The organism is Dyella acidisoli, from assembly GCF_030160295.1.
GTDB classification, from domain to species: Bacteria; Pseudomonadota; Gammaproteobacteria; order Xanthomonadales; family Rhodanobacteraceae; genus Dyella_B; species Dyella_B acidisoli.
Genome location: NZ_BSOB01000010.1, coordinates 143,562 through 196,932 on the forward strand (window position 1 = coordinate 143,562; position 53,371 = coordinate 196,932).

Here is a 53,371-nt window from a genome sequence, read left to right on the forward strand (position 1 = left end):
CCTTGATGCGTCACGCGCAGCTGATCAGCCAGCAACGTGTAGCGCTCATTGATGAGCTGGTCGTCAATATTTACGCGCAGGTTGTCCAGCCACAGTTCGACGGATAGACGGCCAAACGAAATATTCTGCCGTTCGGTGCCGCCGGCCTTGCCGATGCCGTTCATGTGCCAGCGGCCGTCTGTATCGCGCGTGATTTCCAGCTCTAGGTCGCTGGCCTGCAGATTCAACAGATGCCGCGAAGGCAGCAGCCAGCCACCAAAATCCAGCTTCAGGTCTGCTTCCGGCACATGCAACGGAGTACTGCCCGCCTCACCCGGGCCGAACGTGACGTTGCGCATGATGAAGCGCGGGCCGGACGGCTCCCAGCGCCCTTCCAACGAAGCGAAGCTCACCGGACGCTGCAACTTGGCGCTGAGTTCCTGCGCCACCCATTGCGGATGCTTCGCCAGCAGGGGAAGCAACACCTGCGCCAGTGCCGCGGTAAGGGCGAACGCGATCAGCGCCACGCCTACCGCCCAGCCGAGCGCACGTGTTACGCGGTGCGTCCATGTTTTCCACCACACGCTCACTGGGCGACCGACCTAAAGCAAAACCACATCGAACTGTTCCTGCGAGTAATGCTCCTCCGCCTGGAAGCGTATGCTCTTGGAAATGAATTCTTCCAATTCGGCGACCGCGGCGGACTCTTCTTCGAGAATGCGGCCTACCACTTTGGGGCTCGCCATCACCAAAAGTTTCTGGGCGTTGAACTGCCGCACGGCGCGGGTGATCTCGCGGAAAATTTCGTAGGTAACCGTCTCGGCCGTCTTGACCGCGCCGCGGCCCATGCACGCGGGGCACGGTTCACACAGCTGGCGCTCCAGGCTTTCGGTGGTGCGCTTGCGCGTCATTTCCACCAGGCCCAGCGGCGACATCGGATAGACCGTGGTCTTGGCGTGGTCGCGCGCAAGCCCTTTCTCAAGCATGCGGATGACCTGACGCTTGTGTTCTTCATCGGTCATGTCGATGAAATCGATGATGATGATGCCGCCAAGGTTGCGCAGGCGCAGCTGGCGCGCAGCCGCCTGCGCGGCTTCCAGGTTGGTGCGATAAACGGTTTCTTCCAGATTGCGCGTACCGAGATAGCCGCCGGTGTTCACGTCGATGGTGGTCATCGCCTCGGTTTGATCGACGATCAGATAGCCACCCGACTTCAGCGGCACTTCCTTGCGCAGCGCGCGCTGGATTTCGTCTTCCACGCCGTACAGATCGAAAATCGGGCGCTCGCCCGCGTAGTGCTCCACGCGATCGTCCAGGTGCGGCATGAACTTGTGCACGAATTTGGCGACCTTCTCGTAGGTTTCGCGCGAATCCACGCGCACCTTTTCGATGTCGTCGTTGAGCAGATCGCGCAATGCGCGCAGCGGCAGTGAAAGTTCTTCGTAGACGCGGTCGCCCACTTTGGCCTTCGCAATATTTTCCTGCACCACGCGCCACACCTTGCCGAGATAGGTGACGTCGAAGGCGAGCGACTCGGCCGACTGCCCCTCGGCATTGGTGCGCACGATGTAGCCGAGGGGGTTCTCACCGATCAGCGGGGTGAGCACTTCCTTTAGGCGCAACCGCTCGTTGTCGTCCTCGATGCGCGTGGAGATACCGAGCGTGCGCGCATGCGGCAGCAGCACCAGGTAGCGGGAGGGAATCGACAGATGGGTGGATAGCCGCGCGCCCTTGGTGCCGATCGGGTCTTTCACCACCTGCACCACGATCTCCTGCCCTTCGTGCACCAGCTCGCTAATCGACGGCATGTGGCCATTGCCGTTGCCATTGCTGGGGCTGATATCCGAGACCTCCGGCAACGGCGGTCGCACGATGTCCGAGGCATGCAAAAAAGCCGCCCGCTCCAAGCCAATGTCGACGAACACCGCCTGCATCCCGGGCATCACGCGCTGGACCCGTCCCTTGTAGACATTGCCGACGTACCCGCGCCGGGACGCCCGCTCGACATGCAGTTCCTGCAGCATGCCGTTCTCCACCACGCCGACCCGGGTCTCGCGCGGGGTCATATTGATCAGGATTTCTTCGCTCACTTAAATTCCCCAAAGCATCCGGGCATTTATAGCCGTTAGCTGAGAGAACTGTCGATGCGCAGCGCACGGCTGCTGCTGTACTGCCGAGTTCGGTAAAGTACCTGGATATGGCCCCTCTCCCTTATGGGGAGAGGGGTTGGGGCGAGGGGCCAACCTCGCCTGATGCCTCTCGCTGCGCTTATCGAACATCAGAGCCGTGCATTGAAGTCATGACAAGGTTATCGGCAAGCCCGTCCCCTCACCCCAACCCTCTCCCCGTAGGGGAGAGGGAGCCGATTACCGGCAATCACATCCTCCCTGATGTCTTGCGCCCTAGCCTACGCTTCGTGTTCTGCGGCACAGCCGCAGGCAAGCGCTCGGCTCAGGAGGGCGCCTATTACGCCCACCCCGGCAACATGTTTTGGCGCGCACTGTTTCAGGCCGGGCTGACACCGAGGTTGCTGGCTCCACAAGAGTTTTCGCTGTTGCCCGAATTCGGTATCGGCCTGACCGATCTGGCCAAGCGCCACATCGGCAATGACGACGAATTGCCCAAGGATGCGTTCGACGTTCCCGGGCTTTTATCCAAGATCGAACGCTATGCGCCAGCCATGTTGGCCTTCACCAGCAAGCATGCGGCTCGCACGGTGCTTGGCGCCCATGCGAGCTATGGATTGCAGGATCGTGCATTCGGTTCGACCAAAGTGTTCGTGCTGCCCTCGCCTTCAGGCCAGGCACGCGGGCATTGGGATCTGACGCACTGGATTGCACTCGCTGCACATGCCGCGAGCACATTTGAACCACAACAGTGACGGTCTTAGGTTGGAGCGCAAACCTACGCAACCATCCTCGATAGAAAGAAATTGCGCGAAGAGGAACACGGGCATGCATTGCCTCCGGCACATGCTTGCCGTCCCGAAAATTGTCTAGGCTACTAACTTCCCGGCAACCTCCTATAGTCAGTCGATGCGAACTGCGCTCCGTTCGCGAGACTGATGGAAAGCATCGGTATGTGGATCGTCAAAATCGCGCTTGAGCGGCCGCTCACCTTCATCGTTCTGGCGCTGTTGCTGCTGATCCTTGGGCCGCTGGCGATTCTGCGCACGCCGGTGGACATCTTTCCGAATATCGATATTCCGGTGGTTTCGGTGGTGTGGCGCTACACGGGCCTGCCCGCCGACGACATGAACAACCGCATCGTCTCCGGCTACGAGCGTGCGCTGACCACTACCGTCAACGACATCGAACACACCGAGACGACATCCATCAACGGCATCGGCCTGGTGAAGGTGTATTTCCAGCCGAACGTGAAGATCGACATGGCCGTGGCGCAGGTCACGGCGATTTCGCAGACGGTATTGGGCGGCCTGCCACAGGGCACTACTCCACCACTGATCCTGGTGTACAACGCTTCCACCGTACCGGTACTGCAATTCGCACTGTCGTCGAAAGAACTGTCGGAAAGTACCATTTTCGATGACGCCAATCAGATCGTACGTACCTTCGTCACTTCAGTGCGCGGCGCTGCCACACCGTATCCCTACGGCGGCAAGCAGCGCCAAGTACAGGTGGATATCAATCCGCAGGCCTTGCTCGCCCACAAGTTGTCACCCAGCGACGTCGTGGCGGCGATCGGCGCGCAGAACCTGATCCTGCCTGCAGGCACGGAGAAGATCGGCGATACCGAATACAGCGTGAAGTTGAACGGCAGTCCGCTACAGGTCGAAGAGCTCAACAACGCCCCCATCCACACCGTCAACGGCATCACCACCTATATCCGCGATGTGGCTCAGGTGCACGACGGATCGCCACCGCAAACCAACGTGGTGCGCGTGAACGGTCAGCGCGCAGTGCTGATGTCGATTCTGAAAATCGGCGATGCCTCCACGCTGGATATCGTGGATACGCTCAAAGGGATGTTGCCCGCCATCCGCGCAGCGATACCGCAGAGCTTGCAGATCAACGCGCTGTCCGATCAATCACTCTTCGTGCGTGCTGCGATCTCCGGCGTGATCCGCGAAGGCGTGATCGCAGCGACGTTGACCGGCCTGATGATCCTGCTGTTCCTGGGTTCCTGGCGCTCCACGCTGATCATTGCGATTTCGATCCCGCTATCCATTCTTGCGTCGATCATCACGCTGTCGGCGCTCGGCCAGACCATCAACATCATGACGCTGGGCGGCCTGGCGCTGGCGGTGGGCATTCTGGTCGACGACGCCACGGTGACGATCGAGAACATCAATTCGCACCTGGAGGAAGGCAAGGAGGTCTACGATGCGATCATGGAAGGCGCACATCAGATCGCCGTGCCTGCCTTCGTCTCCACCTTGTCGATCTGCATTGTGTTCGTGCCGATCTTCTTCCTCGGTGGCGTGGCGAAGTATCTGTTCGCGCCGCTGGCCGAAGCGGTGGTGTTCGCGATGCTCGCTTCGTACGTGCTATCGCGAACCTTGGTGCCTACGCTTTCGCTGTTCTGGCTGAAGAAGCACAACCACAACAAGCAGGCTAATGGGCCGCTGAGCGGCTTCCAGCTGGCATTCGAACGGCGCTTCGAGCGCCTGCGGGAAGGCTATCGTGGCGCGCTCGAAACCACGGAGCGCCATCGTGGCCTGTTCGCGATTTTGTTTTTCGCAACGTGCGCTCTGTCAGTTAGCTTGCTGGTACCGTGGCTGGGACGCGATTTTTTCCCTTACGTGGACGGCGGCCAGATCAAGCTGCATTTCCGTGCGCCGGTTGGCTTGCGCATTGAGGAAACAGCGCGACTCGCAGACGGCATCGAAGACGTGATTCGCGACACGATTCCCAAGCAGGAGATGGCCAGTGTCGTCGATGCACTAGGCATCCCTTACAGCGGCATCAATCTTTCCTACAGCAATACCGGTGTGATCGGCACGTCAGACGGCGATATCTTCGTGACGCTCAATGAAGACCATCACCCCACCGCCGATTACGTGCGCAGCCTGCGTCGGCAACTCGCGCAGAAATATCCCAGCGTGATCTTCTCGTTCCTGCCGGCGGACATGGTCGGGCAGATCCTGAACTTCGGCGCGCCCGCGCCGATCGATGTGCAGGTATCCAGTCACGATGCTGAGGCATCGGCCAAGGTCGCCAAGGAACTCTACGGCGACCTGCTGACGATTCCCGGATTGGTCGACCTGCGCATCCAGCAGGCGCTCAACCTGCCGCAGATCAACGTGAACGTGGATCGCACGCGCGCGAACCTGGTCGGCCTCACCACACAGGACGTCGCGAGCAACATGCTCACCGCACTGGCAGGTTCTTCGCAGGTCAATCCTACGTTCTGGGTCGATCCGAAAACCGGCATCAGCTATTCCATCGCCACGCAGACGCCGCAATATCGCATCGACACCTTGCAGGCGCTGAAGAACCTGCCGATCCGAAGCATTTCAGCCAGCAGCGCTGCCAGCAGTTCTTCGAGCAGTTCGACTGTTAGCCAGACCTTGCAGAACCTGGCGGATTTTTCGCGCAGCGAGGGGCCTGCGGTCGTCACGCATTACAGCACGCGTCCCACGATGGATCTGTATGCTTCCGTCGATCGCACGGATCTCGGTGCCGTGGCGAGCGATGTGCAACGCGTTGTCGCTGAGCACGCCAAACACCTGCCACGCGATGTGAACATCGACGTGCGCGGCCAGGTGCAGACCATGCAGTCGTCTTACAAGGGTCTTCTCGGCGGCCTGCTGTTTGCGATCGTGCTGGTGTATTTGCTGATCGTGGTGAATTTCCAGAGCTGGCTGGATCCGCTGATCATCATCGCGGCATTGCCCGCAGCCTTGGCCGGACTGGTATGGATGCTGTTCCTCACCGGCACGCCGCTGTCGGTGCCGGCACTGATGGGCGCGATCATGTGCATGGGCGTGGCGACGGCCAACTCGATTCTGGTGATCAGCTTTGCACGCGAGCGGCTGGCGCATCATGACGATCCGGTGCAAGCGGCCATCGAGGCCGGCTTTCAGCGCTTCCGCCCCGTATTGATGACAGCGCTGGCCATGATCATCGGCATGGTGCCGATGGCGCTGGGCATGGGCGAAGGCGGTGAACAAAACGCGCCGCTAGGTCGCGCCGTGATCGGCGGCCTGCTGCTGGCCACCGCGGCGACCTTGTTCTTTGTGCCAACCTTTTTCAGTCTGCTGCATCGCCGCCGCAAGGCACGTCGCGACGCAGCTGCAGTATGAGAACCAACTATGTCCAGTAGCCATGTCTCGCCTCCTCCTCCGAAGCCTTCGCGCGGCGCGCGGCTTGCGCTTATCGGACTGGGCGTTGTGCTGATTGCGTTGGCCGCATTCGGCATCGTCAAGCGCGTGCAAGCGCGCCATCAGCTCACCGAAGACACTCAACGCAACGCCATCGTGACGGTGGCGACGATTACACCGAAGGCCGCGCCGAAGGATCAGGCTTTGCCCTTGCCCGGCACGGTGGCTTCCTGGCAGGACGCGCAGGTGTATGCACGCACCACCGGCTACGTTGCCAAGTGGTATGTCGACATCGGCGCCAAGGTGAAGAAAGGCCAGCGCCTGGCCGATCTGGATACGCCTGATGTCGACAATCAACTGCTGCAAGGCAAGGCGCAAATGCGCACTGATCAGGCTACCGAAGCATTCGCCAAGGTCACCGCCGATCGCTATGCGAAACTGGCAACGCAAGGTTTGGTGGCGCAGCAGACGGCCGACCAATACATGGCGCAGTACAAGGCAAACATCGCCACCGTGCAGGCTGATCAGGCGAATGTGGCACGCCTGCAGAACATGGAAGACTTTAAACATATCGACGCGCCCTACGACGGCATCGTCACGCAACGCAATTTGAATATCGGTGCGTTGGTGGATGCGGGTGCCAGCGGCAGCAATCTGTTCGTGATTGCCGATACCAGCAAGCTGCGCGTGTACGTGGATGTGCCAGAAACCTATGCGGCCAGCGTGCACATTGGTATGCCGGCCGATGTCAGCCTGAGCACCTACGGCGCCAAGCCCATCGTCGGCACGGTGGCACGAACGGCGGATGCACTCGATCCGAGCACGCGCACGCTACGCACCGAAATTGACGTGGACAATGGCGAGCAACAGCTGGTATCCGGCGTGTACGCCGATGTGAAGCTGGCGCTATCCACGGCCACGCACAACTACATCATTCCGGCCAACGCGTTGCTGTTTCGCGCTGAAGGATTGCGCGTTGCAATGGTGGATGGGCAACAGCATGTGCATCTTCAGCCGATCACACTTGGACGCGATTTTGGCGGCACGGTGGAAATCACGGAAGGCTTGAGCGATCAGGATCGCATCGTGCTCAGTCCGCCTGATTCGCTGTATGAAGGGCAGAAGGTGAATGTGACCGAGCCGAATGTGGCGCAGAAGCAGCGGATGCCGTAGGTTGGGGTGCACACCCCAACAATGCCATACACCCACGAACCACGATGTTGAAGTTCTCACCCTGACATATGCACTGCCGTAGGCTTCTAGCCCTATTTCAATCTATTTGGTTTGAGCGCCTGAACATCGTCAACCCACCTCGTCTCATCCCTGACTGTGGATTTACCCCGCAACAACCAGCAGATCATGACGATCAGCAGGGCGGCCACTAGAAAACCTTCGGCCCAGAAGAAACCGACGTAGTCGATCATCAAGCCCATCGAAGGAATTCTTGGTTGAAGCTCTCGCACGGCGGGAGTCGCGAAGAGCAGACCACCGATAAAGCCTAGCGAACCGATCTCGGGCGATTCGCGATAGTGCTGGATTCGTAGCGCCATGATCAGAACGACCAGGGCAATCAATACCATGATCACGTTCAGGCCGATGGAGAACAGCTTGACCGGCAAGGTGCGGCGCATGGTGAATTCGACGTCGTAATAACCCTGCTCATCGAAATGCCCCAGCGTAGTGACAGCAAAGCCCTCGAACGAGCACTTGGTGCAATCGACGGCAAACGCTAGCGGTTGCCAGCTTCTGTCGTCAGCTGCGGCCGTCACCAAGCCGATCTTCATCCTGATGCGGTGGACATCGAAGGGATAGAGGTATTGCGAGCCCTCTCCTTCCACTTCACTGAGTGTCTTGATTGTCGAATTGAAAGTAACGAAAGGCTCGTTACCTTTCATGCGCCAAATCGAGTCGTCAATGCTGTCACCTTCCAGCAGGCGGGCATCATGATAAAGACCATAGTCCTTACTCAGCATGCTCTTGGGCTATATCACGGTCAGACGCCCCTTGACGTCGCCCACAATGGGATTGAAGGACACCAGATTGATATCGATCACCGGCTTGCTTTCATCCACGATGCTGCTTTTTGGGGTTGCTTGCAGAGCTTGGCCTTGCAGCGGCATCTCATCTTGCGCAAACAGTGAACCTGCCCCAAGTACGAGGGCGAATGCCATGACAAGCGTGCATGCCCGCAGATACCATGAGGCTTTCATACAGCGTCGGATCATGATCGTGTGCCTTTCATCCGGCGGTTGCCTGGTAAACCGCAGGCAAACCAGCGCAGTTAAAGCCGGATGAGCATAATGGGCGCACTCCATGAACGAGGCGCGATAGGATTCGTGAATACGCGCTTGGGAAAGCGCGCTAGAAACAAACCTGACGATCAATCAATCGGCGTATGCCGATACGTGGCCACATCACGCTCCTGCACCGCGGAAGCACGATTCGACCAGGCCTGCCGAATATACGTAACTACCGCCGCCACATCCGCGTCGCTGAGCTGTTGCGCATACGGCGGCATGGAATAAGGCCGCGGATTGCCGGCGGTCACTGACGGGAATCCACCCAGCAGCACGACGCGTGTCGCGTTGATGCCCGTCGGTTCGGTTACCGATGCATTGCCGTCCAGCGGCGGATAGACGCCAGGAACGCCTGCACCATCCTTGCCATGGCAATCCGCGCAACGTTCCACGTAAATGCTAGAGCCGCGATCAGCAAGCGGCTTGCTGTCGAAACTCGCGCTCACCGCTTTGGGTGCCGCGCGCGCAGGTAGCGACAATAAATAATCAGCGATGGCTTGAAGATCATCATCGTGCAGATGCTGCGTGCTGTGCGCCACCACGTCCGCCATCGGGCCGATCGCGGCGCCCTTGGATGCCTGACCGTTTTTCAGCACATCGATGATGTCCTGCCTGCTCCAGCCCTGCAGGCCACCGTTGGCTTGCGTGCTCAAATCCGGCGCGTACCAATCCTGCTCGGGGATACGTCCGCCGGATAGAGCCGTATCAGCATTCAAGCCACCCCATGCTCCGCGCGCAGCGTGGCATTCGTTGCAATGCCCGAGCCCTTGCACAAGGTATGCGCCACGATTCCACGATACCGACTGCGAAGGATCGGCCTGATACACGCCCGCCTTGAAGTACACCGCACGCCACGCGGTGAGCGTGCTGCGTACGTTGTAGGGAAAGCGCAGTGCCAGCGACGCATTTGGCTGATGCACGATCGGTAGCGAGCGCAGGTATGCAAAGATGGCAATGGCATCGTCGCGCGTGACCTTGGTGAACGAGGTATACGAAAACGCCGGATAAAGGGGTTCCCCGTTTCGTCCAATGCCTTCGTGCATAGCGCGCCAGAAATCGTTGAAGGCCCATTGGCCGATGCCCGTGTCCCTATCCGGCGTGATGTTGGGCGCCGGGATGCCGCCGAACGGCGTGGGCAACATTCGTCCACCCGCATACGGCTCGCCGCCGCGCGCGGTATGGCAGGAAACGCAATCGCCGGCCGTAGCGAGATAGCGGCCCTTGGCGATGACACCGGGATCTTTCAGCGTAGCGGCGATTGCCGGATCTTCCGGTGATATCAGCACTTGCCGATGACGCTGTGACAACCACCAACCAGCGGCCAGCACGATCACCAGCAGCACAAGCGGAATCCACAGCCAGCCAAGCCGCTTCATGTGCCGCCTCCTGACGTCTGCAGCACACCACAACGCAGTGGCGGAGCAATCGAGCCCGCAGGTTGCGGATGAGTGTCGGCAGGTACGTCGCGGCTCGCCAGCCAGGCCGAAACGGCAGTGATGTCAACCGGCGCAAGACGATTGGCGATCTCGGCCATGCAATCAGGCACGGCAGACGCACGCGTACCGGTGCGCCATGATCCAAGCTGGGAACTGATGTAGTCGTAAGGCAAGCCAACCAGCCCCGGCACGGAAGGTTCCGTACCGGTGAGCTGTTTGCCATGACAAGCCTGACATGGCGGTATCTTGCGTGAAGGATCACCGGCCGTAACCAGTTGCTCACCACGCTGCAGCGATGACGGCGCCAGGTTCGGCACCGGCTTGCGTTCGTAGGGCACCTGTTGCGCAGAGAAGTACTCGGCAATCTCGTGCATGTAGTCGGGCGTGAGCAAGCGCACGGTGTATTCCATCGGCGCGTAGTTGCGCAGCCCATGTTGGAAATTTTGCATCTGCGAAACGAGATAACCCGCTGGCTTGCCCGCCAAGCGTGGGAAAAAGCCGCTGCCGGAAGAACCTTCACCATGCACGCCATGGCAAGTGGTGCAGGCAGCTATGCGTTGCTGCAACGTATTCGGCACGGTCGGTTGATCGGCATGCGCCACGGCACAACCCAACAACCCTGCGAACGGAAGCACCCACCGCAAACGTGTCGACATGCTTGGCCGGCCCCTGGTACCCATGCCGGAAGTATAGGAGGCCTCCACGCACCAACTGCGGCGCCTGCGGTTATGCTGCGGCATCACGCCACACACTTTTGCCGGGGAGACTTACCATGTTCCGTCCGTCGCTGTTGTGCGCTGCACTCGCACTCGCCTTACTTCCTGCCACATCTCTCTTCGCCCAGGACAGCCAGGACGCGGCATGGCGAAGCGTGACCGAACTGCAGCAGGACATGAATGCCGGCAAGCTCACCAGCAAAGCGCTGGTGCAGGACGATATCTCGCGCATCCAGCAGCTCGATCAGGGCGGCCCGATGCTGCGCTCGGTGCTGGAAGTGAATCCTGATGCATTAAAGATTGCCGGGAAGCTCGACGCAAAACGTCGCTCATCGCACGGTCCGCTCTACGGTATTCCGGTGCTGCTGAAAGACAACATCGACACGGGCGATCACACGTTGACGACGGCCGGCTCGCTCGCGCTGATGGATGCGCCAGCACCCAAGGATGCCGCACTGGTCGCCCGGCTGCGCAAGGCCGGTGCGGTGATTTTGGGTAAAACCAACCTCAGCGAGTGGGCGGATTTTCGCTCTTCTCATGCCAGTAGTGGATGGACTGGCCGCGGTGGACAGACGCGCAATCCGTATGCGCTGGATCGCAATCCTTGCGGTTCGAGTTCTGGTTCCGCTGTGGCGGTTGCCGCGGGCCTGGTGCCCGTGGCCGTAGGCTCGGAAACCGATGGCTCGATCATCTGCCCGGCATCGATGAACGGCATTGTGGGCATCAAGCCGACGCTGGGTCTGGTCAGTCGCAGCGGCATCATCCCGATCAGCCACAACCAGGACACGGCCGGACCGTTGGCGCGCAATGTCACCGACGCGGCGATCCTGCTTTCCGCGTTGGCAGGCAGCGATCCGCACGACCCCGCTACAGCCGACGCGAATAAACACGCCACGGACTACACCCGCTTTCTTGACCCCAACGGCTTGCGCGGTAAGCGCATCGGCGTGGTGCGCGCGCTTGCCGGGAACGAACCGAATGCCGATCGCGTATTGGACGAAGCCATCGCTGCGATGAAAGCGCAAGGCGCGATCATCGTTGATCCGGTCACGCTGCCCCATCTGGCCGAACTGGGCGACCCGGAAATGACCGTGATGCTGTATGACTTCAAGCATGATCTCAACGCGTATCTCGCCGGCCGCAAAGGTTTGAAGGTGAAGACGCTTGCCGATCTGATTGCCTTCAACAAACAAGAGTCCATGCGTGAAATGACTTGGTTCGGGCAGGATCTGTTCGAGCAGGCGCAGGCCAAAGGCCCGCTTACCGACAAGGCATATCTCGATGCATTGAACAAAGCCAAGCAGCTCTCGGGGCCACAAGGTATCGATGCGGCACTGCAGGCCAATCATCTGGATGCCTTGCTCTCGCCCTCATGGGGGCCGGCTTATCTCACGGATCTGGTACTCGGCGATCACATCGTCAGCGGCAACCCGACCATCGGCGGTGCCTCGCAGCCTGCTGCGGTGGCGGGTTATCCCTCGATCACCGTGCCGGCGGGATGGGCACACGATCTACCGGTCGGCATCGTGTTCTTCGGTTCCAAGTGGAGCGAGCCGACGCTGATTTCGATCGCTTATGGATTCGAGCAGCACACGCACGCGTGGCAGGCACCGAAATTCCTGGATACGGTGGACGGCAAGGCCTACGCACCGGTGCCTGCGCAGAGCCATTGAACGGTCATCTGGCTGGCCGAAAGCCCACTGCTTCGGCCAGCTTGGGCAGCTAGCGTGGCGCCACCTTTCCTCTGGGCCACTCCCATGAAACGTTGGATAGTTTTGTGTGCGCTAGCTTTCGTGACTGCGTCTGTGGATGCTGCTGCGCCGTCGGCAGATCCAGATTTTCGCGCCACCTGGACACAGCCGCAGCAGCCTTTTCGCATCTACGGCAATACGTATTACGTTGGGTCGCACGGACTCAGCGCGATTCTGATCACCTCGCCTGAAGGTCACGTGCTGATCGACAGCACACTGCAAGACAACGTGGCGATGATCGAGTCGAATATCCGCGCGCTGGGCTTTCGCGTGCAGGACATCAAGCTGATCCTCAACAGCCATACGCATTCCGATCATGCGGGCGGTATCGCTGCGTTAATGCACGATAGCGGTGCACGGGTAGCTGCCAGTGCGAAATCGGCCAAAGCGTTGGCGCTGGGCGGTAATGATCCTGACGATCCGCAGCACGGTATAGGAAGCTTCTATCCGAAGGTGACCGATGTTCGCATCGTTGCTGATGGCGAAACCGTGCATGTGGGCTCGCTTGCTTTGCAGATGCACGCGATGCCGGGGCACACGCCAGGCAGCACGGGCTGGACGTGGCGCTCGTGCGAAAGAGATCGCTGCGTGTCGATGGTGTATGCCGATAGCATTTCGCTGCTCAGCGCCGATGGCTATCGCTATGCCGATCCGGCGCATCCGGAACGTCTCGCCGATTACCGGCGGACACTGGCCACGTTATCGGCGCTGCCGTGCGGCATCCTGCTTACGCCGCATCCACGTGATGGGTTCTTTGATAAGGCCGCGCGCATCGAAGCAGGCAAACCTAGCCCGTTGATCGACACGCAGGCGTGCAAGGCTTATGCGGCGGAGGGGCAGAAGATATTGGAGGAGCGCTTGCGCATGGAGGCATCGCAGATGGCGAAGAAACATTGAGCCCCCGCTCCTGTGCAATCAATCTGCACACCGTCGACGCCCAAGGCCTTGCCTATCGTCATTCCTGCAAAAGCCGGATGACGACGAGGCTTTTTTGAAGTCGATCAGCTCAATCGCCCGGATTTGCGCACGATCAGCATCGCCAGTTCCAGCGACTGCTCGTAATTCAACCGAGGATCGACCATCGACTTGTAAGCACGCTGCAGATCGGCCTCGCTCAAATCGCGAGCGCCACCCATACATTCCGTGACATCTTCGCCAGTCAACTCCAGATGCACACCACCGAGCCGCGTACCCGCCGCAGCATGGATATCGAACGCCTGGTCGAGCTCGCTGCGGATATTGTCGAAACGCCGCGTCTTGTAGCCGTTGGATGTGCTTTCGGTATTGCCGTGCATCGGATCGGCCACCCATAGTACGCGACGGCCTTCGCGCCTCACGGCGTCCAGCAACGGAGGCAGCTTGGCCGCGATTTGCTCATGGCCCATGCGGTGGATTAGCGTGAGGCGGCCCGGCTCATCTTCTGGATTTAGCGCGTCGATCAACGGCAACAGTTGCTCCGGCGTGACCGAAGGGCCAACCTTCACGGCGATCGGATTGCGAATGCCACGGAAATACTCCGCATGCGCACCATCCAGCGCGGCGGTGCGCATACCGATCCAGGGGAAATGCGTGGACAGATTGAACCAGCCATGATGGCGTGGAACCTGGCGCGTGAGTGCTTGTTCGTAATGCAGCAGCAGCGCCTCATGCGAGGTGAAAAAGTCCACGCGCGTAAAGCCGGCGATGGGGCCCGCCAGCGTTTCCATGAAACGCAGCGAATCGCCAATGCCCGCCACCATGCGCCGGTATTCGGCCGCGAGCGGCGAGTGCTCCACCCATGCCAGATCCCAGTATTCGGGATGATGCAGATCGGCAAAACCGCCATCGATCAGCGCGCGCACGAAGTTCATGGTGAGCGCGGAATGCGCATGTGCGCGAATCAGACGCTGCGGATCCGGACGACGGGCTTCAGCTGTGAATTCGGGGCCATTGACGACGTCGCCACGAAAACTTGGCAACGTGACGCCATCGCGCGTTTCGCTATCGGCTGAGCGCGGTTTGGCGTATTGACCCGCAAAGCGCCCTACGCGCAGCACCGGCTGCTTGAGGCCGTGCACCAGCACCAGACTCATCTGCAACAGCACCTTGAGGCGGTTGGAAATAATCGGGCTGGTGCAATCCGCGAAACTCTCGGCGCAATCACCGCCCTGCAGCAGAAAACGCTTGCCCTGCTGCGCTTCGGCCAATGCTTGCTTCAATGCCAGCACTTCCCACGATGTAACTAGCGGCGGCAGACCCGACAATTCGCTGATCGCCTGGTTGAGTTCCGCCGCGTCTTCATATTGCGGCTGCTGCAGGGCAACGCGTTGCTGCCAGGACGTGGGTGCCCAATTAAGTTGTTCGATAGCGCGTGCTGCCTGATTCATAAACGCAACCTCGGCCTCGCGCGCTGCAGGGTGGCGCGAATTGCCAGTATGGATAGAAAAACGAACCACAACAGAGCCCATAGCGGGATGGGCAGGCCCAGGATCGGCTGGATCTTGGCGCATTCACCGGAGCCGGTGAACACCATCTTCAAGACCTTCGCCAGCGGGAAAGCATCGAACATGTAGCCCAGGTTGGGACCGCAGGCAGGAATCTGATCCGGCGGCAGCGACATGATCCATAGATGACGTCCGGCGACCACGATGCCAAACGACGCGCCGAGCAGCACCAATCCCGTGTAGAACCAGCGGCCACCCGCGCGCGGCCCGTGGATAGCCCCCACCAGGAAGAAGGCTGCCATGACCATGAAACCGATACGCTGGAAGATGCACAGCGGACACGGCTCCAGGCCCCACTGGTATTCGGCAAATAGCGCAAAACCGAGCAGGCCCACGCAGATCAGGAAGCCAACGAGAAAGCTGACGCGATAGGACCAGCGGAGGGGATTCATGACAAAACTTTCGAGGGAGGAGGACGCTGACATTACCCGCTCCCCGCCGCGCTGTCAGCAGGGCTTTGTCGCTACTCCATAAAGCAACAAACCCCGGCGCGGGCAACCCGGCCGAGGTTCGTATTTGGACGTCCAAACGCGAGTTGCGGAGGGATTTACTCGGCCGCCGCGTCGGCGCGCGGACGGTCCACCAGTTCGACGTACGCCAGCGGGGCATTATCGCCCGGGCGGAAGCCGCACTTGAGAATACGCAGATAACCGCCGGGACGCTCGCGGTAGCGCGGCCCCAGCTCCACAAACAGCTTGCCCACGGCCTGCTTGTCGCGCAGACGTGCGAAAGCGAGACGGCGATTGGCAACGCTGTCGGTCTTGGCGAGCGTGATCAGCGGCTCAGCAACACGACGCAGTTCCTTCGCCTTGGGCAGGGTGGTACGGATGAGCTCGTGCTTGATCAGCGACGAGGCCATGTTCTTGAACATCGCTTCGCGATGGCTGCTGGTGCGATTGAGCTTACGCCCGGATTTCATGTGACGCATGATGAGACTCTCTTGTCTGTTGTTATGAAAAACCGGTCCTTGTGGCCGGCTTCCCGCGGGTTACCCGCTATCGAAGCCCTTGGTGAAACGGGCTCTTATTAAGAGTGCGGCCATGGATGGCCACTTCTGGTACCGGGCGAGAGCGCTTCACACACCCCGCCACTTTCTAACTACCACGGCGATCACGAATGATCGCGCTAACACAACGACAACCGCAGTCGAATCCCGACTGCGGCTGCGATACATCAACCCAGCTGCATGCCGTGCGAAAGACCCGGCGGCGGCCAGTTTTCCAACTTCATGCCCAGGGCAAGACCACGCACGCCAAGGACATCCTTGATTTCGGTAAGCGACTTCTTGCCGAGGTTCGGCGTCTTCAGCAGCTCGACCTCGGTCTTCTGCACCAGATCGCCGATGTAGTAGATGCTCTCGGCCTTCAGGCAGTTCGCCGAACGCACGGTGAGCTCCAGATCGTCGATCGGGCGGAGCAGCAGCGGATCGAAACCACCTTTTTCCGCTTTGTCCGTGGCGCTCTCGCGACGCGAGAAATCACCAAACACCGACAGCTGGTCGTTGAGGATTTCAGCGGCCTTGCGCACCGCGTCCTCCGCACCGATGGTGCCGTTCGTCTCGATGTCCAGCACCAGCTTATCAAGGTTGGTGCGCTGCTCAACGCGAGCCGCATCCACTTCGTAAGCTACGCGCAACACCGGTGCAAACGAGGCATCCAACTGAAGGCGTCCAATCGGACGCGCTTCGTCATCAGGATGCTGGCGCGCACTGGCCGGCTGGTAGCCGACGCCACGACGCACCTTCAGGCGCATATTCAGCGCGATGTCCTTGGTCAGATGGCAGATCACATGTTCTGGATTGATGATCTCCACCGAATGGTCCACGGCGATGTCGCCGGCCGTGACCACGCCCTTGCCCTTCTTGGCCAGGGTGAGAGTGACTTCGTCACCCGTATGCTGCCGAATCGCCACTTCCTTGAGGTTGAGCAGGACTTCGATCACGTCCTCCTGCAAACCTTCCAAAGTGGTGTACTCGTGCAGCACGCCATCGATTTCGACCTCGACGATGGCACTGCCAGGGATCGAGGACAGCAGCACGCGACGAAGCGCATTGCCCAGGGTGTGGCCGAAACCGCGTTCAAGCGGCTCCACCACCACCTTGGCGCGATTCGGTCCGAGCTGTTCAACGCTGAGGCCACGAGGCCGCAACACGCTAGTTGACGAAACTGCCATGCAGGGCTCCGGTTGATTACTTCGAGTAAAGCTCGACGATCAGCGCTTCATTGATGTCGGTCGGCAGATCTCCACGATCCGGAACCGACTTGAACGTGCCGGCGAACTTCTTGGCATCGACTTCCACCCACTGCGGACGCAGGTCCATCGTGTCGAACACGGTGGCGGCTTCCTGTACGCGCAGCTGATTGCGCGCGCGCTCTGTCAGAGCGATCTCATCGCCCGGACGAACCTGGTAGGACGGAATATTGACCTTCTTGCCGTTCACCAGCACAGCCTTGTGCGAAACGAGCTGGCGAGCCTGTGAACGCGTCACTGCAAAACCCATGCGGTAGACGACATTGTCCAGACGGCTTTCCAGCAGGCGCAGCAAGTTTTCGCCAGTGTTGCCCTTGAGGGTCGATGCCTTGGTGTAGTAGTTGCTGAACTGACGCTCAAGCACACCATAGATGCGCTTGACCTTCTGCTTCTCGCGCAGCTGAACAGCGTAGTCGGACATGCGCATGCGCTTGTTGGCGCCATGCTGACCGGGCTTGTTCTCCAGCTTGCACTTGGAATCGATCGCGCGCGCTGGGCTCTTCAGACTGAGATCCGAACCTTCGCGACGCGCGAGTTTGCAGGTAGCTCCACGATAACGTGCCATGGTTGTGCTCCTTAGACGCGACGCTTCTTGGGGGGACGGCAGCCGTTATGCGGAATCGGCGTTACGTCGATGATGTTGAGAACCTTGTAGCCGAGGGCGTTCAGCGAACGCACCGCCGACTCACGGCCCGGGCCTGGGCCCTTGATCCGCACTTCCACCGTCTTCACGCCGTATTCGCCAGCAGCGCGGCCAGCCTTTTCGGCGGCGACCTGGGCAGCGAACGGAGTGGACTTGCGCGAACCGCGGAAGCCCGCACCACCAGCAGTCGCCCAAGAGAGCGCATTGCCCTGACGATCAGTGATGGTGACGATGGTGTTGTTGAAGGAGGCCTGCACGTGAGCCACCGCATCGGTGACAACGCGCTTGACTTTCTTCTTAGTCTTAACCGGCTTTGCCATGACTTATTCCAATTATTTCTTGATCGCGCGACGCGGGCCCTTACGGGTGCGCGCATTGGTACGCGTGCGCTGGCCGCGCACCGGCAAGCCGCGGCGGTGGCGCAGACCGCGGTAGCAACCCAGATCCATCAAACGCTTGATGGCGATACCGACCTCGCGACGTAGATCGCCTTCTACCACGTACTTCGCGATCTCGTGGCGGATTTTCTCCACCTCACCCTCGCTGAGCGACTTGATCTGAACGTTCGGGCTCACACCCGCGTCCGCGCAGACCTTCTTGGCCCGGCTGCGACCGATTCCGTAGATGCTCTGCAGGCCAACCCAGACGTGTTTCTGGACCGGCAAATTGACACCCGCAATGCGCGCCATGATGTACTTTCTCCGATGCTTTCTTGCGCGGTAAACGCGCAATTCTAACCTTAATCAAACTGTCAGGAAAGTCCTGCGGTACCAATGGATACCGCTGCTTTCCACCGGGACCCGCCTGCACCTCAGCCGCGGCGCAGGTTGGCCTTCTTGAGCAAACCTTCGTACTGGTGGCTGACCAGATGCGCCTGCACCTGAGCCGTGAAATCCATCACCACCACCACCACGATCAGCAGCGAAGTGCCGCCGAAGTAGAACGGAACATGCCAGGCGTTCTGCATGAACGTCGGCACCAGACAGACCAGCACCAAGTAGATGGCACCCACGCCGGTCAGACGGGTCATTACCGAATCGATGTAGTCGGCGGTCGAACGACCCGGGCGGATACCCGGAATCAGCGCACCGGATCGCTTCAGGTTGTCGGCCGTGTCCTGCGAGTTGAAAACAATCGCCGTATAGAAGAAGGCGAAAGTGATCACCAAAACCGCGTAGACGATGTCGTACAGCGGCTCACCTGGAGTCAGCACCTGGATCAGATTCTGCAACCAGCGAGACTGGTGGCTAGCGTTACCCCAGGTAGCAGCCATCGCCGGGAACATCAGAATACTGTTCGCGAAAATGGGGGGGATTACGCCCGACATGTTGATCTTCAGCGGCAGATGCGAGGTCTGGTTCATGTACGAGCGTTGTCCGCCCGAACGTCGCGCATAGTTCACGGTGATGCGTCGCTGCGCACGCTCCATGAATACCACGAACGCCGTTACCACCAGCACCAATACTGCCACCATGACCAGCTTGATCGTGCTCAGCTCGCCATTGCTCGACATGGATAATGTGTGCACCACCGCATTCGGCAGACCCGCCACAATACCCGCGAAGATCAGCAGCGAAATACCGTTGCCGATCCCACGCTCGGTCATCTGTTCACCGAGCCACATAAGGAACAGCGAACCAGCCGTCAGGCCGACCACCGAGGACAAAATGAACCCAAACCCCGGCATGTAGACTACCGGCACACCGCCAGATGTCTGCTGCTTCATCAGCGCCACGGCGATACCGAATGCCTGGAAGGCTGACAAACCGACCGTGCCGATACGGGTGTACATCGTCAGCTGACGCTGTCCCGACTGACCCTCCTTACGGAGAGCCTGCAGACTGGGAATGACCGACCCCATCATCTGCACCACGATCGACGCAGAGATATACGGCACCACGCCCAGGGCGAACACCGAGAAGCGGCCCAGTGAGCCACCCGAGAACATGTTGAACATGTCCAGGATGCCACCGGTCTGACCGATTAGGTTCGCCATGGCATCCGGGTTCACGCCAGGCACGGGAATGAACGAGCCGAGGCGGTACACAATCAGCGCACCGATCACGAAGAAGATGCGCTGACGCAGCTCGGTCAATTTGCCGAGCGATCCGACCGATGTGCCCTTGGCTGCGGCCACGTGTTACTCCACGCTGCCGCCGGCAGCTTCGATGGCGGTCTTAGCACCGGCCGTAACCAGAAGACCGGACAACTTCACCGCGCGGCCGATCTCACCTTTGGCGACAACCTTCACCTTCTTGGCGTGGCTGTCGATCAGGCCAGCCTGATGAAGTACAACGGCGTCGATCACATCGGCCTTCAGGCCGGCAAGCTGGTAAAGAAAAACTTGCTGGCTCTCAGCCTTCTTCTGCGATCGGAAGCCGACTTTCGGCAGACGGCGTTGCAGCGGCATCTGACCACCCTCAAAGCCGAGGCGATGGGTACGACCCGTACGGGCATGCTGACCCTTGTGACCACGACCAGCAGTCTTACCGACGCCCGAGCCAATACCACGACCGACGCGCAAACGTGTTTTACGCGAACCAGCAGCGGGCTTGATGTCATTCAATCGCATGATGCTTACTCCTCAACCCGCACCAGGTAATAGACCGTGTTGATCAGCCCACGCACTTGCGGACTGTCCTTCAATTCACGGACGTCATTGGTCTTGTTCAGACCCAGCGCCTTCACGCTAAGGCGATGACGGGCCTGTACACCACGCAGGCCCTTAACCAGGCGAACGCGGACGGTTTTTTCGGTATTAGCCATTGCCCAGCACCTCTTCCACAGTCTTGCCGCGCTTAGCTGCGATCTGCTTCGGCGAGGCAACGGCCTGCAGGCCTTTGATGGTGGCGCGCACCAGATTGATTGGGTTGCGCGAGCCAACAGCCTTGGCCAGCACGTTCTTCACACCGACCACTTCCAGCACCGCGCGCATGGCACCGCCGGCGATCACACCAGTACCTTCAGAAGCCGGCTGCATGTACACACGCGCCGCACCGTGGTTGGCCTTGATGGCGTACCAAAGCGTGCCGTTGTTCAGATCGATGCTCACCATGTTGCGGCGTGCACGATCCATAGCTTTAGAGATGGCCACCGGCACTTCGCGCGCCTTGCCATAACCAAAGCCGACCTTACCCTCGCCGTCACCGACCACGGTCAGTGCGGTGAAACTCATCTGGCGGCCACCCTTGACGGTCTTAGCCACGCGGTTAACGGCTATCAGCTTCTCGAGCAGGCCGTCTGAATTTTCGCGATCAGTAGAAGACATTATCTTTTCCGTATGCCCGGACCATCCGGGACTTTTACTTGCGGCTGAGCCGCTTGGAGTTGTTGTGGTTACTGCTTAGAACTTGAGACCAGCTTCACGAGCCGCATCGGCCAACGCCTTGATACGACCGTGGTAGCGGAATCCGGAGCGGTCGAATGCGACGGCCTCGATGCCAGCGGCCTTGGCACGCTCGGCGATTGCCTTGCCGACCGCAACGGCTGCATCGACGTTCTTGGTGCCCTTCAGGCCTTCAGCCACCGATTTCTGCACCGTCGAGGCCGCGGCTACTACGTTCACACCTGACGCGTCGAACACTTGGGCGTAGAGGTGCTGACCGGTGCGATGCACGGACAGGCGCGCCACTCCGAGTTTGCGAATGTGAGCACGCGTGGATTTGGCGCGGCGCAGACGAGCTTCTTTCTTGTTCATCGTAAATCTCTCCAGGAAACGGATCGGCTATTTGGCGGAATAGCCCGCCATTAGGCCTTCTTGGCTTCCTTCAGGGTGATCTTCTCGCCGGCATAGCGCACGCCTTTGCCCTTGTAGGGCTCCGGTGGACGATAGCCACGAATCTTGGCGGCAACCTCACCGACCAGCTGCTTGTCCGAACCCTTGATGAGGATTTCGGTCTGCGTGGGGGTCTCGAGGGTGATGCCTTCCGGCGCATTGAACACCACCGGATGGGAATAGCCGAGGCTTAGGTTGAGCGCCTTGCCAGCCATCGATGCGCGGTAACCCACGCCGACCAGCTCCAGCTTGCGCTCATAACCTTCGGAAACGCCCTTGATCATATTGGCCAGCAGCGCACGGATGGTGCCGCCGAATTTGTCCTCGGCGCCTTCGGCGACCTGGACGTTGACCACACCGCCGTCTACGGACACCGAAGCGCCTGGCAGCATGTGGACCGACAAAGCGCCCTTCGGGCCCTTCACGGCAATGCTGTCCTCAGCGATTTTGAGCTCGACGCCCTTGGGCAGGTTGATAGGTTTCTTGGCAACACGAGACATCGGGAACTCCTTACGCGACCAGGCCGATGACTTCGCCGCCCACGCCCTTGGCGCGAGCCTGTGCGTCTGTCAGCAGACCAGCGGACGTCGAAATGATCGAAATGCCCAGGCCACCGAGCACCTTCGGCAACTCGTCCTTGCCGCGATACACGCGCAGGCCCGAACGACTGACGCGCTCAATGCGCTCGATCGCCGGACGGCCTTCGAAATACTTGAGCTTGATCTCGAGCACCGGTTTGCCCTCCCCACTGGAGGTCTTGGCGTCGAGAATGTAGCCCTCGTTCTTAAGAAGGTTGGCTAGTGCCACCTTCAGCTTCGACGACGGCACGCTAACAGCCTGCTTGCCCGTAGCTTGGGCGTTGCGGATGCGCGTAAACAGATCGGCGATGGGATCAGTCATGCTCATGAAAACTTCCTTCAGAGTGCACCGATATCCGATAAAACCGGAAATCAATTTAGATTGTGAGCGGTCGAACAGACCAGCCTGCGATGCGCAGACCGTCGATCATAACAGCCTTTTCCAGTTTTTGCGAATATCGATACGACAAAGTAGTCGTAGCCCTTCGCTCAATCCTCGAGTTGAGGATTCGAGCGAAAGGTTCGGGCTTGTGGGAAATTCGATACTTTCAAAACGAAAGGCCGAAAACCACCAACAATTCTGGCGAGGTCAACTCCTCACCCGCCTCTCCCGCTTGGAGAGAGATTACTGCAACCGCCTTACCAGCTGGCCTTGCGAAGACCCGGAACGTCACCACGCATGGTAGCTTCACGCAGCTTGTTACGGCCGAGGCCAAATTTGCGGTACACGCCACGCGGACGGCCCGACAGTTCGCATCGATTGCGCAGGCGACTGGCGCTGGAATCACGAGGCAGCTTCTGCAGCTTGGTCTGCGCGTCCATCTTTTCCTCGTACGAGGACTTCGGACTGGCCACGACAGCCTTCAGCTCGGCTCGCTTGGTGGCGTACTTCTTGATGAGTTTGGACCGCTTGATATCGCGGTTAACCATGGAGGTCTTTGCCATAAATCTCTCGAGTGTCCGTTGCAGCGCTTCAGTTACGGAAGGGGAAGTTGAAGGCTTCCAGCAGCGCCTTGGCTTCCTCGTCGGTCTTAGCCGTAGTAGTAATGGAGATGTCCATACCACGCATGGCGTCGATCGCGTCGAAATCGATTTCCGGGAAGATGATCTGTTCCTTGATGCCGAAGTTGTAATTGCCACGGCCATCGAAGGCGCGACCCGAGACGCCGCGGAAGTCGCGAACGCGGGGCAGCGAGATATTGATCAGGCGATCCAGGAATTCCCACATCTGAGCGCGGCGCAAGGTGACCTTGCAGCCGATCGGCCAGCCGTCGCGGATCTTGAACGAGGCCACGGACACGCGCGCCTTGGTCGTGATCGGCTTCTGACCGGCAATCTTGGTCATATCCGCCACAGCATTCTCGAGCACTTTCTTGTTGCCCGCGGCTTCGCCCACGCCCATGTTCAGCGTGATCTTGGTGATGCGGGGAACCTGCATCACGTTCTGGTAACCAAAACGCTCGGTGAGCTTTTGGATGACCTGTTCTTTGTAAAAATTTTCAAGGCGCGTCATGACTTGTGTTCCTTACGCGTCCACGACCTCGCCCGAAGAACGGTACACGCGGACTTTGCGCTCATCAGCGAGCACCTTGAATCCGACGCGTTCACCCTTGTTCGTGGCGGGGTTGAACAGCTGCACATTAGAAATATGGATCGAAGCTTCACGCTCAACGATGCCGCCCGGCTGGTTGGCCTGCGGATTCGCCTTGGTATGACGCTTGACCAGGTTGACGTTGGAGACGAACACGCGATCGCCTTCAACGCGCAGCACGTCGCCGCGCTGACCTTTGTTTTTGCCGGTGATCACGATGACCTGATCACCCTTGCGGATACGGTTCATGGGTCTATCTCCGCTCAGAGCACTTCGGGTGCAAGCGAGACGATCTTCATGAACTTCTCGCCGCGCAGCTCGCGAGTGACCGGCCCGAAGATACGGGTGCCGATCGGCTCGAGCTTGTTGTTGAGGAGAACAGCCGCGTTGCCGTCGAAACGGATCAGCGAGCCGTCGGCGCGGCGCACGCCCTTGGCGGTACGTACCACCACGGCGTTGTAGACCTCGCCCTTCTTCACCTTGCCACGCGGGATGGCATCCTTCACGGTGACCTTGATCACGTCACCGATCGCGGCGTATCGGCGCTTGGAGCCGCCGAGCACCTTGATGCACATCAGTTCCTTGGCGCCGCTGTTGTCGGCGGCGGAAAGCGTGCTTTGCATCTGGATCATGGCTGCACCCTCCCCTTACGCTTCGGCGCGCGTGACGATTTCGACCACGCGGTGATGTTTGGTCTTGGAAAGCGGACGGCATTCCGCAATGCGCACCACGTCGCCCTCGTTCGCACCGAGATCGTTCTGCGCGTGGAGCTTGGTGGAACGACGCACGATCTTGCCCAGCAGCGGATGCTGCACCTGGCGTTCGATCAGTACGGTGACCGTCTTTTCCATCTTGTTACTAATGACGCGACCCTCAAGGGTGCGTACTTGTTTCTGGTTGTCGCTCATGTCGGCCGCCTCTTACTTCTTGCCGCCGAGCACGAACTTCGTGCGGGCGATATCACGCCGAACGCGGCGCAGTTGATGCGGCTGGCTGAGCTGGCCGGTGCCCTTCTGCATGCGCAAGTTGAACTGCTCCTTGCGCAGATCCAGCAGGTGCTGCTTCAGCTCTTCTGCCGACTTGGTTGTTAGATCTTTGATGGCCATCACATCACCGCTCTGGTCACAAACTGGGTCTGCACCGACAACTTGGCGGCGGCCAGGCGGAACGCCTCGCGCGCGGTAGCCTCGTCGACACCCTCGATTTCATAAAGCATGCGGCCCGGCTGGATCGGTGCGACCCAGAACTCCACGCCACCCTTACCGGCGCCCATTCGGACTTCGATTGGCTTTTTGGTAATCGGCTTGTCCGGGAACACGCGGATCCACAGCTTGCCGCCGCGCTTCACGAAACGTGTGATGCAACGACGAGCCGCCTCGATCTGACGCGCAGTGAGTGCACCGTGCGTAGTGGCCTTGAGGCCGTACTCGCCAAAGCTGACGAGGTTGGCACTGAAGGCGAGACCGTCATTGCGGCCCTTGAATTGCTTACGGTATTTGGTTCGCTTGGGTTGCAACATGGCAACTCTCCTTACTTCGTCCGCTCGCGGCGGCTTTCGCCACCTTCGCGATCACGACGCGATTCACGACGCCCTTCGCCGCCTTCACGCTCACGGCGCGGCTGCGCGGACTGCTCTTCCTTCGGCTCCTGGCCGACCTGGGACAGGTCGAAGATTTCGCCCTTATAGATCCAGACCTTGATGCCGATGATGCCGTAGGTCGTTTTCGCCTCGGCGGTGCCGTAGTCGATGTCCGCACGCAAGGTATGCAGCGGCACGCGACCTTCGCGACTCCATTCGGAGCGAGCAATCTCGGCGCCGTTCAGACGACCGGAAACATTGATCTTGATACCCAGTGCGCCCAGGCGCATCGCATTGCCCACGGCGCGCTTCATGGCACGACGGAACATGATGCGGCGCTCGAGCTGCTGAGCGATCGATTCGGCCACCAACTGGGCATCGATTTCGGGCTTGCGCACTTCGTTGACGTTGATGTGCGCCGGAACGCCCATCATGTCGCTGACTTCCTTGCGCAGCTTCTCGATGTCCTCGCCCTTCTTGCCGATCACCACGCCCGGACGGGCGGTGTGGATCGTCACGCGGGCCGTCTTGGCAGGGCGCTCGATTTGAATCTTCGAGATACCGGCAGCAGCCAGCTTCTTGCGCAGCATCTCGCGGACCTTCAGGTCAGCGGCGAGGTACTTCGCATATTCGCCCTTATTGGCGTACCACTTCGAGTTCCAGTCCTTGGCAATGCCGAGGCGGATACCGGTGGGATGAACTTTATGACCCATCGTCTACGTCCTCTCAGTTACCAACGATCACGGTGATGTGACTCGTGCGCTTCAGGATGCGGGAACCGCGACCTTTGGCGCGGGCGTACATGCGCTTCATCGCCGGGCCTTCGTCGACGAAGATCTTGGAGACCTTCAACTCATCGACGTCAGCACCGAGGTTGTTCTCGGCGTTGGCGACAGCCGACAGCAGCACTTTACGAACCATGTGCGCGGCCTTCTTGTTGGTGAACTGGAGCACGTCGCTGGCACGGCCCACGGGCATACCGCGGACCAGGTCAGCTACCAGGCGTGCCTTCTGCGCTGAAATGCGAGCGCTGCGCAGGATCGCTTTGGCTTCGGTGCTCATCACTTGCCCTTCTTATCGCCGCCATGGCCCTTGAAAGTACGCGTCACCGCGAACTCGCCGAGCTTATGCCCGACCATGTTCTCGTTGACGAGCACCGGCACGTGCTGGCGACCGTTATGGATGGCGATGGTCAATCCCACCATTTCCGGCAGGATCATGGAACGACGCGACCAGGTCTTGATCGGACGCTTGGAGTTGGTGGAAACCGCGGTTTCCACTTTCTTAATGAGATGAAGGTCGACGAAGGGACCTTTCTTCAAAGAACGCGGCATGACGGCTTCCTGTTATTTACGACGACGCACGATGAACTGCTGCGTGCGCTTGTTGTTACGGGTCTTGTAACCCTTGGTTGGCGTACCCCACGGACTGACCGGGTGACGGCCACCCGAGGTACGGCCTTCACCACCACCATGCGGATGGTCGACAGGGTTCATCACCACGCCGCGGACGGTCGGGCGAATGCCCTTCCAGCGCGTGGCACCAGCCTTGCCCAACTTGCGCAGACTGTGCTCGGAGTTACCCACTTCACCGATGGTGGCGCGGCAATCGACCGGCACCTTGCGCATTTCGCCGGAGCGCAAACGCAGCGTGGCATAACCGGATTCACGCGCAATCAACTGTGCGGAAGCGCCGGCCGAACGGGCAATCTGCGCCCCCTTGCCAGGCTTCATTTCCACGCAATGCACAGTCGAACCGACCGGAATGTTGCGCAGCGGCAGGCTGTTACCAACTTTGATCGGTGCGTCGTGACCGGAGACCACGCGATCGCCCACCGCCACACCAGCCGGCGCGATGATGTAACGGCGCTCACCGTCCGCGTAGCACAGCAGTGCGATATGCGCGGTGCGGTTCGGGTCGTATTCCAGGCGCTCGACCTTGGCGGCAATGCCTTCCTTGTCGCGCTTGAAGTCGATGATGCGGTATGCCTGCTTGTGACCGCCGCCGCGATGCCGCGTGGTGATGCGACCGAAATGGTTGCGACCACCCGTCTTCGACTGACTTTCGGTCAGCGGCGCGTACGGCGCGCCCTTGTGCAGCCCCTCGGTGCGGACGCTGACGGCGTCACGACGACCCGGCGAGGTTGGCTTGTGATTAATTAGTGCCATCTGTCGGAACTCCTGGCTCAGGCCTTAGCCGCCACGTCGATCGTCTGGCCTTCGGCAAGGCGAACATACGCCTTGCGCTTGCCCTGACGGCTGCCCGCGCGGAAACGGAAGGACTTGGCCTTGCCCTTGGCATTGACGAGATTCACCTGCTCGACTTTCACGTCGAACATTTTCTCGACCGCCGCGCGGACATCGGCCTTGGTTGCTTCGGGAGCAACCACGAATACGTACTGGTTGTTTTCGGCTAGACGGGCCGCCTTTTCAGAGATGTGCGGCGCGCGCAGCGTATTCAGAATGCGTTCGTTGCTCATGCCAGCCACTCCTCGACTTTCTTGACCGCTTCGACGGTCATTACCACATAGTCGGAACCAACCAGGCTGACCGGGTTCAACGCGAGCACATCCACCACATGCAGATAGGGGATATTACGCGATGCCAGATACAGCGCTTCGTTCGCGTCTTCCGACACCAGCAACACGCGACCGGACACTTCGAGTTCGGCCAACTTGGCGACCATTGCTTTGGTCTTCGGGGCATCGATGCCGAAGCCCTCAACAACCTTTAGACGACCCTGGCGATTCAGCTCCGAAAGAATCGAGCGAATTGCCACGCGATAGGACTTGCGGTTGACTTTTTGCTCATAGCTACGGGGTTTGGCCGCGAATGTCACACCGCCGCCCACAAAGATCGGAGCGCGATAATCGCCGTGACGAGCGCCACCGCCCTTCTGCTTCTTGAACTTCTTGGTAGTACCGGACACATCGCTGCGCGAAAGCTGCGACTGCGTGCCTGCACGACCACCGGCCTGGTAGGCCACTACAACCTGGTGCACCAAGGCCTGCTTGAACTCGCCGCCGAACACTTCGTCCGACACGCTGAGCGGCTTGGCGCCAATAACATTCAGTTCCATGCCGTCTCTCCTCAACCCTTGGTGGTCGGGCGAATGATGACGTCGCCGCCGGTAGCACCCGGCACAGCGCCCTTCACCGCGATCAAGTGGCGCTCGGCGTCTACCTTGACCACTTCCAAGCCCTGCACGGTGCGATTGACCGCACCCATGTGACCCGACATTTTCTTGCCCGGGAACACGCGACCTGGCGTCTGACGCTGACCAATCGAACCCGGCGCGCGATGCGACAGCGAGTTACCGTGAGTAGCGTCGCCCATGGTGAAGCCATGGCGCTTGATCGTGCCCTGAAAGCCCTTGCCCTTGCTGACACCGGCCACGTCGACAATCTGGCCGACCTGAAACACTTCTTCAGCCTTGATTTCAGCGCCGACGGCGTACTTGCCGGCATCGACCGTATTCAAGCGGAATTCCCAAAGGCCACGGCCCGGCTCGACTTTCGCCTTGGCGTAGTGACCTTTCTCCGGGTTGGTCAGCAGGCTGGCGCGCTTGGCGCCCGCGGTGACCTGCACCGCGCTGTAACCATCGTTATCTTCCGTCTTCACCTGGGTCACACGGTTCGGCGTCGCTTCGATCAGCGTCACCGGAATCGAGCGTCCGTCTTCAGTGAAGAGTCGGCTCATGCCGCATTTGCGGCCAACCAGTCCGATACTCATGTTCGTATCCTGTTTATCGCTCAACCAAGCTTGATCTGAACGTCAACGCCAGCGGCGAGATCGAGCTTCATGAGCGCGTCCACGGTCTTGTCGTTGGGATCGACGATATCCAGCACGCGCTTGTGGGTGCGGGTCTCGTACTGATCGCGGGCGTCTTTGTCGACGTGCGGCGACACCAGAATGGTGTAACGCTCGATCTTGGTCGGAAGCGGAATCGGACCGAGAACTGTAGCGCCGGTGCGCTTGGCCGTCTCGACGATTTCGCTGGCCGAACGGTCGATCAGACGATGATCGAACGCCTTAAGCCGAATGCGAATCTTTTGGTTCGCCATAACCGTGTCCTGTTATCTAAAGAACAAATTTGTGAATCGAAGTGGCTTCTCACCACTCCGCACAACCCTTAACTGCACTGCAAGTCCCGCAAAAAAATCCTCAAGCATTCTCGATACCCAGAGGACTTCAAAACGCCGGGGCAGGCCGTTTTGCGGCCTGCCCAGACAGATAGCGTATGCGGAGCCCAACAAAGTAATGGAGACTTCACTCCACCCAGGACCCCGCAACATCCTTGTTAGCGAACTCGAAGCACTTCCTATGCCTCATTTCGCGGTAGGCCGTTGAATAAATTCGCCGGCAACAACTCAACAACTATAGCCCACTTAAAGCCATATGACAAGCGCCTTAAGGAAAACCGCCTATTTGGCAGGCGGTTTTCGTATACCTACTTACTTGGTGATCTTGGCGACGACGCCAGCGCCTACCGTACGGCCGCCTTCGCGAATCGCAAAGCGCAGACCTTCGCTCATCGCGATCGGGGCGATCAGCTGTACCGAGATCTTCACATTGTCGCCCGGCATCACCATCTCCGTGCCCTCTGGCAACTTGATCGCGCCGGTCACGTCCGTCGTACGGAAATAGAACTGCGGGCGGTAGTTGCTGAAGAACGGGGTATGACGGCCACCCTCTTCCTTCGACAGCACGTAGATCTCGCCTTCGAAATCCGTGTGCGGCGTGATCGAACCCGGCTTGGCCAGCACCTGACCGCGCTCCACGTCTTCACGCTTCGTGCCGCGCAGCAGCAGACCCACGTTGTCGCCCGCCTGACCCTGATCCAGCAGCTTGCGGAACATTTCCACGCCGGTCACCGTCGTCTTAACCGTCGGCTTCAAACCCACGATCTCAATTTCGTCACCGACCTTGATGATGCCCGTCTCCACGCGACCGGTTACCACCGTACCGCGGCCGGAGATCGAGAACACGTCTTCCACCGGCATCAGGAACGGCTTGTCCAGCACGCGCACCGGCTCAGGGATGTAGCTGTCCAGCGCGTCCACCAGCGCAATGATCGCCGGCACGCCGATGTCCGACTGGTCGCCTTCCAGCGCCAGCTTGGCCGAACCCTTGATGATCGGGGTGTCGTCGCCCGGGAACTCGTACTTGGAGAGCAGCTCGCGCACTTCCATCTCCACGAGCTCCAGCAGCTCGGCGTCGTCCACCATGTCGGCCTTGTTCAGGAACACCACGATGTACGGCACGCCCACCTGGCGGCTCAGCAGGATGTGTTCGCGCGTCTGCGGCATCGGGCCGTCCGCGGCCGAGCACACCAGGATCGCACCGTCCATCTGCGCCGCACCCGTGATCATGTTCTTCACGTAGTCAGCATGGCCCGGGCAGTCCACGTGGGCGTAGTGGCGGTTCGGCGATTCGTATTCCACGTGGGCCGTGGAGATCGTGATACCGCGCGCCTTTTCTTCCGGCGCCGCGTCAATCGCGTCGTACGCCTTGAACTCACCGCCAAAACGCTCTGCACCAACCTTCGTCAGCGCCGCTGTCAGCGTCGTCTTGCCGTGGTCCACGTGACCGATCGTGCCCACGTTTACGTGTGGCTTGGTGCGTTCGAATTTACCCTTTGCCATGAGCGCCAAATCCCGATGGAGTCAATGAGTGAGTGATAAGGAAATCTAAACGAGCTGTCAGGCGATACCGCGGCAGCCGCGTGCGGTGGTGCTCATGACTGGAATCGAACCAGCGACCTCTTCCTTACCAAGGAAGTGCTCTACCGACTGAGCTACATGAGCACAAAAAACACAGCGACGAGATCAATGGAGCGGGAGACGGGAATCGAACCCGCACCATCAGCTTGGAAGGCTGAGGTTCTACCATTGAACTACTCCCGCCCTGCGCGGAACTCGTCTCTCGAACCGCATCAGCACATTCAACCGCTTTTGCGATCCGCCTTCCAGCCTGACCATGGTTACCCGTGATAATCGACTGGTGGAGGGAGGTGGATTCGAACCACCGAAGGCGTGAGCCAGCAGATTTACAGTCTGCCCCCGTTGGCCGCTTGGGTATCCCTCCAACAAAGAACGGCTATTGTGTGGATCGGGGCTTGATGTGTCAACACCTTGACGAGCGAAACGGCCGATTTTTTCGAGTTTTCCGGGCGCATTAAAGCCATGCACAGATTCGTTCGACACATCTCGCAGGATTTGCTCAATCGTTCCCTGCGCTACGCGTGTCAACGAACTGCGCCATGCTCTTGGAAACCTCTAGCAAATGCCTTGCCTGTTCCTGCAATCGTCGCTCATTGTCGTCGCGCGGTGTCCAGGGCGGCACCGCGGTAGGCTTACCATCTGGCTTGTCCAACGCGACGAACACCATCACGCAACTGGTCGCCAAACGCTCTTCACCACTGCGCAGGTCGCGGGCCAGCACATCCACAGCCATCTGCATGCTGGACGTTCCGGTGTAGATCAACTTGGCCCGCACGCTGACCAGATCGCCGATCAGGATCGGCTTGACGAATTGGATGCCACTGACCGCAGCCGTAACGCAATACGCCCCGCTCCAGCCCACAGCGCAGGCATAACCAGCCTGATCGATCCATTTCATCACCATGCCGCCGTGCACCTTGCCGCCGAAGTTGACATCAGAGGGCTGGGCAAGAAAACGAAAGGTAACTTCGTGCTGCTGACCTGACATGGATGCTCCAACGGCTATGTCAATCGAGAAGCGGGCATTATGCCTGCTTGGCGCGCTGCACCGTCACTCGCAACGTCATCGGCGTGGTGAGCACACCCATCGGTGACGCTCTTTCGGCACCATCGGCGCGAAAGCCAAGACGCAGGTATATCGGCACAGCACAGCGCGTGGCATTGAGCGTGAAACGACGAGTGCCTGCGCGCCGGACAGCATCCTGCAGCGTGCGTTGCCACAGACGCCGCGATATACCTTGCCCCTGGTAACGCGTGCCCACATAGAAGTGAACGAGATGCCTGTCGTCGCGCATGGCGGCAACACCCACCAGCACGTCGCCGAGATACGCCAAGTGAAAACGCTGACCTTCCATCATCTTCTGCCGAAGCACCTTGGCAGTAAGACGCGAAAGCAATTCACGCCCGATCTTGCGCGGCTGATCCGGCACCACCCAGCGCCGCACAACGCGCCGGCTCAGCACGCCGATAGCACAAGCATCATCCGGTTGGGCGAGGCGTATGCGAAGTACCTCACGAGACATGCGCGTTCACTCCATGCGTGACGCGATGCTCGCATGAAAAAGCCCCGCTTGCGCGGGGCTCGAAATGTCAGACGTTGAACAGGAAGTGCAGCACATCGCCGTCTTTGACGATGTATTCCTTGCCTTCTTTGCGCAACTTACCGGCTGCTGCTGCACCCGTCTCGCCTTTGTACTGGATGAAATCGTCGTACGAGACGGTTTCTGCGCGAATGAAGCCGCGCTCGAAATCGGTGTGGATGACGCCAGCCGCCTGCGGTGCGGTAGAGCCACGCTTGACAGTCCATGCGCGCACCTCTTTTACACCGGCGGTAAAGTAAGTCTGCAGATTCAACAGCTTGTAACCTGCGCGGATCACGCGATTGAGACCAGGTTCTTCCAGGCCTAGATCCTTGAGAAATTCATCGCGATCGGCATCGTCGAGCTGCGACAGCTCTTCCTCGATCGCTGCGCACACCGGCACCACTTCGGCGCCCTCGCCCACCGCGCGCTGGCGCACAACATCGAGATGCGGATTGTTTTCGAAGCCGTCCTCGCGCACGTTGGCGATGTACATCAGCGGCTTTAGCGTGAGCAGAAAAAGATCGCGCACAAGCGCTTTTTCTTCATCATCCAAACCGATGCTGCGCGCGGATTTGCCTTCATTGAGTGCGGCAGCGAGCTTTTGCAGTACGGGCTTCTTGGCCAAGGCTTCCTTGTCGTTTGCCTTGGCGGCGCGTTCGGCTCGATTGAGCGCTTTCTCGACCGAATCCAGATCCGCCAGCGCCAGCTCGGTATCGATGGTTTCGATGTCGGCAATGGGATCGACCTTACCGGCCACATGCACGATGTCGGTATGCTCGAAACAGCGCACCACGTGCGCAATCGCATCCACCTCACGAATATGCGAAAGGAACTTATTGCCCAGGCCTTCGCCCTTCGACGCACCCGCCACCAAGCCGGCGATGTCGACGAATTCCACCGCAGTCGGCACCACCTTTTGCGGGTTGACGATGCCTGCCAGCTCGTTGAGACGCACATCAGGCACCGGCACTACACCCACGTTCGGCTCGATCGTGCAGAACGGGAAGTTGGCCGCGGCAATGCCGGCCTTGGTCAACGCATTGAACAAGGTGGATTTGCCGACGTTAGGCAGGCCGACGATGCCGCATTTGATGCCCATGGTTTCTCGATCCGGGAAATGATGTTGAAAAACGAAATAATAAACGGCGGTCGGCCGCTCAACGGTTTGCCGGCGTATGCAACTGCTGCATCGCCTTGTCGAACTGCCCGTCGACCGCCAGCGGCAACACATCCAGCGCGCGAGCAACGCCATCCAGCATGGCGTCTTCATCTTTGGCGGAAGGACGACCCAACACCCAAGGCGTAACCTGATCCTTGTGTCCGGGATGACCGATGCCAAGACGCAGGCGGTGAAATTTGCCGTGCCCTAAATGGGCCACGATGTCGCGCAAGCCGTTCTGGCCGCCGTGACCACCGTCGAACTTCAGCCGTACTGTGCCGGCAGGCAGATCCAGATCATCGTGGGCGACCAGGCATTCTTCCGGCTCGATCTTGTAATACCGCAGCGCGGAGGCAACGGCGATGCCGCTCTTGTTCATGAAGGTAGCGGGCTTCAGCAGCCACACCGGCTCGCCGCCGATGCGCAACTTGCAGGTTTCGCCATGCAACTTGCCGTCGAAACCGAAACGCTCGTTTTGGCCCGATGCCAGGGCGTCAACAAACCAGAACCCGGCGTTGTGCCGGGTTCTGAGGTATTCGGCACCGGGGTTGCCCAGTCCGACGATGAGTCGTAGGCCTGCCATGGGTCTGTGGGAGTTGGCCGCAAGATTGGCCCCTCACCCCAGCCCTCTCCCCGGAGGGGAGAGGGGGTGGAAGCCTGAAGCGACTTACTTCTTGGTTTCCTTGGGAGCCTCAGCAGCCGGCTGGCCTTCCGTACCTTCGGCGGCCGGTGCTGCGTCGACTTCTTCCTGCACGGTCACAGCAGTGACCACAGCCACGTCGTGGTCCGCACCCAGGTGCAGCTCCGGGATTTCCACGTTCGCCGGCAGCTTGAGCTGCGACAGGTGGATGATGTCGCCGGGCTTCAGGTCAGCCAAGTCGAGTTCGACGAACTCCGGCAGATCCTTCGGCAAGCACGAAACCTGCACTTCATTGAGGTTGTGCGAGATCACCACGCCGGCGGTCTTGCCAGCCGGGGACTTTTCCTGATTCAGGAAGTGGATCGGCACATTCACGCGAATCGCTTCGTTCTCGTTGATGCGCTGGAAGTCCATGTGCAGCATCTGCTGCTTGAACGGATGCTTCTGCCAGTCGCGCACCAGCACCTTCTGCACCTTGCCGTCGATGCTCAGGTCGAGCACCGAGGAGAAGAACCACTCGTGCCTGGCGGCGAGCAGGATGGTGTTGTGCTCGATCTGGATGCTCTCTGCGGGCTGACCCGCACCGTAAACCACTGCGGGCACGAAGGACGCGCGACGCAGGCGGCGGCTCGCACCTTTCCCCTCGTCTTTGCGGGCCTGTGCCGCGATTTCATGAGTCTTGGCCATATTGGTATTGCCTTGAGTTTGAAAGCCGCCTCACGGCAGCCGAACTGACTCTCCCGCGACCAGGAGAGCCGAAATGCCCGCGGATGTGGGCGGAAAAGCGCGTAAGTATATCGAAAACCGAGCGCTGTGACTCCCTCTCCCCTCTGGGAAGAGGGTTGGAGTGACGGGCTAACCTCGCGGCAAGCGTCATTCGAAGCGCGGCTCTATGGCCCCTGGGGCAAGCCTTGGCCCCTCACTCCGATCCTCTCCCTGGATGTGAGAGGAAGAAAAGCAACCGCGCTTAGTCGATGTACAAAGAACTCACCGACTCACCAAAGGCGATACGACGGATCGTCTCAGCCAGCAGCTCCGCCACCGAAAGCTGACGGATCTTGGCGCAATTCCTGGCGTCTTCACGCAGCGGCAGGGTATTGGTGACCACCAGCTGATCCAGCTGGGAACCCTCAAGATTGCGGATCGCCGCGCCGGAAAGCACGGGGTGCACGCAGTACGCCACCACCTTGCGGGCGCCACGCTCCTTCAGGGCAGCGGCGGCGGCGCACAAGGTGCCAGCGGTGTCGACGATGTCGTCCACCATCACGCAGGTTTTGCCTTCCACGTCGCCGATGATGTTCATCACCGTGGCCACATTGGCCTTGGGACGGCGCTTGTCGATGATGGCCAGATCGGCGTCGTCCAGGCGCTTGGCGATGGCGCGCGCGCGTACCACGCCGCCCACGTCCGGGCTCACCACGATCAAGTCGTCCATGCTGTAGCTGCGCCAGATGTCCGCCAACAAGATCGGCGAGGCGTAGACGTTGTCCACTGGTACGTCGAAGAAGCCCTGGATCTGATCAGCGTGCAAGTCGACTGTCAGCACGCGATCCACGCCGGCGGTGCCAATCAGGCGGGCGACCAGCTTGGCGGTGATCGGTACACGTGCCGAGCGCGGGCGACGATCCTGGCGGGCGTAGCCGAAATACGGCATGACGGCGGTGACGCTGGCGGCGGATGCGCGCTTGAGCGCATCGACCAGGGTCAGCAGTTCGAACAGATTCTCCGCACTCGGTGCGCCGGTAGGCTGCAGCACGAACACTTCCTGGCGGCGAACGTTCTCTTCGATCTCGATCTGCACCTCGCCGTCGCTGAACTTGCCGATCAAGGCCTTGCCCAGCGGCATGCCTAGGCGATGAGCGATGTCTTCGGCCAGGGCACGGTGCGCATTGCCGGTAAACAGCATCGGGCTGGACGTATCCACGATTGTTTCCTCAGAACCAGGCCATTGAGTCAGCTCAGCTGGAAAGGCGCTTCCCGACCATCCCAACATACCCCTTCGGTACAAACCCGAATGGAGCTTGAAAAGCATCGGGCACGCAAGTGCCCGATACGGTGGCAATCCATCCTTGAACTGCACAAACAAGAGCCCGCTCGAGCCCTGTTCTAAATGGCTGGGGCGGTAGGATTCGAACCTACGCATGCGGGAATCAAAATCCCGTGCCTTAACCAGCTTGGCGACGCCCCAGTATTTGTTGGTATTTTGCCCCGGCTCGATCCGCGCCGCTCGCTGTGGCAAGCAGTGGCCGCCGGGAAACAAAGAAGGAAAATTGTGGCGGGGAGCGCCATTCGTGTCAATTCAAATTGCTGACCGCGTCCGTACGGTGAGCGGCGCTTACGACGAAAGCGTGCGCGACATGAACACCCGCAACTCCTCAGGGAACCCGTTTTCGCGATCGCGATCGCGTGCGTAGGCAAAGGCAGGATCGTTCTTGTCGACTACCACGAAACCGTGCCGGGCATAGAACGGCGCATTCCAAGGCACATCCGGCAACGTCCCCAGATCGATGCGGCGATAGCCTTTCTCGCTCGCCCAGTTGCAGGCGTGCTCAAGCAGCGCCGAACCGATGCCCCGCCGATGGAACGCCGGCAGCACGTCTATCTCGGCAATGCCCACGACATTGCCGTGCAACTCCACGTCGAGCCATATGAAACCGACAATTTCGCCGCTCTCATCGTCCACGGCCACCCAAACGAACCCTCGCCGGATTTCCTCCTCCAGCAAATCCTTGGGAATTGAGAGCCGTGAATAGAACCGCCATGCGGGATGACCGTAGAACATCTGCACTGCCGTGCGCTCAATCGTACAGATTGCGTCGATATGCGCAGCGTTAGCACGCTGGATGTGAAATGGCGTGTGCTGGGTGATGCTCACTGCATGCTCCATGATTCGATTGCCAGCCGTACTTTGTAGGGCGGCTTCTCGGCGAATACTTTTGTCGGCAAAGGCGGTTGGTGCGTGGTGTCCCAAAGCGGATAAGTCACCGTCCATCCATCCTGCTGCAGCACCGTGGGCAGACGATCATCACCAAAACTGAGATCAGCCTGCGCACCCCGCGCTCGCAAACCGAGCACCCATGCACGCAGTTCATCGAGCGGGACCTCCCAATTCAGCGCGCGGCGCATCAATGCTTCGGCATCCGGCCCGCGCTGCGGACCGTTGTCGATGCCGTCAAGTTCAGCACCATCCGGACCACCCGTCAGGCGATAACTTTTGCCGGAAATGGGCGTACGAAAAATGAATTCGTAGCGATCGCCATCCTGAGTCCAGGTGAATCCGCCGCTACCGGCATCCTTGCCATTGGAGACACCCAACTTCCCTTGCAAGATCCAGTGATCGGCATGCGCCAGTTGCTGCTCGCGTGCTTCCTGCTGTGCCAACGCGGCGGCATCGCCTTTGTTACGCACCAGTTGCGTTGGCGCACACGCGGCCAGCAGCAGCGGTGCGAGCGCTGCGAAAACGCGAAGATTTTTTTTCATGGCTGCAGACGCTTCAAGGTTTGTTGCAAGGTGGCGTTACGCGGATCCACACGGCGCACTTCGTCGAACACTTGCTGCGCCTGTTCACGATGCCCTTGCTTCCACAGCACTTCGCCAAGATGGACACCAACGTCGGCATCCTTGCCGGTCTGCCACGCGTTGCGCAGCACCTCGGCGGCCTGATCCAGGTGACCGAGCCGGTATTGCAGCCAGCCCCAGGAATCGGCAATCGAAGGATCATTCGGTTTTGCAGCGCGCGCCGCCGCAATCAACTGCTCGGCTTCCGACAGATCGCGCCCGGAATCGGCCAGCGTGAAACCCAACGCATTGCTGGCATCGACATCACCCGGCTTGACCTGCAGCAGGCGACGAAAATCAGCCACGGCCGGGTCGATTTTCCCGATTTCCGCATAGGCCAGTCCACGCCCGTACAAGAGATCCGGATCGTCCGGCGCGACCTGCAATGCGTGACTGAAAGAGTCGATTGCGTCGGGATAACGCTTCTCGCGCAGGTACAGATCAGCGTCTACTTCATAGGCACGGCGCAACTGCGCCGGCTGATCGAGATAATCGGTCTGCATTTCGGCCAATTGCTGGTGCGCTTCCGCGCTCCGCCCCAGATCCTGCAGCAGGATCGCGCTGCGCAGATCAGCATCGAAAGCATGGTCGTCCTCGTCCGGCACCTGGTCGTACCACTTCAGCGCATCGTCCTTGCGGCCCAGCACCTCGGCCAACTGGCCGAGCAGATAAGCACTGGAACTGCGTACGTCGTCGGACGCCTGCGAAAGCTGCCGGTAGACCTGCTCCAGCGTCTTGTTGTCCTTGGCATTGGCGGCCAGTGCGGCGCGCAATGCATAGGTTTGCGCGTTCTGGGGGCCCTTTTCCAGCAGATGCGCCGCTTGCGCGTACTGACCGCTTTGTCCCAGCAAAGACGCATAAGTCAGCCGGAGACCAATGTTGTTCGGATCCTTCCCTTGTGCCTCGCGCAGCAGATTGAGGCCGCCGGAACGATCGCCATTGTTGAGCTTCAACTGTGCGGCCCAGGCGTAGGTTTCGGCGGTGCCAAAGCGCTTCATGGCGCCGTCGGCGGTCTGCTGGGCATACCCATGACGGTTCAACTGCTCACCGAGTTCGCTCATCGCCAACCAAGCCTTGGGATCAGGCGGCAAGTGATCGGGTGTGGCCAGGGACTCGAGCAGATTGCCCGCAAGTGCCGGGTCGCGGCTGCCTATCAGCACACGGCCGAACATGCGCCAGGCATCCTTATCACCACTGCCGATCAAGATCGACAGCTGGCGACGGGCTTCGTCCGTCTGCCCTTGCTCCACCGCCAACTGGGCGCGCGCCTGGGCCAGCTGTGCCGGAGTTGCACCGAGCGCCTGCCAGCGGTCGATGGCGCGCCGTGCGGCGTCCTGGTCGTGAATGGCGACCGCCAACGCCGTGGCTTTGCCTGCCACTTCCGGATCGTTGGAGATCATCATCGCCTTGTCATAAGACTGCGACGCGGCCTTGAGATCAGCGCTGGACAACGCCAATTCACCTGCCAGCAACTGGGCCATCAAGTCATGGTCCAGGTCTGGCGTTGGCACAACAACCTGTGCCAACGGCTGCTTCGATGCGGATGATGGCGTGCTTGTCCGATGAGATACCGCCGCACATCCGGTCAGGACAAGCACGACCCATCCACCAGCTACCCATCGCCGCACTTGCTTGAACTCGACCGTCCCGCTCAGCACACTATTCCTCCAACGAATCCTTCGGCTCCAACCGGAACCGGACATGTCTAGTCTACGCCGGCCAACGCTCGCCGCCCTCACTCGCATCACGTCATGAAGCTGATCGCCCTCGGGCTCAACCACCTCACCGCGCCGGTCAGCCTGCGCGAACAGGTAGCGTTCGACGAAGATGCGGCCGGCGCCGCACTGCGTGAACTTGCGCACGAACCCGGCGTTGACGAGGCGCTGATCCTTTCCACCTGCAACCGTACCGAACTTTACGTCAGCGTAACGGCCGGCGCGGAAAACGTTCCGCAAGAATGGCTCCGTCGGCATCACCATCTGACTCCCGGCAAGCTTGATGAGTTCCTGTATCGCCATGATGACGAAGCGGCCGTGAGGCATATGTTTCGCGTCGCCACCGGTCTCGATTCGATGGTGCTGGGCGAGCCGCAAATTCTTGGCCAGGTGAAAGACGCGTACCAACAGGCGCGCGATGCCAACGCGCTGAAGACCCCCATGGATCGCTTGCTGCAACACACCTTCTCGGTTGCCAAGCGCGTGCGCACCGATACGCGCATCGGCGCGCACACCGTGTCGGTGGCATTCACTGCCGTACGACTGGCCGAACGCGTCTTTACCGACCTGCGCCAGGCTTGCGTGCTGCTGATCGGCGCAGGTGACACCATCGAGTTGGCCGTGCGCCATCTGGCCGAAAAGCAGGTGCGCCGGTTGATCGTGGCCAACCGCACGCTGGAAAACGCACAGGAACTGGCCGGCCGCTATGGCGGCTATGCCATTTCACTGCATGATCTGCCGCAGCACCTGGCCGAAGCTGACATCGTCATCGCCTCCACCGCTGCACGCGAGCCGGTACTGACACGCCCAGTGGTGGAAAGAGCCATCGCTGCGCGCCGTCGCAAACCCATATTCATGGTCGACATCGCCGTGCCGCGCGATATCGATCCGGCGGTCAGCGAACTGCAAGACGTCTACCTTTACGGTATCGACGATCTACGTCAGGTCATTGACGACAACCGCCGCTCGCGCGAGACCGCCGCGCGTGAAGCCGATGCGATCATCGATCTGCAAGTCGAACGCTACATGGCCTGGCGCCGTGCGCTGACGATCCGCAACCCCGCGTTGGACCTGCGCTTGCACGCCGAAACCTATCGCGACCAGGTGTTGGAAAAGGCGCGCGCCATGCTTGCCCGCGGCAAGTCACCCGACGAAGCCTTGGCATTTCTGGCCAACACGCTGACCAACAAACTGCTGCATAACCCAAGTGCGCGGCTACGCGAAGCCACACTCAGCGGCGACCACGATTTGCTGCACGCGGCCGGCCGTCTATACGGCCTGGATGAGGATGAAAAAGTAGGCACGAGCGACGACGAATAGCGAGGGCGGCTGGCTGCCGCGTTACGCAGGTTTCCGCCGTTTCACTCCTCCTTTTTCAATCGCTCATCCTCTTCATGACTCCATCCATCCGCCGCAAGCTCGAAGCCACCGTCGAACGCCACGAAGAAGTTGCCCTGCTACTGGGCCAAGCCGACGTGCTAGCCGACAACACGCGTTTTCGCGAACTGTCGCGCGAATACGCGCAATTGCAACCCGTGGCCGACGCCATGCGCGAATTGTCGAGTGCCGAGCGCGAACTCGCCGATGCGCGCGTCATGTTGGACGACCCCGAACTGCGCGACATGGCAGCTGAAGACATCGCCCGCCTGGAAACGCGCACGGCCGAACTCGACAACGATTTGCAACTGCTGCTGATCCCCAAGGATCCGCGCGACGAAGCCAACCTGTTCCTCGAAGTGCGCGCCGGCTCGGGGGGGGACGAAGCCGCCATCTTTGCCGGCGACCTGTTCCGCATGTACACACGCTACGCAGAGCGCCAGCGCTGGCAGGTGGAAGTGCTCAGCGAAAACCCAGGCGAGCACGGCGGCTACAAGGAAATCATCGCGCGCATCGAAGGCAAAGGTGCGTACTCGAAGCTGAAATTCGAATCGGGCGTGCACTGCGTCAAGCGCGTGCCGGCAACCGAATCGCAGGGCCGCGTGCACACCTCCACCGCCACTGTGGCCGTCTTGCCGGAACTGGATGAAATCGACGAGATCGAGATCTCTCCCGCCGACCTGAAAGTCGACACGTTCCGCGCCTCTGGCGCCGGTGGCCAGCACGTAAACAAGACCGATTCGGCGATTCGCATCACGCATTTACCCAGCGGCATCGTGGTGGAATGCCAGGACGAACGCAGCCAGCACAAGAACCGCGCACGCGCAATGAGCTTGCTCAAGGCACGTCTGCTGGATGAAGCGCAGTCCAAGCAGACCGCCGAACAGGCACAGTCCCGGCGCCTGCAAGTCGGCACAGGTGACCGCAGCCAGCGCATTCGTACCTATCGCTACAAAGACAACCTGATCACTGACCATCGCATCGGCCTGGATTTGCACAACCTGCCGGATGTCATGCAAGGTCATCTTGAGGAGCTGTTCGGCGCGCTGACGCGGGAGCATCAGGCGGACGAGCTGAAGTCGCTGGCGGGGCATTGAGTAGCGCCCGCGGCGCGGTAATCTAGCGGTGCTCCGATGCATTCTGTGCGGAATGCATCGGAGCATCCCGAAGTCCAGTTCAGGGGGATTTCGCGCTACCCAGTTTGTCATTCCGGCTGATGCCGGCATGGCAGCGTTGCAGCGCGTTCGTTGTTGCTTACCAGGCTCGCTTTACGATGACCGACGTTCCAGCCACCGACATCGCTTCCACTCTGCAAAAGCTCAGCGAGCTACTGCAGCGCGATGCCAATGAAGAAGCCGTTCAATTCGCGACGACGGCACGGCGGCAATTCCCGGTTTCGGCCGATTTGATTCGCCTGCACGGAGTAGCGCTGCTGCGCCTCGGGCGACGCCGCGATGCACACACAGCGTTGAACCGCGCCGCGGAACTTGCACCCGACAACATCGAGCTGCAATGCAATTTGGCCAGCCTGGCCATGGACGAAGGTCGAACCGGCGCCGCCATCGAGCGTCTACAAAAGGCACTGGCAAGAACGCCTGGACATCCAGCCCTGTTGCAAGCCTTGGGCACGGCGTACATGGCCGCTGGCCAGCACGTGCAAGGACGTGACGCATTTGCACAGGCACTGAAAGGCCTGCCCCAGCATCCGGCCATTCGCCTCAATCTCGCGGCGGCGGAAATGGAACTGGGTCATCTATCGGAAGCCGAAACACTGGTACGCCAGGTACTGCAGCAAGCGCCGAATGCCGACGTCGCGCATGCGATGCTCGGCCACCTGCTGCATATGCAACATCGTCCGCGGGAAGCTGCCGCTTCGCTGCTCCAAGCCGGCAAATTGGCGCCAACCAATGTGCAGCACCTGTTCCAGGCCGCGCTGATGCTGGACGAAGCCGGCGATCTTGCCGGCGCGCACGATGCCTTCGCCGACGCATTGACGCGCGCCCCCGATTCAGTACCGGTGATGGGGCAACTTCTATTCGCCCGCCGCCGGCTGTGCCGCTGGAAGAACCTCGATGTGCTCACCGAGCACGTGATCCGAGCCGTATCGCAAGGCGAAGCCGGGATTCATCCGTTCGCTTTTCTGTTCGAAGACACCGACGCCGCGCTGCAACTGCAATGCGCGAAAACATATGCCTCGCTGATCGAAAACCAGGCAAGCAGCTTCCGCCAGCAACTCAACTTGCGCCACACGATGCCCATGCCGGATACGCCCATCCGTGTCGGCATGCTGGCCGAGGGATTTCACGAAACGGCCGTCAGCCACCATCTTGTGGCTTTGATCGAGGCGCTTGCCGATAGCGATCTGGACGTACACCTGTTCGCCACTACGCCCGATGACGGTAGCGCAATACGGCGACGCTTTTCCGCCGCGGCAACCATGCATGACGTTTCCACCTTGAATCGCACACAGGTTGCCACGTTGATCCATGGCGCAGGCATCGAAGTGCTGTTCGATCTCAACGGTTATCGCAGTCGTGGCAATGCAGAACTGATGTCCCTGTGCCCCGCACCCATCCAGGTCGGCTGGCTCGGCTACACCGGCAGTTCCGGCGCGCCGTGGATGGATTACCTGCTTACCGACAAGATCGTGCTTCCGCATGAATTGCGCGAGCATGTCAGCGAGAAAGTGATCCGTCTCTCGCGCTGCCAGCAGCCGAACGATCCGAACCGAGTTCAGGCAAAGCCACCATCACGCAGCGAGTGCGGATTGCCGGAGAAAGGCGTCGTATTCGCCTGCTTGCAGGAAATGCAGGCCATCAATCCCGCCATGTTTGCGCGCTGCATGCTGATCCTGCAGCAAGTGCCCGACAGTGTGCTGTGGCTACTTACCGGACCGGCCAATACAGATGAACGTCTGAGGCAGGCAGCACGCGCGCTCGACGTCGCGCCAGAACGTCTCGTCTTCATGCCACGCCTGCCGTATGCGGAGTATGCGGCGCGCTACGCGCACATCGATCTTTATCTCGACACTTTGCCGATCAACTCGCGCGCCACTGCGTCCGATGCATTATGGGCAGGCTGTCCCGTGCTCACCCGCACCGGCGAAACCGTCGGGTCGCGCACGGTCACCAGTTTGCTGCACCACCTTGGCTTGCCCGAACTGATCATGGGCGACAACACGTCGTTCATCGGCATGGCCGTCGAACTGGGAAACCATCCGGAAGCGCTGGCCACTTTGCGAAAGCATCTGCAGCAGCAGCGCAATGTGAGCCCTCTGTTCGACATAAAGGGCTTCGCGGCGGACTTCCGTCGCGCCGTGCGCACGATCAGTGCGCGGTATCGCATCGGGCGGCCGCCGAGCGACGTGGATTTATAGCCTAGAAAACAAAAAAGCCACCCTGCACTTCACCTTCGTGCGGGTTGCGAATCACTTCATCCACGCGTGCGGCAGGCGGCCCCTGCCATAACCATTGCTCAAGCTGATGCAGTGCCTCGGCGCTGCCGCTGGCAATCACCTCCACCCGCCCGTCAGACAGATTGCGCGCATGGCCATGCAAGCCAAGCCGCATAGCCTCATTGCGCGCACTGGCGCGGAAAAACACGCCTTGCACTTTGCCGCTGACGAGGAAACGGACACCACTCATACGATCACTTGCCGATAGCCGCGTCCAGCACTGCTGGCGTGATCGGCCCCATGAAGTGCTTGGCCACCTTACCATCCGGTCCGATCAGATAAGTAGTCGGCAGGCCGCGCGGCTCGTCGAAATCCGTAAGCGGCTTGTCCATGGTCACCTGCGCTACGGGGAAACTCACGGGATGCTTGTCCAGGAACGCGCGAATGTCGGAAGGGTCAGTGTCCTCATACGCAACGCCGATCGCACTCACATTGGGATGCGCCTTCACGAACTGAGAGATTCCCGGCAGTTCCTTGATACATGGCACGCACCATGTTGCCCAGAAATTCACGATCACCCAATGCCCTCGTTGCGCAGCCAGATCGTACGGCTTGCCATCCAGTGTCGTCACTTTGAGTGAGGGTTGCGTAGGCATGGCGGCGTAGACAGGCGCAGCCAGCAAGCATGCAGCCAGCAGCAAGGACGATGCGAACAACTTCATGTTTCCGATTCCTGCGTGTGTGAAACCTGGCGCGAAGGCGCAGGCGAAGTGCGGACAGGATAAATCTTGTCCAGACGGGTACTCAGCGTAGCATCGAGCGAATGCGCCAGGCGGGTGAGCACGGACAACAACTCCGGCGGCAACTCGATGCCGGAGGCAGCGATCTGCTCCGCTGGATTCAACGGCAGCCGGTAGCCGCTGTGGCGGTAGACCTGCAGCAGATCGGTGCTATCCAGACTGCGCACTAACGACCAGCCACCGGTCTCGCTGCGATGGATGAGCCCACTGCGCGCCAGATCATCGAAATAGATAGCGATCGCTTCGCTGCGCATATAAGGCTCCGCCTCACGAATGGAACGCGGATCCACACAACGTCCGGCGCGCTGCGCATCTACGAAATGGCGCAGCACTACCAATAACCCAAGGAACTCCGAACCTTCCGGCAATTCATCGCACGGTTTCTGGTATTCGAACGCAGAAATGGATGCGGCCAGCGACGCACACAGGATCACGATCACCCATGACAGGTAGATCCATAACAGCAGCAACGGAATGATCGCCAATGCACCGTAGATTTGCTGATAGTTGTGCGCGCTCTGTACGTAGTGCGTAAAACCCCACCGCGCAAATTCGAACAGGACCGCACCCAGCGCGGCACCGATCGCTGTATGCCTCTTATTGACGCGCCGATTGGGCACGGTGGTGTACATCAGCCACAGCGTGAGAAACGTCACCACGAACGGCAACGCTTTCAGCAGCTCTTGCCCAACGCCGAACTGCTCACCGGCGTTGCGCAGCATCGGTACGGCAGCCACGTAAGAGGTGACGGCGATGCCGCCGACCACCAGGATCGGACCCAGCGTCAGCGCCGCCCAATACAACAACAGGCGTGGCCCCCATGGACGATGCTGGCGCACTTTCCAGATGCGGTTGAGACGATCCTCGATGCTGATCATCATCGACACCGCACTGAACAGCATCACCAGGATGCTGATGCCGGTCAGCTTGCGCGCGTTGGATGCGAAGTCGAGCAGCGCTTTCTGCACCGTCTCCCCCGCCGCCGGCACGAAATTGCTGAAGACGAAATTGATCAGCGTGTCGCGCGCTTCCTCGAACATGGGAAATGCCGCGAACATAGCCAGCACCGCCACCGTGAGCGGCACCAGCGAAACGAGCGTGGTGTATGAAAGCGCACCCGCCGTCTCGAAACACTTGTCGTCGAGAAAGCGCCGCCACAGGAAGCGGCCCAGGCTCATCGTCCGATCGCGGTCAAAAGGCAAGTTCATGCGTCTACGTGCTCAACATCCCTGATCTCGCCCGTACACTACCCCATCCTCAATGAATGCCCCAAACGATGAGCGACATTCTGATCCTGTACTACAGCCGCACCGGCCACACCGCCCAACTGGCCCGCCTGATCGCTAGGGGCGTGGAAGAAGTCCCCGGCATGCGTTCACGCCTGCGGCAAGTTCCACCAGTGGCCCCCGTGACTGAAGTGGCTCAGCCGCCAGAACCCGAGGAAGGCGCGCCCTATGTCACCAAGCAGGATCTGCATGAATGCGTGGGGCTGGCGCTGGGCAGCCCTACACGCTTCGGCAACATGGCCGCACCGCTGAAGCATTTCTTAGACACGACCGGCGCCGAATGGGCGAGCGGGACGCTGGTGGGCAAGCCAGCCGCGGTGTTCACCGCCACCAGCACCATGCATGGCGGGCAGGAATCTACCCTGCTGAGCATGGCGCTGCCCCTGCTTCACCATGGCATGCTCTTGCTGGGGATTCCTTACACCGAGCCAGCACTCAGCCATACACAGAGCGGCGGCACACCGTACGGCGCCAGTCACGTGAGCGGTAGCAAGGGCGAGAACGCCATCAGCGAACACGAACGCGAACTGGCGCGTGCGCTCGGTCGGCGACTGGCGGATACCGCTCGCAAGCTCGCCGTTAGCGTGTGATGGCGCGGCTGGGAGTGATGAATCGCATCGGCGTAGCGGCATGGATCGCGCAGATCCTGCTGCAGTGCGCGTGGTATGCGTGGCTGTTTCCGCCGCAACGTGTGCCGATGTGGCTGGCGCTGGGCGTGGCAGTGATTCCGCTGTTGCTGCCGCTGCTGGCGATCGGCAACGTGCGTAGAGCTTTGCTGTGGGTCGGCATGCTCAGCCTGTTTTACTTTTGCCACGGCGTAGCTGAGAGCTGGAGTTCAACGCAAGAACGTGTACCCGCGATGCTGGAGATTTTATTCGCCTTGGCATTGATCGGCGCGCTTGGCGCGGGCGTGAAGCGCCGCCAAAGAACGTAGGCTGGAGTGCAAATCCCAGCATCGCCATGTCTCTCAGGATCGTGATGTTGGGGTTTGCACCCCCATCTACCGAGCGCATCCTTTTTACAGGCAAGCCACAGAGCAGTTTGGTAGGTTACAAGCAGACTTGCCGAGGTGACCGCTATGGGATTCTTGCAAGACGCCCCACAACTCGCGCATCCATATCGCGGCGATCGCCTGCTGACCGCCCTGCTCAACCGTGTGCTTCCACCCGAGCGGCGCGCAGCGCTGGACGCCGATCTCGACGCACTGGGCGACTACGCGCTGATGGCCTTCGAGCGCAGCAGCCGCAGCACGCGCCGCAAACCTGTCTTGACGCAATGGGACGCCTGGGGCTGTCGCGTCGATCGGATCGAATTGACCCCGGCGTGGCTCGAAGGGCCGGCGCTTACGACGCGCCACGCGATTCTCGCGTCCGGACATGAAGCACACGAATACGCGCGACTGGAAGAATTCGCCCGTGCCTATCTCTATCACGTGGCCAGCGAGTTCTACACCTGCCCACTGGCGATGACCGATGGCGCTGCCACCGCGCTCAAAGCCTCCGGCAACCCGTCGCTGATCGATCGCGCGCTGCCGCACTTCCTCAGCCGCGAGGCCGGCGGATTCTGGCTATCCGGGCAATGGATGACGGAAAACACCGGCGGCTCTGATGTCGGCAACACTGAAACCGTAGCCAGGCAGGATGCGCAAGGCCAATGGCGTTTGTACGGGCGCAAGTGGTTCAGTTCCGCGGTGGTGGGCGAAGCTGCGCTGGCCTTGGCGCGCCCGGAAAGTGCAGGCGAAGGCGCCTCATCGCTTGCCTTGTTCTATGTGGAAACCATGGATGGTCAGGCGCGCAAACCAGAACTGATCATCGATCGTTTGAAGGACAAGCTCGGCACGCACGAACTCCCCACCGCAGAGATCCACCTCGATGGTCTGCCCGCCTGGCCGGTAGGCGAACTTGCGCACGGTGTACGCCAGGTTGCGCCGATGCTCAACATCACGCGCACGTGGAATGCGATTGGTGCCATTGCCAGCATGGCGCGCGGGATCAGCCTTGCGCGTGACTACGCAACGCGACGCCATGCATTTGGACGTCCATTGCGCGAACAGCCCTTGCACGTACAGACAATCGCGGACATGCAAGCCGAGTTCGAAGGCGCGTTTGCGCTTACCTTCGAAGTAGCGCACCTGCTCGGGCGAGTGGAACAAGGTATGGCCACGCCGCATGAAACTGTCGCATTGCGCTTGCTTACCCCGCTGGTGAAGCTCTGGACGGGCAAGATGGCGGTGAATCTATGCTCGGAAGCGCTGGAATGTTTCGGCGGCGCCGGCTACATCGAAGACACCGGCTTACCCCAGTTGCTGCGCGACGCCCAGGTGTATGCGATCTGGGAGGGCACCACCAACGTGCTGTCGCTGGACAGCCTGCGTGCACTGGCCGGACACAACAGTTTCGCCTCGCTGCGCAAACTCATCGGCGAATGGCTGGGCAAGGCGCACAACACGCAAGCTTCGTTCACCGTACAGGCGGCATTGGATGCCACGGCCATGCATCTGGACGCGAAGAAGGTCGAGCGTTCCGAACTCGAAGCCGGTGCCCGCGGCATTGCCCTGACCCTGGCGCGCTGCGCGGCGGCAGCGCTGCTTGCCCGTCAGGCAGCATGGTCAACCCAGCGCGATCAGCGCCCGGCAGCGGCACTACGCCGCTTCCTGGGCCATGGCCTGCTCCGTCTTTCCGATCTCAACGAGGAAGATAGCCGACTGCTGATGGAATGATCGCCTAAGAGCCTGTTTGATAGCTCAGCGTGGTTCGCATGGCCCCTGGGTGGGCCGCGGGGGGGTATCAAACAGACGCTCAGTCAGACCAGCTAGAATGCCCAGCCTCCCCCTTCGCGCCTATCCGATCATGCAGCATCTGACTATCGTCACCACCGGCGGCACCATCGACAAGATCTACTTCGACGACAAGTCGGACTACAAGATCGGCGCACCGCAGATCGGCGAAATCCTCAGCCAGCTCGGCGTGGCGTTCCAGTTTGATGTGATTCCGATCCTGCGCAAGGACAGCCTGCATATCACCCAGGAAGATCGCGCACTGATCCGCTCCACCATCGAAGCCCAGCCGAGCCGCCACGTGCTGGTGACACACGGCACCGACACCATGGTGGAAACCGCGCAAGAGCTCGCTTCACTCAAAGGTAAGGTGATCGTTCTCACCGGCGCACTGAATCCTGCACGCTTCCAAGGTTCGGATGCAGTGTTCAACATTGGCTGCGCGGTGGCCGCCGTGCAGACGCTACCGGATGGCGTTTATATCGCGATGAACGGTCGCGTGTGGGATCCAGCCAAGGTGCGCAAGAATCGCGATGCGAATCGCTTCGAGGAAGTGCGCAACTGATGCGTAGGTTGGGGTGCAAACCCCAGCATCGCGATCCTGAGAGACATGGGAACGTTGGGGTTTACACCCCAACCTACCTCAGAGCATTCCCGTTTCGAGCTTCGCCACTTCCGACATCATCGAGTGATTCCACGGCGGATCGAACACCAGATCGACATCCGCTTCCTTGATCGTCGGAATCAATTCGAGCTTGGTGCGCGCATCATCGATCAGCACGTCACCCATGCCGCAACCCGGTGCAGTGAGCGTCATCTTGACGTACACCTTGCGTTCTTCGGGAGCGACGGTTTCCAGGCTCACGTCGTAGACCAAGCCCAGTTCCACCACATTGATCGGAATCTCAGGATCGAACACGGTGCGCAATTGCTGCCACACCAGCGCTTCCACGTCAGCGTCGGTAGCGTCGTCCGGGAGTTCCAGCGGCGGCGGCGGCTCCTTGCCCAATGCATCGGCGTCCTTGCCGGCAACACGAAACAGATTGCCTTCCACGTACACGGTAAAGCTGCCGCCGAGCGCTTGCGTGATGTAACCCACTTGGCCGGCTGGCAGCACCACGTTTTCGCCCTGCGGCACCATGACCACGTTGCAATCGCGCTGCAGGGTGAAAGGCTCGCTGCTAAGACTGAAACCGCTCATGTCATCTCTTGGGGAAATCGTTGGGGCATTGCCGGCCAGCGGCGATCCGGCCCTCTATTATGCCGGCCATTCGTAGGGCCTGTCCCCCACATCAGGCTGAATTCGCCCAAACTCAAGGGACCTGAGCACTCGGATCACGTTAAGATGCCCGCTTTGCCTTGCCTGCAGGACAGCGCGCACCGTGTTCCCAGCCAAACGTAGTAACCGCCCATGATCGTGCGGAAGATCGTCAGCGAATGCTTCGCGCTGTTGTGCGCGGTGATGCTGGGGCTCGCGGCCGGCGCCATCTGGCTGCTGCCCACCGTGTTCTTCCATCGGCCGCTACCCTGGTTGGCAGTGCCCGCAGGCTGGCTTCTCGCCATCGCGATCCGGCAATGGGTGCACGGCCGCAAATGGAACGCGGCGCTGCTCGCAGCGATCGCCACCGTAGTCGCCAGTGCTTACATTCGCGTGCTGATTACCACGGTGAACATTGCCGCCATGATGGGCTATGGCTTGGTAAATACGATGCGTACCGCTGGCCTGCCCATGCTGCTGGATTTCGCGCATATGGCCACTAGCAAAGCCGACGTGGCCTGGTCAGTAGCGGGCGTCGTCGTTGCGATAATGATCGCAGTGCGTTCGCCCGCTGCACCTCCGCGCAAAACAAACTGACTAAGCGTCCAGCGACTTCAATTCCGACACCAACTGACCCGCCGCCGCCTGACCGTCACCGTAGAGCATGCGCGTGTTGTCAGCGTAGAACAGCGCATTTTCGATGCCGGCGAACCCAGTGCCCTTGCCTCGCTTCACCACGATCACCTGTTTCGCATCGGCGACGTCGAGGATCGGCATGCCGTAGATCGGTGAAGCAGGATCGGTCTTGGCCATCGGATTGACCACGTCGTTGGCGCCGATCACCAGCGCCACGTCGGTGACGGGAAATTCCGGATTGATGTCTTCCATGTCCGCGATCAGGTCGTATGGCACGCCCGCTTCGGCGAGCAGCACGTTCATGTGACCGGGCATGCGGCCCGCCACCGGATGAATGGCGAACTTCACCTTCACCCCACGCGCGATCAACAACTGCGCAAATTCCCACACCTTGTGCTGCGCCTGTGCCACAGCCATGCCGTAACCCGGCACGATCACCACGCGTTCGGCATACGCCATCATCACTGCGGCATCGGCCGCTTCGACCGGTTTCTGACTGCCGTCGATGGTCTGCGCCGCCGCGTTTGAAGTGGCTCCGAAATTGCCGAACAGCACGTTGCCGATCGAGCGATTCATGGCCTTGGCCATCAACTGCGTCAGCAACGTACCGGCGGCGCCCACCACCATGCCGGCGATGATCATGGCCTCGTTCTGCAGCACATAACCTTCGAATGCCACCGCCAGGCCGGTAAAGGCGTTGTAGAGCGAGATCACCACCGGCATGTCGGCGCCGCCGATCGGCAACGTCATAAGCAGGCCGAACAGCAAGGCGAACACGAAGAACGCACAGACCAGCGCGATGGTGAGATGCCCGGTCGCAAGCCAAACGCCGATCCCTACCGCTGCCGCCAACACCAGCAGATTCACCACCTGCTGGCCTGGGAAAACTAAACGGCGATCCAGCCAGCCCTGCAGCTTGGCAAAAGCGATCAACGAACCAGAAAAACTCACCGAACCGATCAGCGCACCCAGTACACCCAAAGCCAGTGCTACCGGGCTCAGCGGCACCACGGAGGTGGCGCCATGCAGTGGTGACCAACTTTCCGGCATCAAGGGGAAGGTGTTTGGCGCGGCGATCGCAAAATCCTGTGCGTGTCCGATCAGTTCCGAGGCACCAATCGCCGCCGCCGCGCCGCCGCCCATGCCGTTGTAGAGCGCCACCATTTGCGGCATGGCGGTCATCGCTACACGCCGCCCGGACCACCAGGCCGCCGCCACGCCTATCAGCACGGCGGCAATGATCAGCCCGCGGTGCTGCATGTCCGGCAGCAAGAGTGTGGCCACCACCGCCAGCAGCATGCCGAAGCCAGCCCACACGATGCCGCCGCGCGCGGTGCGCGGGGAACTCATGCGCTTCAGGCCAAGGATGAACAGGAGTGCGGCGATGAAATAACAGGCATCTATCAACGTCTGCAACGTCTGCGCCCAGGCCATCACTTGGCCTCCCCGCGGCCCTGTCCGGGTTTGCTGGACTTGAACATCTCCAGCATCCGTTCAGTCACCACGTAACCGCCGGCGGCGTTGCCGGCACCCAACAGTACGCCGATGAAACCTATCGCCATTTCGAATGGCGTGCGGGCATGGCCTAGCGCGATCATGGCCCCAACCAGCACAATGCCGTGGATGAAGTTGGAGCCGGACATCAAGGGCGTGTGCAGGATCACCGGCACTCGCGCAATGATTTCGTACCCCGTAAATGCCGCCAGCATGAAGATGTAAAGCGCCAGGAACCCGTCCAGCATGTCTTTCCCCCGCCAATCGGTCACATTCGCCGCATCATACGGTGGCCGGGATGCTGCGATCCATGCCGTTCGGCGGCTTAGTTATTCCGGCGAGGCCCCCAAAGGCCCTGTAAAGTCAACCCGCGCGGGCTCAGCGCGTTGAGATGAGAGTCGAACAGATGGAGCCCCAGGATGCTCGCCCCGACGATCCGGAGAACGGCGCTATGAACAGCGTCTCAGCCGTTTTCGAGGCCGAACTTCTTGCGCCGCAAGGCCAGGCAGTACCTGCGACCCTGGATGCCTTTCTGGCCAGCATGGAGCGACGAGCCTTCCGCATGGCCGAGCTGCACCTGGGCAATCGTGAGGACGCGCTGGATGCGGTGCA

The 53,371-nt window shown here is 60.3% G+C and carries 65 protein-coding genes and 4 tRNA genes (2 of these 69 only partly in view); 14 read left to right on the plus strand and 55 right to left on the minus strand.

The window, feature by feature from the left end; all coding sequences use genetic code 11:
• Positions 1–563: the 5' end (the start) of a YhdP family protein gene (locus QQJ86_RS05450; RefSeq protein WP_284319912.1), read on the minus strand. It extends 3,307 nt beyond the left edge of the window; 563 of the gene's 3,870 nt are visible here — the first part of the coding sequence; the start codon lies at positions 561–563; its stop codon lies off the left edge, out of view.
• A gap of 18 nt (positions 564–581) precedes the next feature.
• Complete coding sequence (gene rng / locus QQJ86_RS05455) at positions 582–2,069, minus strand: ribonuclease G (protein ID WP_284319913.1); 1,488 nt, start codon at positions 2,067–2,069, stop codon at positions 582–584.
• Between the two features lie 305 nt (positions 2,070–2,374).
• Here rng and QQJ86_RS05460 point away from each other — a divergent pair, with 305 nt between their 5' ends.
• The 3 genes from QQJ86_RS05460 to QQJ86_RS05470 all read left to right on the plus strand — a co-directional run bounded on the left by QQJ86_RS05460 (position 2,375) and on the right by QQJ86_RS05470 (position 7,435).
• Positions 2,375–2,860, plus strand: a complete 486-nt coding sequence (locus QQJ86_RS05460) for a mismatch-specific DNA-glycosylase (RefSeq protein ID WP_284319914.1) — start codon at positions 2,375–2,377, stop codon at positions 2,858–2,860.
• Positions 2,861–3,058: 198 nt separating this feature from the next.
• A complete protein-coding gene (locus tag QQJ86_RS05465; protein WP_284319915.1) occupies positions 3,059–6,244 on the plus strand; it encodes an efflux RND transporter permease subunit in 3,186 nt (1,061 codons plus the stop codon).
• Between the two features lie 9 nt (positions 6,245–6,253).
• Positions 6,254–7,435 carry an efflux RND transporter periplasmic adaptor subunit gene (locus QQJ86_RS05470; RefSeq protein ID WP_284319916.1) on the plus strand — a complete coding sequence of 394 codons (1,182 nt, stop codon included), beginning with the start codon at positions 6,254–6,256 and terminating at the stop codon, positions 7,433–7,435.
• A gap of 92 nt (positions 7,436–7,527) precedes the next feature.
• Here QQJ86_RS05470 and QQJ86_RS05475 read toward each other — a convergent pair whose 3' ends face one another.
• From QQJ86_RS05475 to QQJ86_RS05490, 4 genes are all read right to left on the minus strand, one after another.
• The gene (locus QQJ86_RS05475) at positions 7,528–8,235 is read right to left on the minus strand and encodes a DUF4436 family protein (RefSeq protein ID WP_284319917.1); all 708 of its coding nucleotides are present in this window, start codon (positions 8,233–8,235) and stop codon (positions 7,528–7,530) included.
• Positions 8,236–8,244: 9 nt separating this feature from the next.
• Positions 8,245–8,433, minus strand: coding sequence for a hypothetical protein (locus tag QQJ86_RS05480; RefSeq protein WP_284319918.1), 189 nt, complete (start codon positions 8,431–8,433; stop codon positions 8,245–8,247).
• Positions 8,434–8,642: 209 nt separating this feature from the next.
• The gene (locus QQJ86_RS05485; protein ID WP_284319919.1) at positions 8,643–9,935 is read right to left on the minus strand and encodes a c-type cytochrome; all 1,293 of its coding nucleotides are present in this window, start codon (positions 9,933–9,935) and stop codon (positions 8,643–8,645) included.
• Positions 9,932–10,651, minus strand: a complete 720-nt coding sequence (locus tag QQJ86_RS05490) for a c-type cytochrome (protein WP_284319920.1) — start codon at positions 10,649–10,651, stop codon at positions 9,932–9,934. Before QQJ86_RS05490 ends, QQJ86_RS05485 begins: the two co-directional genes overlap by 4 nt.
• A gap of 116 nt (positions 10,652–10,767) precedes the next feature.
• Here QQJ86_RS05490 and QQJ86_RS05495 point away from each other — a divergent pair, with 116 nt between their 5' ends.
• On the plus strand, positions 10,768–12,384 hold the full coding sequence (locus tag QQJ86_RS05495; protein ID WP_284319921.1) for an amidase: 1,617 nt from the start codon (positions 10,768–10,770) through the stop codon (positions 12,382–12,384).
• 84 nt (positions 12,385–12,468) lie between these two features.
• Positions 12,469–13,359: a subclass B3 metallo-beta-lactamase gene (gene bla, locus QQJ86_RS05500; RefSeq protein ID WP_284319922.1), complete on the plus strand. Its 891-nt coding sequence runs from the start codon at positions 12,469–12,471 to the stop codon at positions 13,357–13,359.
• A 104-nt stretch (positions 13,360–13,463) separates the two neighbouring features.
• Here the strand turns inward: bla and QQJ86_RS05505 are convergent, their stop codons facing one another.
• From QQJ86_RS05505 to QQJ86_RS05715, 43 genes are all read right to left on the minus strand, one after another.
• Positions 13,464–14,828: a class II 3-deoxy-7-phosphoheptulonate synthase gene (locus QQJ86_RS05505; RefSeq protein ID WP_284319923.1), complete on the minus strand. Its 1,365-nt coding sequence runs from the start codon at positions 14,826–14,828 to the stop codon at positions 13,464–13,466.
• On the minus strand, positions 14,825–15,337 hold the full coding sequence (locus QQJ86_RS05510; RefSeq protein WP_284319924.1) for a disulfide bond formation protein B: 513 nt from the start codon (positions 15,335–15,337) through the stop codon (positions 14,825–14,827). The genes QQJ86_RS05505 and QQJ86_RS05510 overlap by 4 nt, the downstream gene beginning before the upstream one ends.
• Positions 15,338–15,492: 155 nt before the next feature.
• Positions 15,493–15,873 (minus strand): 50S ribosomal protein L17, encoded by a 381-nt coding sequence (rplQ, locus tag QQJ86_RS05515; protein ID WP_284319925.1) that lies wholly within the window; start codon positions 15,871–15,873, stop codon positions 15,493–15,495.
• Positions 15,874–16,118: 245 nt separating this feature from the next.
• A complete protein-coding gene (locus tag QQJ86_RS05520) occupies positions 16,119–17,117 on the minus strand; it encodes a DNA-directed RNA polymerase subunit alpha (protein ID WP_284319926.1) in 999 nt (332 codons plus the stop codon).
• Between the two features lie 16 nt (positions 17,118–17,133).
• Positions 17,134–17,760 (minus strand): 30S ribosomal protein S4, encoded by a 627-nt coding sequence (rpsD, locus tag QQJ86_RS05525; protein ID WP_284319927.1) that lies wholly within the window; start codon positions 17,758–17,760, stop codon positions 17,134–17,136.
• Between the two features lie 11 nt (positions 17,761–17,771).
• On the minus strand, positions 17,772–18,158 hold the full coding sequence (gene rpsK, locus QQJ86_RS05530) for a 30S ribosomal protein S11 (RefSeq protein WP_115495826.1): 387 nt from the start codon (positions 18,156–18,158) through the stop codon (positions 17,772–17,774).
• 12 nt (positions 18,159–18,170) lie between these two features.
• Positions 18,171–18,527, minus strand: a complete 357-nt coding sequence (rpsM, locus tag QQJ86_RS05535) for a 30S ribosomal protein S13 (protein ID WP_284319928.1) — start codon at positions 18,525–18,527, stop codon at positions 18,171–18,173.
• 122 nt (positions 18,528–18,649) lie between these two features.
• A complete protein-coding gene (gene secY, locus QQJ86_RS05540) occupies positions 18,650–19,975 on the minus strand; it encodes a preprotein translocase subunit SecY (protein ID WP_284319929.1) in 1,326 nt (441 codons plus the stop codon).
• 3 nt (positions 19,976–19,978) lie between these two features.
• The gene (gene rplO, locus QQJ86_RS05545; RefSeq protein ID WP_284319930.1) at positions 19,979–20,410 is read right to left on the minus strand and encodes a 50S ribosomal protein L15; all 432 of its coding nucleotides are present in this window, start codon (positions 20,408–20,410) and stop codon (positions 19,979–19,981) included.
• A gap of 5 nt (positions 20,411–20,415) precedes the next feature.
• A complete protein-coding gene (rpmD, locus tag QQJ86_RS05550; RefSeq protein ID WP_284319931.1) occupies positions 20,416–20,604 on the minus strand; it encodes a 50S ribosomal protein L30 in 189 nt (62 codons plus the stop codon).
• Positions 20,597–21,106, minus strand: a complete 510-nt coding sequence (rpsE, locus tag QQJ86_RS05555) for a 30S ribosomal protein S5 (RefSeq protein WP_115495831.1) — start codon at positions 21,104–21,106, stop codon at positions 20,597–20,599. Before rpsE ends, rpmD begins: the two co-directional genes overlap by 8 nt.
• 75 nt (positions 21,107–21,181) lie before the next feature.
• Positions 21,182–21,535, minus strand: coding sequence for a 50S ribosomal protein L18 (rplR, locus tag QQJ86_RS05560; protein WP_284319932.1), 354 nt, complete (start codon positions 21,533–21,535; stop codon positions 21,182–21,184).
• Between the two features lie 50 nt (positions 21,536–21,585).
• On the minus strand, positions 21,586–22,113 hold the full coding sequence (gene rplF, locus QQJ86_RS05565; RefSeq protein ID WP_284319933.1) for a 50S ribosomal protein L6: 528 nt from the start codon (positions 22,111–22,113) through the stop codon (positions 21,586–21,588).
• Positions 22,114–22,123: 10 nt separating this feature from the next.
• Positions 22,124–22,519, minus strand: a complete 396-nt coding sequence (gene rpsH / locus QQJ86_RS05570) for a 30S ribosomal protein S8 (protein WP_284319934.1) — start codon at positions 22,517–22,519, stop codon at positions 22,124–22,126.
• A gap of 311 nt (positions 22,520–22,830) precedes the next feature.
• Entirely contained in the window at positions 22,831–23,136 is a 306-nt protein-coding gene (rpsN, locus tag QQJ86_RS05575) for a 30S ribosomal protein S14 (RefSeq protein ID WP_284319935.1), read from the minus strand.
• 28 nt (positions 23,137–23,164) lie between these two features.
• Positions 23,165–23,704, minus strand: a complete 540-nt coding sequence (gene rplE / locus QQJ86_RS05580; RefSeq protein WP_284319936.1) for a 50S ribosomal protein L5 — start codon at positions 23,702–23,704, stop codon at positions 23,165–23,167.
• 12 nt (positions 23,705–23,716) lie between these two features.
• Positions 23,717–24,031, minus strand: coding sequence for a 50S ribosomal protein L24 (rplX, locus tag QQJ86_RS05585; RefSeq protein ID WP_284319937.1), 315 nt, complete (start codon positions 24,029–24,031; stop codon positions 23,717–23,719).
• A 14-nt stretch (positions 24,032–24,045) separates the two neighbouring features.
• Entirely contained in the window at positions 24,046–24,414 is a 369-nt protein-coding gene (gene rplN, locus QQJ86_RS05590; protein ID WP_115477106.1) for a 50S ribosomal protein L14, read from the minus strand.
• 15 nt (positions 24,415–24,429) lie between these two features.
• Positions 24,430–24,690, minus strand: coding sequence for a 30S ribosomal protein S17 (gene rpsQ, locus QQJ86_RS05595; protein WP_126683171.1), 261 nt, complete (start codon positions 24,688–24,690; stop codon positions 24,430–24,432).
• 12 nt (positions 24,691–24,702) lie between these two features.
• Complete coding sequence (gene rpmC, locus QQJ86_RS05600; RefSeq protein WP_109723395.1) at positions 24,703–24,888, minus strand: 50S ribosomal protein L29; 186 nt, start codon at positions 24,886–24,888, stop codon at positions 24,703–24,705.
• Complete coding sequence (rplP, locus tag QQJ86_RS05605) at positions 24,888–25,301, minus strand: 50S ribosomal protein L16 (RefSeq protein WP_126683172.1); 414 nt, start codon at positions 25,299–25,301, stop codon at positions 24,888–24,890. The genes rpmC and rplP overlap by 1 nt, the downstream gene beginning before the upstream one ends.
• 11 nt (positions 25,302–25,312) lie before the next feature.
• The gene (rpsC, locus tag QQJ86_RS05610; RefSeq protein WP_284319938.1) at positions 25,313–26,074 is read right to left on the minus strand and encodes a 30S ribosomal protein S3; all 762 of its coding nucleotides are present in this window, start codon (positions 26,072–26,074) and stop codon (positions 25,313–25,315) included.
• 13 nt (positions 26,075–26,087) lie between these two features.
• The gene (rplV, locus tag QQJ86_RS05615; protein WP_284319939.1) at positions 26,088–26,423 is read right to left on the minus strand and encodes a 50S ribosomal protein L22; all 336 of its coding nucleotides are present in this window, start codon (positions 26,421–26,423) and stop codon (positions 26,088–26,090) included.
• Positions 26,423–26,695, minus strand: coding sequence for a 30S ribosomal protein S19 (gene rpsS, locus QQJ86_RS05620; RefSeq protein WP_188792860.1), 273 nt, complete (start codon positions 26,693–26,695; stop codon positions 26,423–26,425). The genes rplV and rpsS overlap by 1 nt, the downstream gene beginning before the upstream one ends.
• A 12-nt stretch (positions 26,696–26,707) precedes the next feature.
• Positions 26,708–27,529: a 50S ribosomal protein L2 gene (gene rplB / locus QQJ86_RS05625; RefSeq protein WP_284319940.1), complete on the minus strand. Its 822-nt coding sequence runs from the start codon at positions 27,527–27,529 to the stop codon at positions 26,708–26,710.
• 17 nt (positions 27,530–27,546) lie between these two features.
• Positions 27,547–27,840 carry a 50S ribosomal protein L23 gene (rplW, locus tag QQJ86_RS05630; RefSeq protein WP_284319941.1) on the minus strand — a complete coding sequence of 98 codons (294 nt, stop codon included), beginning with the start codon at positions 27,838–27,840 and terminating at the stop codon, positions 27,547–27,549.
• Positions 27,837–28,439 (minus strand): 50S ribosomal protein L4, encoded by a 603-nt coding sequence (gene rplD, locus QQJ86_RS05635; protein ID WP_284319942.1) that lies wholly within the window; start codon positions 28,437–28,439, stop codon positions 27,837–27,839. The genes rplW and rplD overlap by 4 nt, the downstream gene beginning before the upstream one ends.
• Positions 28,440–28,450: 11 nt before the next feature.
• On the minus strand, positions 28,451–29,092 hold the full coding sequence (gene rplC / locus QQJ86_RS05640) for a 50S ribosomal protein L3 (RefSeq protein WP_284319943.1): 642 nt from the start codon (positions 29,090–29,092) through the stop codon (positions 28,451–28,453).
• 20 nt (positions 29,093–29,112) lie between these two features.
• The gene (gene rpsJ / locus QQJ86_RS05645; RefSeq protein WP_014402136.1) at positions 29,113–29,424 is read right to left on the minus strand and encodes a 30S ribosomal protein S10; all 312 of its coding nucleotides are present in this window, start codon (positions 29,422–29,424) and stop codon (positions 29,113–29,115) included.
• 390 nt (positions 29,425–29,814) lie between these two features.
• Positions 29,815–31,005: an elongation factor Tu gene (gene tuf, locus QQJ86_RS05650; RefSeq protein WP_284319944.1), complete on the minus strand. Its 1,191-nt coding sequence runs from the start codon at positions 31,003–31,005 to the stop codon at positions 29,815–29,817.
• An 86-nt stretch (positions 31,006–31,091) separates the two neighbouring features.
• A tRNA-Thr gene (locus tag QQJ86_RS05655) sits at positions 31,092–31,167 on the minus strand.
• Positions 31,168–31,192: 25 nt separating this feature from the next.
• Positions 31,193–31,266: transfer RNA gene (locus tag QQJ86_RS05660), tRNA-Gly, on the minus strand.
• A gap of 95 nt (positions 31,267–31,361) precedes the next feature.
• Positions 31,362–31,447, minus strand: a tRNA-Tyr gene (locus tag QQJ86_RS05665).
• Positions 31,448–31,582: 135 nt separating this feature from the next.
• Positions 31,583–32,071, minus strand: coding sequence for an acyl-CoA thioesterase (locus QQJ86_RS05670; RefSeq protein ID WP_284319945.1), 489 nt, complete (start codon positions 32,069–32,071; stop codon positions 31,583–31,585).
• Positions 32,072–32,108: 37 nt separating this feature from the next.
• Positions 32,109–32,606 (minus strand): GNAT family N-acetyltransferase, encoded by a 498-nt coding sequence (locus tag QQJ86_RS05675; protein ID WP_284319946.1) that lies wholly within the window; start codon positions 32,604–32,606, stop codon positions 32,109–32,111.
• A 67-nt stretch (positions 32,607–32,673) separates the two neighbouring features.
• Entirely contained in the window at positions 32,674–33,765 is a 1,092-nt protein-coding gene (gene ychF, locus QQJ86_RS05680; protein WP_284319947.1) for a redox-regulated ATPase YchF, read from the minus strand.
• A gap of 58 nt (positions 33,766–33,823) precedes the next feature.
• A complete protein-coding gene (gene pth, locus QQJ86_RS05685) occupies positions 33,824–34,408 on the minus strand; it encodes an aminoacyl-tRNA hydrolase (RefSeq protein ID WP_284319948.1) in 585 nt (194 codons plus the stop codon).
• Between the two features lie 84 nt (positions 34,409–34,492).
• Positions 34,493–35,152, minus strand: a complete 660-nt coding sequence (locus QQJ86_RS05690) for a 50S ribosomal protein L25/general stress protein Ctc (protein WP_284319949.1) — start codon at positions 35,150–35,152, stop codon at positions 34,493–34,495.
• 280 nt (positions 35,153–35,432) lie between these two features.
• Entirely contained in the window at positions 35,433–36,389 is a 957-nt protein-coding gene (locus tag QQJ86_RS05695; protein ID WP_423372901.1) for a ribose-phosphate diphosphokinase, read from the minus strand.
• Positions 36,390–36,576: 187 nt separating this feature from the next.
• A tRNA-Gln gene (locus QQJ86_RS05700) sits at positions 36,577–36,653 on the minus strand.
• 147 nt (positions 36,654–36,800) lie between these two features.
• Positions 36,801–37,340, minus strand: coding sequence for a GNAT family N-acetyltransferase (locus tag QQJ86_RS05705; protein ID WP_284319950.1), 540 nt, complete (start codon positions 37,338–37,340; stop codon positions 36,801–36,803).
• The gene (gene lolB, locus QQJ86_RS05710; protein WP_284319951.1) at positions 37,337–37,945 is read right to left on the minus strand and encodes a lipoprotein insertase outer membrane protein LolB; all 609 of its coding nucleotides are present in this window, start codon (positions 37,943–37,945) and stop codon (positions 37,337–37,339) included. The genes QQJ86_RS05705 and lolB overlap by 4 nt, the downstream gene beginning before the upstream one ends.
• Positions 37,942–39,504 (minus strand): tetratricopeptide repeat protein, encoded by a 1,563-nt coding sequence (locus QQJ86_RS05715; RefSeq protein WP_284319952.1) that lies wholly within the window; start codon positions 39,502–39,504, stop codon positions 37,942–37,944. Before QQJ86_RS05715 ends, lolB begins: the two co-directional genes overlap by 4 nt.
• Before the next feature lie 270 nt (positions 39,505–39,774).
• On the opposite strand from QQJ86_RS05715, the gene hemA reads away from it, so the two are divergent.
• The 3 genes from hemA (at position 39,775) to QQJ86_RS05730 (ending at position 44,491) form a co-directional block, all read left to right on the plus strand.
• Positions 39,775–41,058: a glutamyl-tRNA reductase gene (hemA, locus tag QQJ86_RS05720; RefSeq protein ID WP_284319953.1), complete on the plus strand. Its 1,284-nt coding sequence runs from the start codon at positions 39,775–39,777 to the stop codon at positions 41,056–41,058.
• 74 nt (positions 41,059–41,132) lie between these two features.
• A complete protein-coding gene (gene prfA, locus QQJ86_RS05725) occupies positions 41,133–42,212 on the plus strand; it encodes a peptide chain release factor 1 (RefSeq protein ID WP_284319954.1) in 1,080 nt (359 codons plus the stop codon).
• Between the two features lie 176 nt (positions 42,213–42,388).
• Positions 42,389–44,491 (plus strand): O-linked N-acetylglucosamine transferase, SPINDLY family protein, encoded by a 2,103-nt coding sequence (locus QQJ86_RS05730; protein ID WP_284319955.1) that lies wholly within the window; start codon positions 42,389–42,391, stop codon positions 44,489–44,491.
• A 1-nt stretch (position 44,492) separates the two neighbouring features.
• Here the strand turns inward: QQJ86_RS05730 and QQJ86_RS05735 are convergent, their stop codons facing one another.
• From QQJ86_RS05735 to QQJ86_RS05745, 3 genes are read right to left on the minus strand one after another with little or no spacing between them, the layout of a single operon-like run.
• Complete coding sequence (locus QQJ86_RS05735; RefSeq protein WP_284319956.1) at positions 44,493–44,759, minus strand: acylphosphatase; 267 nt, start codon at positions 44,757–44,759, stop codon at positions 44,493–44,495.
• A 4-nt stretch (positions 44,760–44,763) separates the two neighbouring features.
• Positions 44,764–45,231, minus strand: coding sequence for a TlpA family protein disulfide reductase (locus QQJ86_RS05740; protein ID WP_284319957.1), 468 nt, complete (start codon positions 45,229–45,231; stop codon positions 44,764–44,766).
• Positions 45,228–46,517, minus strand: a complete 1,290-nt coding sequence (locus QQJ86_RS05745) for a YihY family inner membrane protein (protein ID WP_284319958.1) — start codon at positions 46,515–46,517, stop codon at positions 45,228–45,230. The genes QQJ86_RS05740 and QQJ86_RS05745 overlap by 4 nt, the downstream gene beginning before the upstream one ends.
• A gap of 56 nt (positions 46,518–46,573) precedes the next feature.
• Here QQJ86_RS05745 and wrbA point away from each other — a divergent pair, with 56 nt between their 5' ends.
• From wrbA to QQJ86_RS05765, 4 genes are all read left to right on the plus strand, one after another.
• Positions 46,574–47,185 (plus strand): NAD(P)H:quinone oxidoreductase, encoded by a 612-nt coding sequence (gene wrbA, locus QQJ86_RS05750; RefSeq protein WP_423372900.1) that lies wholly within the window; start codon positions 46,574–46,576, stop codon positions 47,183–47,185.
• 17 nt (positions 47,186–47,202) lie between these two features.
• Entirely contained in the window at positions 47,203–47,529 is a 327-nt protein-coding gene (locus QQJ86_RS05755) for a DUF2069 domain-containing protein (protein WP_284319960.1), read from the plus strand.
• Between the two features lie 144 nt (positions 47,530–47,673).
• Positions 47,674–49,314 carry an acyl-CoA dehydrogenase family protein gene (locus tag QQJ86_RS05760; RefSeq protein WP_284319961.1) on the plus strand — a complete coding sequence of 547 codons (1,641 nt, stop codon included), beginning with the start codon at positions 47,674–47,676 and terminating at the stop codon, positions 49,312–49,314.
• A gap of 130 nt (positions 49,315–49,444) precedes the next feature.
• Positions 49,445–49,936 carry an asparaginase domain-containing protein gene (locus tag QQJ86_RS05765; protein ID WP_284320458.1) on the plus strand — a complete coding sequence of 164 codons (492 nt, stop codon included), beginning with the start codon at positions 49,445–49,447 and terminating at the stop codon, positions 49,934–49,936.
• A gap of 78 nt (positions 49,937–50,014) precedes the next feature.
• On the opposite strand, the gene sufT is transcribed toward QQJ86_RS05765, so the two are convergent.
• Positions 50,015–50,572 (minus strand): putative Fe-S cluster assembly protein SufT, encoded by a 558-nt coding sequence (sufT, locus tag QQJ86_RS05770; protein WP_284319962.1) that lies wholly within the window; start codon positions 50,570–50,572, stop codon positions 50,015–50,017.
• A gap of 210 nt (positions 50,573–50,782) precedes the next feature.
• Here sufT and QQJ86_RS05775 point away from each other — a divergent pair, with 210 nt between their 5' ends.
• Positions 50,783–51,226 carry a hypothetical protein gene (locus QQJ86_RS05775; RefSeq protein ID WP_284319963.1) on the plus strand — a complete coding sequence of 148 codons (444 nt, stop codon included), beginning with the start codon at positions 50,783–50,785 and terminating at the stop codon, positions 51,224–51,226.
• Here QQJ86_RS05775 and QQJ86_RS05780 read toward each other — a convergent pair whose 3' ends face one another.
• Both QQJ86_RS05780 and QQJ86_RS05785 read right to left on the minus strand, forming a co-directional pair.
• Positions 51,227–52,699, minus strand: a complete 1,473-nt coding sequence (locus tag QQJ86_RS05780) for an NAD(P)(+) transhydrogenase (Re/Si-specific) subunit beta (protein ID WP_284319964.1) — start codon at positions 52,697–52,699, stop codon at positions 51,227–51,229. It abuts the gene before it with no gap.
• Complete coding sequence (locus QQJ86_RS05785) at positions 52,699–53,007, minus strand: NAD(P) transhydrogenase subunit alpha part 2 (RefSeq protein WP_284319965.1); 309 nt, start codon at positions 53,005–53,007, stop codon at positions 52,699–52,701. Before QQJ86_RS05785 ends, QQJ86_RS05780 begins: the two co-directional genes overlap by 1 nt.
• 203 nt (positions 53,008–53,210) lie before the next feature.
• Between QQJ86_RS05785 and QQJ86_RS05790 the strand changes: the two genes are divergently transcribed.
• On the plus strand, positions 53,211–53,371 hold the start of the coding sequence (locus QQJ86_RS05790) for an RNA polymerase sigma factor (protein ID WP_284319966.1). It continues 427 nt past the right edge of the window; the window shows 161 of its 588 coding nt (coding positions 1–161); it begins with the start codon at positions 53,211–53,213; its stop codon lies off the right edge, out of view.

Excerpts from the sequence above, each read along its gene's own strand:
- rpmD (WP_284319931.1), bottom strand. The coding sequence starts at position 20,604 with ATGGCTAATACCGAAAAAACCGTCCGCGTTCGCCTGGTTAAGGGCCTG.
- QQJ86_RS05780 (WP_284319964.1), bottom strand. The coding sequence starts at position 52,699 with ATGGCCTGGGCGCAGACGTTGCAGACGTTGATAGATGCCTGTTATTTC.
- rpsM (WP_284319928.1), bottom strand. The coding sequence starts at position 18,527 with ATGGCGCGCATTGCGGGTGTCAATTTGCCGGTCCAGAAACACGTCTGG.
- QQJ86_RS05735 (WP_284319956.1), bottom strand. The coding sequence starts at position 44,759 with ATGAGTGGTGTCCGTTTCCTCGTCAGCGGCAAAGTGCAAGGCGTGTTT.
- QQJ86_RS05480 (WP_284319918.1), bottom strand. The coding sequence starts at position 8,433 with ATGGCATTCGCCCTCGTACTTGGGGCAGGTTCACTGTTTGCGCAAGAT.
- QQJ86_RS05715 (WP_284319952.1), bottom strand. The coding sequence starts at position 39,504 with ATGGCCCAGTTGCTGGCAGGTGAATTGGCGTTGTCCAGCGCTGATCTC.
- rplR (WP_284319932.1), bottom strand. The coding sequence starts at position 21,535 with ATGAACAAGAAAGAAGCTCGTCTGCGCCGCGCCAAATCCACGCGTGCT.
- QQJ86_RS05505 (WP_284319923.1), bottom strand. The coding sequence starts at position 14,828 with ATGAATCAGGCAGCACGCGCTATCGAACAACTTAATTGGGCACCCACG.
- rpsE (WP_115495831.1), bottom strand. The coding sequence starts at position 21,106 with ATGTCTTCTACTGATCGCGAAAATTCAGACGGCCTGCTCGAGAAGCTG.
- rplB (WP_284319940.1), bottom strand. The coding sequence starts at position 27,529 with ATGGCACTAATTAATCACAAGCCAACCTCGCCGGGTCGTCGTGACGCC.
- rpsN (WP_284319935.1), bottom strand. The coding sequence starts at position 23,136 with ATGGCAAAGACCTCCATGGTTAACCGCGATATCAAGCGGTCCAAACTC.
- bla (WP_284319922.1), top strand. The coding sequence starts at position 12,469 with ATGAAACGTTGGATAGTTTTGTGTGCGCTAGCTTTCGTGACTGCGTCT.
- QQJ86_RS05465 (WP_284319915.1), top strand. The coding sequence starts at position 3,059 with ATGTGGATCGTCAAAATCGCGCTTGAGCGGCCGCTCACCTTCATCGTT.
- prfA (WP_284319954.1), top strand. The coding sequence starts at position 41,133 with ATGACTCCATCCATCCGCCGCAAGCTCGAAGCCACCGTCGAACGCCAC.
- sufT (WP_284319962.1), bottom strand. The coding sequence starts at position 50,572 with ATGAGCGGTTTCAGTCTTAGCAGCGAGCCTTTCACCCTGCAGCGCGAT.
- ychF (WP_284319947.1), bottom strand. The coding sequence starts at position 33,765 with ATGGGCATCAAATGCGGCATCGTCGGCCTGCCTAACGTCGGCAAATCC.
- QQJ86_RS05470 (WP_284319916.1), top strand. The coding sequence starts at position 6,254 with ATGTCCAGTAGCCATGTCTCGCCTCCTCCTCCGAAGCCTTCGCGCGGC.
- rpsJ (WP_014402136.1), bottom strand. The coding sequence starts at position 29,424 with ATGGCGAACCAAAAGATTCGCATTCGGCTTAAGGCGTTCGATCATCGT.
- rplC (WP_284319943.1), bottom strand. The coding sequence starts at position 29,092 with ATGAGTATCGGACTGGTTGGCCGCAAATGCGGCATGAGCCGACTCTTC.
- QQJ86_RS05485 (WP_284319919.1), bottom strand. The coding sequence starts at position 9,935 with ATGAAGCGGCTTGGCTGGCTGTGGATTCCGCTTGTGCTGCTGGTGATC.
- rpsD (WP_284319927.1), bottom strand. The coding sequence starts at position 17,760 with ATGGCACGTTATCGTGGAGCTACCTGCAAACTCGCGCGTCGCGAAGGT.
- rplN (WP_115477106.1), bottom strand. The coding sequence starts at position 24,414 with ATGATCCAGATGCAAAGCACGCTTTCCGCCGCCGACAACAGCGGCGCC.
- QQJ86_RS05690 (WP_284319949.1), bottom strand. The coding sequence starts at position 35,152 with ATGGCCAAGACTCATGAAATCGCGGCACAGGCCCGCAAAGACGAGGGG.
- QQJ86_RS05670 (WP_284319945.1), bottom strand. The coding sequence starts at position 32,071 with ATGTCAGGTCAGCAGCACGAAGTTACCTTTCGTTTTCTTGCCCAGCCC.
- rplQ (WP_284319925.1), bottom strand. The coding sequence starts at position 15,873 with ATGCGTCACATGAAATCCGGGCGTAAGCTCAATCGCACCAGCAGCCAT.
- tuf (WP_284319944.1), bottom strand. The coding sequence starts at position 31,005 with ATGGCAAAGGGTAAATTCGAACGCACCAAGCCACACGTAAACGTGGGC.
- rplX (WP_284319937.1), bottom strand. The coding sequence starts at position 24,031 with ATGAACCGTATCCGCAAGGGTGATCAGGTCATCGTGATCACCGGCAAA.
- QQJ86_RS05765 (WP_284320458.1), top strand. The coding sequence starts at position 49,445 with ATGCAGCATCTGACTATCGTCACCACCGGCGGCACCATCGACAAGATC.
- QQJ86_RS05745 (WP_284319958.1), bottom strand. The coding sequence starts at position 46,517 with ATGAACTTGCCTTTTGACCGCGATCGGACGATGAGCCTGGGCCGCTTC.
- rpsS (WP_188792860.1), bottom strand. The coding sequence starts at position 26,695 with ATGCCGCGTTCTTTGAAGAAAGGTCCCTTCGTCGACCTTCATCTCATT.
- QQJ86_RS05520 (WP_284319926.1), bottom strand. The coding sequence starts at position 17,117 with ATGGCAGTTTCGTCAACTAGCGTGTTGCGGCCTCGTGGCCTCAGCGTT.
- QQJ86_RS05740 (WP_284319957.1), bottom strand. The coding sequence starts at position 45,231 with ATGAAGTTGTTCGCATCGTCCTTGCTGCTGGCTGCATGCTTGCTGGCT.
- QQJ86_RS05760 (WP_284319961.1), top strand. The coding sequence starts at position 47,674 with ATGGGATTCTTGCAAGACGCCCCACAACTCGCGCATCCATATCGCGGC.
- rpsC (WP_284319938.1), bottom strand. The coding sequence starts at position 26,074 with ATGGGTCATAAAGTTCATCCCACCGGTATCCGCCTCGGCATTGCCAAG.
- QQJ86_RS05675 (WP_284319946.1), bottom strand. The coding sequence starts at position 32,606 with ATGTCTCGTGAGGTACTTCGCATACGCCTCGCCCAACCGGATGATGCT.
- QQJ86_RS05510 (WP_284319924.1), bottom strand. The coding sequence starts at position 15,337 with ATGAATCCCCTCCGCTGGTCCTATCGCGTCAGCTTTCTCGTTGGCTTC.
- rpsK (WP_115495826.1), bottom strand. The coding sequence starts at position 18,158 with ATGGCAAAGCCGGTTAAGACTAAGAAGAAAGTCAAGCGCGTTGTCACC.
- hemA (WP_284319953.1), top strand. The coding sequence starts at position 39,775 with ATGAAGCTGATCGCCCTCGGGCTCAACCACCTCACCGCGCCGGTCAGC.
- rplW (WP_284319941.1), bottom strand. The coding sequence starts at position 27,840 with ATGAGCAACGAACGCATTCTGAATACGCTGCGCGCGCCGCACATCTCT.
- lolB (WP_284319951.1), bottom strand. The coding sequence starts at position 37,945 with ATGAAAAAAAATCTTCGCGTTTTCGCAGCGCTCGCACCGCTGCTGCTG.
- rpsH (WP_284319934.1), bottom strand. The coding sequence starts at position 22,519 with ATGAGCATGACTGATCCCATCGCCGATCTGTTTACGCGCATCCGCAAC.
- QQJ86_RS05475 (WP_284319917.1), bottom strand. The coding sequence starts at position 8,235 with ATGCTGAGTAAGGACTATGGTCTTTATCATGATGCCCGCCTGCTGGAA.
- rplP (WP_126683172.1), bottom strand. The coding sequence starts at position 25,301 with ATGTTGCAACCCAAGCGAACCAAATACCGTAAGCAATTCAAGGGCCGC.
- QQJ86_RS05495 (WP_284319921.1), top strand. The coding sequence starts at position 10,768 with ATGTTCCGTCCGTCGCTGTTGTGCGCTGCACTCGCACTCGCCTTACTT.
- rpsQ (WP_126683171.1), bottom strand. The coding sequence starts at position 24,690 with ATGAGCGACAACCAGAAACAAGTACGCACCCTTGAGGGTCGCGTCATT.
- pth (WP_284319948.1), bottom strand. The coding sequence starts at position 34,408 with ATGGCAGGCCTACGACTCATCGTCGGACTGGGCAACCCCGGTGCCGAA.
- QQJ86_RS05730 (WP_284319955.1), top strand. The coding sequence starts at position 42,389 with ATGACCGACGTTCCAGCCACCGACATCGCTTCCACTCTGCAAAAGCTC.
- rplD (WP_284319942.1), bottom strand. The coding sequence starts at position 28,439 with ATGGAACTGAATGTTATTGGCGCCAAGCCGCTCAGCGTGTCGGACGAA.
- QQJ86_RS05785 (WP_284319965.1), bottom strand. The coding sequence starts at position 53,007 with ATGCTGGACGGGTTCCTGGCGCTTTACATCTTCATGCTGGCGGCATTT.
- rpmC (WP_109723395.1), bottom strand. The coding sequence starts at position 24,888 with ATGGCCATCAAAGATCTAACAACCAAGTCGGCAGAAGAGCTGAAGCAG.
- QQJ86_RS05755 (WP_284319960.1), top strand. The coding sequence starts at position 47,203 with ATGAATCGCATCGGCGTAGCGGCATGGATCGCGCAGATCCTGCTGCAG.
- wrbA (WP_423372900.1), top strand. The coding sequence starts at position 46,574 with ATGCCCCAAACGATGAGCGACATTCTGATCCTGTACTACAGCCGCACC.
- rplF (WP_284319933.1), bottom strand. The coding sequence starts at position 22,113 with ATGTCTCGTGTTGCCAAGAAACCTATCAACCTGCCCAAGGGCGTCGAG.
- QQJ86_RS05490 (WP_284319920.1), bottom strand. The coding sequence starts at position 10,651 with ATGTCGACACGTTTGCGGTGGGTGCTTCCGTTCGCAGGGTTGTTGGGT.
- rplE (WP_284319936.1), bottom strand. The coding sequence starts at position 23,704 with ATGACGCGCCTTGAAAATTTTTACAAAGAACAGGTCATCCAAAAGCTC.
- rplO (WP_284319930.1), bottom strand. The coding sequence starts at position 20,410 with ATGCGATTGAATGACATCAAGCCCGCTGCTGGTTCGCGTAAAACACGT.
- QQJ86_RS05775 (WP_284319963.1), top strand. The coding sequence starts at position 50,783 with ATGATCGTGCGGAAGATCGTCAGCGAATGCTTCGCGCTGTTGTGCGCG.
- rplV (WP_284319939.1), bottom strand. The coding sequence starts at position 26,423 with ATGAGCACCGAAGCCAAAGCGATCCTGCGCAGCGCTCGCATTTCAGCG.